The 52326-nt window shown below is 67.8% G+C and carries 41 protein-coding genes; 21 read left to right on the top strand and 20 right to left on the bottom strand.

The window, feature by feature from the left end; all coding sequences use genetic code 11:
• The 5 genes from ACGLHR_RS27545 to ACGLHR_RS27525 form a co-directional block, all read left to right on the top strand.
• Positions 1-1159: hypothetical protein (locus ACGLHR_RS27545; RefSeq protein WP_400097414.1), on the top strand; the 1159-nt coding region annotated here is incomplete at its 5' end.
• Positions 1160-1161: 2 nt separating this feature from the next.
• Entirely contained in the window at positions 1162-3147 is a 1986-nt protein-coding gene (locus ACGLHR_RS27540; protein WP_400097413.1) for a glycosyltransferase, read from the top strand.
• 5 nt (positions 3148-3152) lie between these two features.
• A complete protein-coding gene (locus ACGLHR_RS27535) occupies positions 3153-4754 on the top strand; it encodes an efflux transporter outer membrane subunit (protein WP_400097411.1) in 1602 nt (533 codons plus the stop codon).
• 467 nt (positions 4755-5221) lie between these two features.
• Positions 5222-5986, top strand: a complete 765-nt coding sequence (locus ACGLHR_RS27530) for a flagellar brake protein (RefSeq protein ID WP_400097409.1) — start codon at positions 5222-5224, stop codon at positions 5984-5986.
• Positions 5987-6240: 254 nt separating this feature from the next.
• Positions 6241-6858 carry a hemolysin III family protein gene (locus ACGLHR_RS27525; RefSeq protein ID WP_400097407.1) on the top strand — a complete coding sequence of 206 codons (618 nt, stop codon included), beginning with the start codon at positions 6241-6243 and terminating at the stop codon, positions 6856-6858.
• Here ACGLHR_RS27525 and ACGLHR_RS27520 read toward each other — a convergent pair.
• The 7 genes from ACGLHR_RS27520 to ACGLHR_RS27490 form a co-directional block, all read right to left on the bottom strand.
• The gene (locus ACGLHR_RS27520; RefSeq protein ID WP_318237329.1) at positions 6855-7334 is read right to left on the bottom strand and encodes a GNAT family N-acetyltransferase; all 480 of its coding nucleotides are present in this window, start codon (positions 7332-7334) and stop codon (positions 6855-6857) included. The genes ACGLHR_RS27525 and ACGLHR_RS27520 overlap by 4 nt on opposite strands.
• A gap of 61 nt (positions 7335-7395) precedes the next feature.
• Positions 7396-8622, bottom strand: a complete 1227-nt coding sequence (locus ACGLHR_RS27515; protein ID WP_400097405.1) for a CaiB/BaiF CoA transferase family protein — start codon at positions 8620-8622, stop codon at positions 7396-7398.
• 35 nt (positions 8623-8657) lie between these two features.
• Positions 8658-9473: an enoyl-CoA hydratase/isomerase family protein gene (locus ACGLHR_RS27510; RefSeq protein WP_400097403.1), complete on the bottom strand. Its 816-nt coding sequence runs from the start codon at positions 9471-9473 to the stop codon at positions 8658-8660.
• 58 nt (positions 9474-9531) lie between these two features.
• Positions 9532-11028, bottom strand: coding sequence for a tripartite tricarboxylate transporter permease (locus tag ACGLHR_RS27505; RefSeq protein ID WP_400097401.1), 1497 nt, complete (start codon positions 11026-11028; stop codon positions 9532-9534).
• A 10-nt stretch (positions 11029-11038) separates the two neighbouring features.
• Positions 11039-11545, bottom strand: coding sequence for a tripartite tricarboxylate transporter TctB family protein (locus tag ACGLHR_RS27500; RefSeq protein WP_400097399.1), 507 nt, complete (start codon positions 11543-11545; stop codon positions 11039-11041).
• A gap of 35 nt (positions 11546-11580) precedes the next feature.
• Positions 11581-12585, bottom strand: coding sequence for a Bug family tripartite tricarboxylate transporter substrate binding protein (locus ACGLHR_RS27495; protein WP_400097397.1), 1005 nt, complete (start codon positions 12583-12585; stop codon positions 11581-11583).
• Between the two features lie 127 nt (positions 12586-12712).
• On the bottom strand, positions 12713-13918 hold the full coding sequence (locus ACGLHR_RS27490; protein WP_400097395.1) for a pyridoxal-phosphate-dependent aminotransferase family protein: 1206 nt from the start codon (positions 13916-13918) through the stop codon (positions 12713-12715).
• 81 nt (positions 13919-13999) lie between these two features.
• Between ACGLHR_RS27490 and ACGLHR_RS27485 the strand changes: the two genes are divergently transcribed.
• The 3 genes from ACGLHR_RS27485 (at position 14000) to ACGLHR_RS27475 (ending at position 17974) form a co-directional block, all read left to right on the top strand.
• On the top strand, positions 14000-14170 hold the full coding sequence (locus ACGLHR_RS27485) for a hypothetical protein (protein WP_400097393.1): 171 nt from the start codon (positions 14000-14002) through the stop codon (positions 14168-14170).
• A gap of 2 nt (positions 14171-14172) precedes the next feature.
• The gene (locus tag ACGLHR_RS27480; RefSeq protein ID WP_318237321.1) at positions 14173-14856 is read left to right on the top strand and encodes a GntR family transcriptional regulator; all 684 of its coding nucleotides are present in this window, start codon (positions 14173-14175) and stop codon (positions 14854-14856) included.
• A gap of 73 nt (positions 14857-14929) precedes the next feature.
• Positions 14930-17974: an FAD-binding and (Fe-S)-binding domain-containing protein gene (locus tag ACGLHR_RS27475; RefSeq protein WP_400097391.1), complete on the top strand. Its 3045-nt coding sequence runs from the start codon at positions 14930-14932 to the stop codon at positions 17972-17974.
• A 462-nt stretch (positions 17975-18436) separates the two neighbouring features.
• Here the strand turns inward: ACGLHR_RS27475 and ACGLHR_RS27470 are convergent, their stop codons facing one another.
• The gene (locus ACGLHR_RS27470; RefSeq protein WP_400097389.1) at positions 18437-20884 is read right to left on the bottom strand and encodes a penicillin acylase family protein; all 2448 of its coding nucleotides are present in this window, start codon (positions 20882-20884) and stop codon (positions 18437-18439) included.
• Positions 20885-21192: 308 nt separating this feature from the next.
• On the opposite strand from ACGLHR_RS27470, the gene ACGLHR_RS27465 reads away from it, so the two are divergent.
• From ACGLHR_RS27465 to ACGLHR_RS27435, 7 genes are all read left to right on the top strand, one after another.
• A complete protein-coding gene (locus tag ACGLHR_RS27465; RefSeq protein ID WP_400097387.1) occupies positions 21193-22056 on the top strand; it encodes an IclR family transcriptional regulator in 864 nt (287 codons plus the stop codon).
• Between the two features lie 15 nt (positions 22057-22071).
• Positions 22072-23127, top strand: coding sequence for a cyclase family protein (locus ACGLHR_RS27460; RefSeq protein ID WP_400097385.1), 1056 nt, complete (start codon positions 22072-22074; stop codon positions 23125-23127).
• A 49-nt stretch (positions 23128-23176) separates the two neighbouring features.
• Positions 23177-24427, top strand: a complete 1251-nt coding sequence (locus tag ACGLHR_RS27455) for an ABC transporter substrate-binding protein (protein ID WP_400097383.1) — start codon at positions 23177-23179, stop codon at positions 24425-24427.
• A gap of 26 nt (positions 24428-24453) precedes the next feature.
• Positions 24454-25596, top strand: coding sequence for a thiolase family protein (locus tag ACGLHR_RS27450; protein WP_400097381.1), 1143 nt, complete (start codon positions 24454-24456; stop codon positions 25594-25596).
• A gap of 208 nt (positions 25597-25804) precedes the next feature.
• Positions 25805-26164: a Zn-ribbon domain-containing OB-fold protein gene (locus tag ACGLHR_RS27445; protein WP_400097379.1), complete on the top strand. Its 360-nt coding sequence runs from the start codon at positions 25805-25807 to the stop codon at positions 26162-26164.
• A gap of 57 nt (positions 26165-26221) precedes the next feature.
• The gene (locus ACGLHR_RS27440) at positions 26222-27220 is read left to right on the top strand and encodes a tripartite tricarboxylate transporter substrate binding protein (RefSeq protein ID WP_400097377.1); all 999 of its coding nucleotides are present in this window, start codon (positions 26222-26224) and stop codon (positions 27218-27220) included.
• 61 nt (positions 27221-27281) lie between these two features.
• Positions 27282-29402, top strand: a complete 2121-nt coding sequence (locus ACGLHR_RS27435; RefSeq protein ID WP_400097375.1) for an acetate--CoA ligase family protein — start codon at positions 27282-27284, stop codon at positions 29400-29402.
• Positions 29403-29411: 9 nt separating this feature from the next.
• Here the strand turns inward: ACGLHR_RS27435 and ACGLHR_RS27430 are convergent, their stop codons facing one another.
• The 5 genes from ACGLHR_RS27430 to ACGLHR_RS27410 all read right to left on the bottom strand — a co-directional run bounded on the left by ACGLHR_RS27430 (position 29412) and on the right by ACGLHR_RS27410 (position 34358).
• Complete coding sequence (locus tag ACGLHR_RS27430) at positions 29412-30995, bottom strand: sulfite reductase subunit alpha (RefSeq protein ID WP_400097418.1); 1584 nt, start codon at positions 30993-30995, stop codon at positions 29412-29414.
• Between the two features lie 110 nt (positions 30996-31105).
• Positions 31106-32113, bottom strand: coding sequence for an FAD:protein FMN transferase (locus tag ACGLHR_RS27425; RefSeq protein WP_400097373.1), 1008 nt, complete (start codon positions 32111-32113; stop codon positions 31106-31108).
• A 116-nt stretch (positions 32114-32229) separates the two neighbouring features.
• Positions 32230-33054, bottom strand: coding sequence for a DUF4198 domain-containing protein (locus tag ACGLHR_RS27420; protein ID WP_400097416.1), 825 nt, complete (start codon positions 33052-33054; stop codon positions 32230-32232).
• Positions 33055-33154: 100 nt separating this feature from the next.
• Positions 33155-33679 carry a DUF2271 domain-containing protein gene (locus ACGLHR_RS27415; protein ID WP_400097371.1) on the bottom strand — a complete coding sequence of 175 codons (525 nt, stop codon included), beginning with the start codon at positions 33677-33679 and terminating at the stop codon, positions 33155-33157.
• 43 nt (positions 33680-33722) lie between these two features.
• Positions 33723-34358 (bottom strand): PepSY-associated TM helix domain-containing protein, encoded by a 636-nt coding sequence (locus ACGLHR_RS27410; protein WP_400097369.1) that lies wholly within the window; start codon positions 34356-34358, stop codon positions 33723-33725.
• A 416-nt stretch (positions 34359-34774) separates the two neighbouring features.
• Here ACGLHR_RS27410 and ACGLHR_RS27405 point away from each other — a divergent pair, with 416 nt between their 5' ends.
• From ACGLHR_RS27405 to ACGLHR_RS27390, 4 genes are all read left to right on the top strand, one after another.
• Entirely contained in the window at positions 34775-36331 is a 1557-nt protein-coding gene (locus ACGLHR_RS27405) for a methyl-accepting chemotaxis protein (RefSeq protein ID WP_400097367.1), read from the top strand.
• Between the two features lie 645 nt (positions 36332-36976).
• Positions 36977-37423 carry a ferric iron uptake transcriptional regulator gene (gene fur, locus ACGLHR_RS27400; RefSeq protein ID WP_400097366.1) on the top strand — a complete coding sequence of 149 codons (447 nt, stop codon included), beginning with the start codon at positions 36977-36979 and terminating at the stop codon, positions 37421-37423.
• A 91-nt stretch (positions 37424-37514) separates the two neighbouring features.
• Entirely contained in the window at positions 37515-37793 is a 279-nt protein-coding gene (locus tag ACGLHR_RS27395) for a hypothetical protein (protein WP_400097365.1), read from the top strand.
• A 526-nt stretch (positions 37794-38319) separates the two neighbouring features.
• Positions 38320-39117 carry a MipA/OmpV family protein gene (locus ACGLHR_RS27390; protein WP_400097364.1) on the top strand — a complete coding sequence of 266 codons (798 nt, stop codon included), beginning with the start codon at positions 38320-38322 and terminating at the stop codon, positions 39115-39117.
• Positions 39118-39152: 35 nt separating this feature from the next.
• Here the strand turns inward: ACGLHR_RS27390 and ACGLHR_RS27385 are convergent, their stop codons facing one another.
• Positions 39153-40079: a DMT family transporter gene (locus tag ACGLHR_RS27385; RefSeq protein WP_318236192.1), complete on the bottom strand. Its 927-nt coding sequence runs from the start codon at positions 40077-40079 to the stop codon at positions 39153-39155.
• Positions 40080-40430: 351 nt separating this feature from the next.
• Here ACGLHR_RS27385 and ACGLHR_RS27380 point away from each other — a divergent pair, with 351 nt between their 5' ends.
• Positions 40431-40748 (top strand): PadR family transcriptional regulator, encoded by a 318-nt coding sequence (locus ACGLHR_RS27380; RefSeq protein WP_400097363.1) that lies wholly within the window; start codon positions 40431-40433, stop codon positions 40746-40748.
• A gap of 291 nt (positions 40749-41039) precedes the next feature.
• Here ACGLHR_RS27380 and ACGLHR_RS27375 read toward each other — a convergent pair whose 3' ends face one another.
• From ACGLHR_RS27375 to ACGLHR_RS27360, 4 genes are all read right to left on the bottom strand, one after another.
• Positions 41040-42059: a putative 2-aminoethylphosphonate ABC transporter substrate-binding protein gene (locus tag ACGLHR_RS27375; RefSeq protein ID WP_400097362.1), complete on the bottom strand. Its 1020-nt coding sequence runs from the start codon at positions 42057-42059 to the stop codon at positions 41040-41042.
• 81 nt (positions 42060-42140) lie between these two features.
• Positions 42141-43886, bottom strand: coding sequence for a putative 2-aminoethylphosphonate ABC transporter permease subunit (locus ACGLHR_RS27370; protein WP_400097360.1), 1746 nt, complete (start codon positions 43884-43886; stop codon positions 42141-42143).
• Positions 43883-44983: a putative 2-aminoethylphosphonate ABC transporter ATP-binding protein gene (locus tag ACGLHR_RS27365; RefSeq protein WP_400097358.1), complete on the bottom strand. Its 1101-nt coding sequence runs from the start codon at positions 44981-44983 to the stop codon at positions 43883-43885. Before ACGLHR_RS27365 ends, ACGLHR_RS27370 begins: the two co-directional genes overlap by 4 nt.
• 115 nt (positions 44984-45098) lie before the next feature.
• Entirely contained in the window at positions 45099-48326 is a 3228-nt protein-coding gene (locus ACGLHR_RS27360) for an EAL domain-containing protein (RefSeq protein ID WP_400097356.1), read from the bottom strand.
• Between the two features lie 287 nt (positions 48327-48613).
• Here ACGLHR_RS27360 and ACGLHR_RS27355 point away from each other — a divergent pair, with 287 nt between their 5' ends.
• Positions 48614-50566, top strand: a complete 1953-nt coding sequence (locus ACGLHR_RS27355; protein ID WP_400097353.1) for a diguanylate cyclase domain-containing protein — start codon at positions 48614-48616, stop codon at positions 50564-50566.
• 10 nt (positions 50567-50576) lie between these two features.
• Here ACGLHR_RS27355 and ACGLHR_RS27350 read toward each other — a convergent pair whose 3' ends face one another.
• Together ACGLHR_RS27350 and ACGLHR_RS27345 are read right to left on the bottom strand one after the other, a co-directional pair.
• A complete protein-coding gene (locus ACGLHR_RS27350) occupies positions 50577-50909 on the bottom strand; it encodes a hypothetical protein (protein WP_318236199.1) in 333 nt (110 codons plus the stop codon).
• Positions 50910-50975: 66 nt separating this feature from the next.
• Positions 50976-52326: cellulose synthase subunit BcsC-related outer membrane protein (locus ACGLHR_RS27345; RefSeq protein ID WP_400097351.1), on the bottom strand; the 1351-nt coding region annotated here is incomplete at its 5' end.

Genomic DNA, 52326 nt, shown 5'->3' with positions numbered 1-52326 from the left:
GCCGGGCAAGGGCCCGGCGCTGCTCGGCAGCTACGAACCGGCGCCTGGGCAAGGCCCGCTCGCGCCCGCCCTGCAGCAGGCGGCATTCGTCTACGACAACGCGCTCGCCGGCGTGGCGCTGGTGGCCTGCCACCGCGTCGGCGATGCGCGCCGCATTGCCGATGCCATGGTGGCGGCCAGCGCGCGCGACCGTCACTACCACGATGGCCGCCTGCGTAATGCCTATCGCGCCGGCGCGTTGCCGGCTGGCCCCGCGCCCTTGCCCGGCTGGTGGGACACGCCGAGCCAGCGCTGGTTCGAGGACGCCTACCAGGCCGGCACCGCCACCGGCAATGTGGCATGGGCCGCGCTGATGCTGCTGGCCGTCTACGACGCCACCCACGAACGCCGCTATCTCGACAGCGCCGGCGCGCTGATGGGCTGGGTCGACGCCACCCTGTTCGATGCCGGCGCCCCGGGCGGCTTTATCGGCGGCTACTTCGGCGAGGAGCCCAGCCCGGTGCGCCAGACCTGGAAGTCCACCGAGCACAACGTGGATGCCTATGCCGCGTTCAGCTGGCTGGCGCGGCGCAGCGACGATCCGCGCTGGCCGGCGGCGGCGCGGCGCGCGCGCGGCTTCGTCGAGGCGATGTGGCAGCCGCGCGAAGGCCGCTTTGTCATCGGCACGCGCGACGATGGCCGCTCCCTCAACAGCGGCCCGTCGGCGCTCGACGCGGTGCTGTGGCCGCTGATCGCCATCCCGGAGCCGCCCGCGGACTGGCGCAGGGGCCTGGACTGGACCCGCGAGCGCCATGGCGTCAAGGGCGGCTACGGCTTCAATGGCAACCCCGACGGCGTCTGGACGGAGGGCACCGGCCAGGCCGCGCTGGTGCTGCGCGCCAGCAACCGCGCGCAGGACACCGCCGCGCTGTGGCCGCTGCTGCTATCGCAGCGCGCGCCTTCCGGCCTGCTCTACGCCACGCCGGAGCAACGCATCCGCACCGGCCTCTCGATCGGGCCGACATCCACCACGGAGGATTTCTACTACTACCACCTGCCGCACCTCGGCGCGACCGCATGGGCCGTGCTCGCGGCGGCAGGCTGGAACCCGTTCCGTCCATCCGGATGCCTGCAGGCCACTTGCGGCAGCGCCGATCCTGCCTCCCCGCGCCAGGAGTAACCATGTTCGAATTCTTCCTCGATGGCAGGACACTGCTCGGCATCAACGCCGCCACCCTGCTGCTGGCTTGGCTTTGCATGCGAGGGGACCGCGCCAGCGCCTCGGACCGCAGTGTGTTCGGCGCCATCACCGCGACGCTGCTGCTGGTCTACATCGCCTGGCGCTGGACCCAGACGCTGCCCGATTGGCACATGACCTTCCCGAGCCTGTGGGCGCACGTCTTCTTCGGGTTCGAATTGATGACGATCAGCTACACGCTGATCTCCATCGTCACGCTGACCCGCGGCAGCAACCATACGCCGGCGGCGGACGCGGGCGAGGCCGCGCTGCGGCGCAGCCGCTCGGTGCCGCGGGTGGATATTTTCATTGCCACCTACAACGAAGGGCTGGAGATACTGGAGAAGACCATCGTTGCCGCGCTGGCGATCGACTATCCGGATTTTCGCGTGTGGGTGCTCGACGACACCCGCCGCGACTGGCTGAAAGCGTTCTGTGCGCAGGTTGGCGCCAGCTATGTCACGCGCCCCGACAACACGCACGCCAAGGCCGGCAACCTCAACAACGGGCTGCGCCATAGCGCGCGCGCGGAGCATGGCGGCGGCGCGCCCTACATCATGGTGCTCGACGCCGACTTCGCCCCTAACAAGAACATCCTGCTGCGCACCATCGGACTGTTCGGCGACCCCAAGGTAGGCGTGGTGCAAACGCCGCAGTTCTACTACAACGCGGACCCGATCCAGTACAACCTGCGCTCGACCGAATGCTGGGTCGACGAGCAGCGCGCCTTCTTCGATGTGATGCAGCCCGCCAAGGATGCCTGGGGCACCGCCTTTTGCATCGGTACCTCCTTCGTGGTCCGGCGCGACCTGCTGGGGCTGATCGGCGGCTTTCCCACCGGCACGGTCACCGAGGATATCCACCTGACCTACCGCCTGATGCCGCACGGCTACATCACGCGCTGGCTCAACGAACGCCTGAGCGTGGGCTTGTCCGCCGAAGGCCTGCCCGAATACATCAGCCAGCGCAGCCGGTGGGGCCTGGGCACGATCCAGGTCGCGCTCACGGCCGACGGGCCGCTGCGCGGGCGCGGCTACACGCTGGGGCAACGCCTGCATTACGTGCATGGCCTGCTGCACTGGCTGAGCCGGCCTTTCACCCTGATGCTGCTCGCCGGGCCTTTGCTGTACTGGTACTTCGATGTGCCGACCCTGTATGGCGAGCCGATGCAGTTCCTTGCCTACGGCGTGCCCGCGCTGCTGCTCTACTGGGCCTACAGCATCTGGGTAACGGGCTCGCGCGCGCTGCCCATCTTTACCGAGGTCACGCAGATCGTCGCCTCGCTGGCGGTCACGGCGACTTTGATCAGCGCATTCTTCAAACCGTTCGGGCGTCCTTTCAAGGTCACCAACAAGGGGCTGGACCGCAGCAAGCTTGTGATTCATGGCAAGTTCGCCGCGCTGTATGGCTGCCTGATCGTGCTTTCCGGCATGGGCCTGGCGCGCGCGGTGGCCGCCGATGCAGCCGCGTCGGGACTCGTCTTCAACGTCGCCTGGACCGCCGTGTCGATGGTGCTCTACCTGACTTCGCTGCTGGTCTGCGTGGAACTGCCACGGCCCCGCAAGGAGGAACGCTTTCCCCATCACGAGCGGGCGCTGCTGCGCATCAACGGCAAGGTGGCCTGCGCCGGGCACGAATACACCGCCACCACCGTGAACCTGTCCTGCAATGGCGTCGCCATTACCAGCGCGATGGCGCCGGCGATACCTGTCGGTGCCGAGGGCGCGGTCTGGATGGAGGCGACAGGGTGGGTGCCCTGCCGGATCGCGCGCCGGCAAGGCAAGCTGCTCGGGCTCGCCCTGCATCTGGATATGGCCACGCGCCATCGCCTGATCCGCCTGCTCTTCAGCGAGCCCGGTCACAACATCGCCCACCGGGGCAATCCCCGGCTGGCCATCTCGCGGCTTATGTGGCGCGCCTTTTCCGGTTGAATCCCATGCACAAGACCCCCAGCCCGACCCTGCGCGCCCTCTGCGCCGCCCTGCCGCTAGCCCTCGCCGCCTGCACCCTGGAGCCCACTTACCAGCGTCCCGCGCAGCCGGTGCCGCAGGCATGGCCCACCGGCCCCGCCTACGCGCCCGGCACGCCGGCGGCGGCCAATGCGAACACCGCCGCCGCCGACCTCGGCTGGCAGGATTTCTTCGCCGATGCGCGCCTGCGGCGCCTGATCGAGCTGGCGCTGGCCAACAACCGCGATCTGCGCGTTGCCACGCTCGCCATCGAACAGGCGCGTGCCCAGTACCGCATCCAGCGTGCCGCGCAGTTCCCCGCGATCGACGCCAGCGCGGGCTTGGTCAGCCAGCGCGTGCCCAGCGACCTGCGCGCACCTGGACAGTCGTCCGTCATCAACCAGTACAGCGCGGGCGTCGGCTTCAACGCGTTCGAGCTGGATTTCTTCGGGCGCGTACGCAGCCTCAAGCACGAGGCGCTGGAGCAGTACCTCGCCACCGAGGAAGCGCGCCGCAGCGCCCACATCAGCCTGGTTGCCGAAGTCGCCAGCGCTTACCTGACCTGGCGCGCCGACCAGGCACTGCTGCAAATATCCGAAGACACGCTGAAGAGCCAGCAGGCCGCCGCGGAAATGGTAGGGCGCGGCAAACGCGCGGGCGCCATGGCGCAGCTCGACCTGCACCGCGCCGATACCCAGGTGCAAACCGCACGCGTGGGCGTGGAGCAATTCACGCGGCAGGTGGCGCAGGATGAGAACGCCCTCGGCCTGCTGATTGGCGGCCCACTGCCACAAGACCTGCCGCCGGGCGAGCCGTTCGAATCGCCCGGCCTGGTCGCCGAGCTGCCAGCCGGCCTGCCGTCGGCATTGCTGCAGCAAAGACCGGACATCATGGCAGCCGAACACCGCCTGAAAGCGGCCAACGCCGATATCGGCGCGGCGCGGGCGGCCTTCTTCCCGACCATTTCGCTGACCGCCGCGGTCGGCACCGCCAGTACCAACCTGTCTGGCCTGTTCGCGGCAGGCATGGGCGCGTGGACTTTCGCGCCGCAGATCACCATGCCGATCTTCAATGCCGGCAGCAACCAGGCCCGGCTTGACGCCTCCAAGGTGCAGAAGGACATCAATATCGCCGCTTATGAAAAGACGATACAGACCGCCTTTCGCGAAGTGGCCGATGGCCTGGCCGCGCGGGGTACCTACGATCGCCAGGCGGCGGCGCAGGAGACCCTGGTCAAGGAAGTGGGCGAAACCCAGCGGCTGTCGGAGATGCGCTTCAAGAACGGCGTGGATGATTATTTCTCGGTCTTCGATGCCCAGCGCCAGCTTTACACCGCGCAGCAGACCCTGGCCACCATCCGGCTGGCCCGCCTGACCAGCCGTGTCGCGCTGTACAAGGCGCTCGGTGGAGGGTGGTCGGAGCGCACGGTTGCGCGTGGCAATGCGCCGGCAGCCACGGCTACGTCCTCATCTACGTCCCCGGGTACGCCGTCCTCCAGCGCCCCGGCTATTGCAAGCGCGCCAGCCACTTCGTCGGCAGCATCGCCGCCCGCGGTGGCGCAGGGTGCCGCCGTCTTGCCGACGCGCTGAAGCCGTACAAGGATGACGGCTACCCGCCGCCCGTTTGTCTCCTTGCCCACGAACATGATGCGCACCGGAGCGCTCATGTAGGCGTCCGACACCTTGATCAGACATGGCGCCGAGAGATTCTCAGCTCGGCTGCCTGCGCCTGGATGGCGAGGCCGGCGACCACATGGCTAGAGTGTGCGATGACGAAACGCTCAGCGGGCGCTTTGCCGCCGTACGCGTGCGCCACGCCGGCGGCAATAGCGGCAAGGCACGCCTGCGCCCCGAGCAGTGGCTGCTCGTCGTGTGGCCCACACCTTACTTGCTTGCCCCTTCCAACTCAGGGGCTGAAGTCTTGCTGCTTTCTGCCGTTATCTGTCGTGTCGCGGCGATGCACCCAAAGGTCTTTGTTGGGGCTGCCCGCACACCCAAACCGCCGCTAGAATCGAAAAGCAGCCCTCGTCGATTCCCTTTTCTATTGAAGGATTTTCGTGAGCCTCAACAATTCCAATGCCAAGCATCAACCCAATAGCACGCAAGCGCCAAGCATTGGCCCATTGGATGACTGCCAACGGTTGACCCTTCCCATACAAATCAGTGCGGTGCTGCTCGATCTCGCTTGGTTGAAGTGCGTTGTTCGACTAGGTGCGCGCGACGGCTACAAGATTGCCACCACATTGCTGAAGGTTGACCCCGTAGCCTGTACGCTCATCTTCGACGGATGCCGCACGGATGCCGAGCGGCATCTGGTGCTGACATCGGACGAGATTGCCGTCTCCGCTGTGCTGCGCGATGTCAGGATTGAATTCATCATCGGCAGACCATACCTGATCAAGTATCAGGGCGGCCCGGCCTGCGCCGCAACCTTCCCATCTGAGCTCTACCATTTCGAGCGCCGCCGCCAGCCTCGTGCACGACCGCAGGCCGCTTTGGGCGAACGCTGGGAGCTACACACACCCGACCACCAACTTCTGCAGCTGGATATCGCCGACATCTCGCTGTCCGGTGTGGGCCTTCGCTCCAAGGATGCGCTTACCGACCGGTTTCCGGCGGGAACGATCTTGCAGAAGTGCAGGCTTGACTTTCGCAGCCAGGGCGAACTGGAGTTCGACCTCCAGGTGGTCGGGCACGGTCTAGCCTGGGAAGGCCAGAGTACCATGCATCACATCGGCTGCACCTTTGTCGCTCTCGCCCCCGGTCAGCGGACCTTCCTCCAGCGGCTGGTCTACCGCATCGAACTGGCGGGCCGCGAATGAGCACGATGGGCGCCAAGGCTGCAGAGGGCCGTAGTACGCCGTCACCAGCAACAAGTCGGTTTCGCCGATAGGCCCCCGCCAGCAGCCCCAACGGCGGGCCCGCAAGGGCCACCCCCACGGGATGCGAATGGGACCGTGGCTACCCCGCCCCCATTTCCATGCAAAAATACCCCCCATAACGCACCGCAACATACCAAATAAAGCCCCCTGCAAACCATCGCCCACCCAGCGACCACAACAGGAGAACGAACGACATGTACCGCGGAGAACGTTTCAACGGCTACAGCCACCTGGCCGGCGCCATTCTCGCCGCCGCCGGCACAGCAGTGCTGGTCACCACCTCGGCCCTCTACCACGACGCCTGGAAGGTAGTCAGCTCCGTGGTCTATGGCACCACGCTGGTGTTTCTCTACACCATCTCCACGCTCTATCACAGCCTGCGCGGCCGCCCGAAGGACATCCTGCGGCGGCTCGACTACTGCGCCATCTACCTGCTGATCGCCGGCAGCTATACGCCCTTCGCGCTGGTGACGCTGCGCGGGCCGTGGGGCTGGACGCTGTTCGGGGTGAACTGGGGACTGGCGGCGATCGGCATCGCGCAGGAGTTCCTGATAGGCCACCGCACACGCGTGCTCTCGCTGCTGATCTATGTGCTGATGGGCTGGCTGGTCCTGTTTGCCTTCGGCCCGCTGGTGGCGGCGCTGCCGGCTGCCGGCCTGTACTGGCTGGTGGCGGGCGGCGCGCTCTACACGGCAGGCATCGGGTTCTTCCTGTTCGACGAGCGCGTGCGGCACTTCCACGGCATCTGGCACCTGTTCGTGCTGGCCGGCAGTGCCTGCCAGTTCGTCAGCATTCTCTGGTACGTGGGCTAGCCCCTGGCGTCCTCAAGTGCCAGGCGCATCGGAACATAGGCGATGCCTTTTGTCTCTGCGCGGGGCCCGACGGACCGGAAGCCGAAGCGCTCGTACACAACGGTTGCGAACGGGCTCGAATTCACGGTGAATTCACGCACCTCGCCGGTGGCGGTCGCGGCCTGGCTGGCGGCTTGCCACAGGGATCCGGCAACGCCGGTCCGATGCATCTGTGGCGCGACGAACAGGTGAAAGAGATGGCTGGCGTCTCGCAGCGCAAGGATGCCGGCCAGTTGCTCGCCACGGTAGGCAACCAGATAGTGGAAGCGCGGGCTGGCGACATATCCGGCTATCGCTTCCGGCGAGAGGCTGGCGAGAAAGCCTTCCGCGCCGGCCCCGGATGGCTCGATCGTGAAGTAGTGCGCGACGCTCATGGCAAGCGCGCTGATGGCGGCAGCGTCTTCGGTGCCGGCTCGGCGAATGACCAACGTTTCCATGGTGGATCGGGCTGATGATAGCCGGCCAGTTTGTCATAGCGCGGGCCAGCGCGCCACATCCTCATTGCACCGCGGCAGTCTCCCGCACGGCTCCCGCCGCCAGCATCGCTTCGATCTCCTCATCGCCATAGCCATACTCGGCCAGCAACGCGCGCGTATGCTCGCCCAGCCTGGGTGCCGGCCGCAGGTACCGCGCCGGCGTCTCGGACAGCTGCACGGGCAGGCCGAGCGTCTTGATCGGGCCGGCCTGCGCGTGGTCCTGCTCCACCACCATGCCGCGCGCCAGCGTTTGCGGATGGCTGAGCGCCTCTCCGATGGAATGCACCGGCCCCACCGGCACGCCGGCCCGGTCGAACTCGGCGAGCCAGTGCGCCGATGGCTGCGTGCTGAGGATCTCTCCAATGGCCGGCAGCAGGCTGTCGCGATGGCGCATGCGATCCGCGTTCAGGCGGTAGCGCGGATCGTCCAGCCACTCGGGCTTGCCCAGCACCTGCGCGATGCGCTCCCAGTTCTTCTCGTTGGCGCCGCCGATGATGATGTGGCCGTCCTGCGTGGGAAAGGCCTGGTAGGGCGTGGCCAGGACATGCGCGGAGCCGCTCGGCCCCGGCGACTCGCCGGTGGCGAAGTGGATGGCGGCATGCCAGTAGAGCTGCTGCAGCCCGGCCTCGATCAGCGAGGTCTCGACCACCTGGCCGCGCCCGGTCTTCTGCTTGTGCTGGTAGGCCGCGAGGATGCCGAACGCGGCCAGGATGCCGGCGTTGATGTCGGCAATCGAATTGCCGGTGCGCAGCGGCGGCCCCCCTTGCTCGCCGGTGATGCTCATCAGGCCGCTGAAACCCTGCGCGATCAGGTCGAAGCCGCCTTTGTCGGCGGCCGGGCCGGTGCGGCCGTAGCCGGAGATGGCGCAGTAGATCAGGCCGGGGTTGTGCTGCGAGAGCGTGTCGTAGCCAAGCCCGAGTTTTTCCAGCGTGCCCTTGCGGAAGTTCTCGATCACCACGTCGGCGTCTTTCACCATGCGCAGGAATACCGCGCGCCCCTCCGGCGTCTTGAGGTCCAGCGCGATGGCACGCTTGTTGCGATTGAGCATCAGGAAGGGCGCCGACACGCCGTTGATCTGCGGCTCGCGATAGCCGCGCGCATCGTCGCCGCCATCCGTCTTCTCGATCTTGATCACCTCGGCGCCAAGGTCGGCCAGCATCATGCCGCAGGTGGGGCCGGCCATGATCTGCGCGAGCTCCAGCACGCGCATGCCGGCCAGCGCGCCGGGCGCCGGGGTTGTGTCTTGCATAGCTTGTTGACTCCGGAAGAATGCGGCAAGCCGCTTCAGCGGCCGCTAAAGCGCGGCGTTTCCTTGGCCAGGAATGACCGGAACCCCTGGCGGAAGTCCTCGGTATCGAAGCAGTCGAAGGCTTCGTCGAGCTCGCCGGCCGACAGCGTCTTGCCGGCTGCGAGCTGGCGCGCGAACTTCTTGTGCCACCTCGCCACCAGCGGCGCGCCGCTGGCGATGCGCTGCGCCGTGGCGCGCGCCTCGGCTGCCACCTGCGCATCCGGCACCACGCGCGAGACCAGGCCCATGCCATGCGCCTCGGCCGCCCCGATGATGCGGCCCTCGAACAGCAGCTCCAGCGTGCGGGCCTCGCCCACCAGCCGGATCAGCGGCGCCATCTCGGCGTGCGCCATCACCAGCCCGAGGTTTTTTATCGGTGCGCCAAAGCGGCTGCTCTCGCCGCATATGCGGATATCCGCCATGGCCGCGACCTCCAGCCCGCCGCCCACGCAGATGCCATGGATCTGCGCCACCACGGGATGCGGGCAGTCGAGGATGGCTTGCGCGGTGCCGTGCATCACGCGGCCGTAGACGATGGCCTGTTGCTTGTTGGCGCGCGCGGTGGCGAATTCGGAAATATCGTTGCCGGGCGAGAAGGCGCGTTCGCCCGCGCCGCGCACGATCACGCAGCGCACGGAGGCATCGCCGGACAGCGTGCGGAAGGTGTCGCCAAGCTGTTGCCACATGGACACTGTGAAGGCGTTGAGCTTGGCAGGGCGGTTGAGCACCACGGTGGCGATGGCGCCATCGCGCTCGAGCAGCAGCGGCGCGCTGTCGCTGGCGCCATCCGGCGGAGCCGGGCTTGCGGTCATGATCGGTTCTCCTGTCCCATGTCCCATGTCTCTTGGAAATGCCCCCGGTACTCGTCCATCACGCCATGGCGCGGCGCCGCTCACGCAGCCCGCCGATCAGCGGCCACACGAGGCTGGTCACCGCCAGCGCCATGATGGTGCCCACCAGGCCGTTGGACCAGAACACGTCCATGCTGCCCGAGGAGATCAGCATGGTCTGGCGGAACGCATCCTCGGCGCGGTCGCCCAGCACCAGGGCGAGCACCAGCGGCGCCAGCGGGTACTCCAGCTTCTTGAGCACATAGCCGACCACGCCAAAGATCAGCATCAGCCAGACATCGAACAGCGCGTTGTGCACGGTGAACGCGCCGATCGCGCACACCACCAGGATCAGCGGCGCGATGATGGCGAAGGGAATCCGCAGGATGGCGGCGAACAGCGGCACCGTGGACAGCACCACCAGCAGGCCGGCGATATTGCCGAGGTACATGCTGGCGATCAGGCCCCAGACAAAGGTCTTCTGCTCGGTGAACAGCAGCGGCCCCGGCTGCAGCCCCCAGATCATCAGGCCGCCCAGCAGCACCGCCGCCGTGGCCGAGCCGGGGATGCCCAGCGCCAGCATTGGCAGCAGCGCGCTGGTGCCCGCCGCGTGCGCCGCCGCTTCCGGCGCGATCACGCCTTCGATATTGCCTTTGCCGAAGCTGGACGGATCTCGCGCGAAACGCTTGGCCAGGCCGTAGCCCATGAAGGAGGCGGCGGTGGCACCGCCGGGTGTGACGCCCAGCCAGCACCCGATGATCGACGAGCGCACCAGCGTGAGCCAATAACGCGGCAGGCTGGCCCAGGTCTTGAGCACTACCTTGAGATCGATGTTGGCACGCTTGCCCCGAAAGGCGATGCCCTCTTCCATCGTCATCAGGATCTCGCTGATGCCGAACAGGCCGATCACCACCACCAGGAAGTCAAAGCCGCGCAGCAGTTCGGTGGAGCCGAAGGTCATGCGCAGGGTGCCGGACACCGTGTCCATGCCCACTGCCGCCAGCGCAAAGCCCACGCACATCGCGATCAGGATCTTGGGCTTGCTCTCCTTGCCCATGCCGATAAAGCTGCAGAAGGTAAGGAAGTACACCGCGAAGAATTCCGGCGGCCCGAAGCGCAGCGCGAACCTGGCCACCAGCGGCGCGAGGAAGGTGATGAGCAGCACGCCGGCCAGCGCGCCGACGAAGGAGCCGGTGAAGGCGGAGGTCAGCGCCCGTCCGGCCTCGCCGTTCTGCGCCATCGGATAGCCATCGAAGGTGGTGGCCACCGACCACGCCTCGCCCGGGATGTTGAACAGGATGGAGGTGATGGCGCCGCCGAACAGTGCGCCCCAGTAGATGCACGACAGCATGATGATGGCTGATGTGGGCTCCATGGTGAAGGTCAGCGGCAGCAGGATGGCCACGCCGTTGGGGCCACCCAGGCCGGGCAGCACGCCCACCACGATGCCCAGCAAGATGCCGATCAGCATCAGCCCCACGTTATGCCATGACATGGCGACGGCGAAGCCGCCCATCAGTGAATTGAGTTCTTCCATGGCCCGCCCCTCAGAAACCGAAAGCCGCTTCGAGCGGGCCCTTGGGCAGCGGCACGCGGAACTGCAGCTCGAACACCCAGAACAGCACGAGATTGATCGCCACGCCCATCAGCACGGATTTCCACCAGGCGAACTTGCCGATGGCCACCATGAAGCCGGCGATGAAGATGGTCGATGCCACGTAGATGCCAAGTACGGAAATCAGCCCCACGTAGGCCGTCAGTGGCACCACGATCACGGCCACCTGGCGCAGCTGTGCCCAGGTGACGAAGGTCTGGCTGGCATCGATGCGCCGCGCCTGCCACAGCACGGCCAGGCAGGACACGAAGATGATGGCGCCGATGCGCAGCGGGAAGTAGCCGGCCTCCGGGCCATCCGGCGCCCAGCCGGCGCCGATGCGGTAGTTGCTGACCATCACCACCACCGCGCCTGCGGCAATCAGCAGCGCGACCGCGATCTCGGCGGTGCGCACCGATATCGCGGCCGCGCCGGCATGGCCTTGCGGGTTGTCGTTCATGCGGGTGTCTCCTGTGCGGGGGTTGCCAGGCGCGCTTAGCGTGCCGCCACGAAGCCCGCTTCCTTGATGATGTCCTTATGCCGGTTCTCGTCCGCGCCCAGGAAATCGACCAGCTTCTGCCCCGACAAAAACTCGTTCTTCAGCGCGTTCTTCTCCAGGTACTCCTTCCACTCCGGCGTGGCCACCACCTTTTGCATCAGCTCCACGTAGTACTTCTGCTGGTCAGGCGTGACGCCGCCGGGCAGCATGAAGACGCGCAGCATCTGGTACTGCACGTCGAGCCCCTGCTCCTTGCAGGTAGGAATATCGCCCCAGCTCTGCGTGGCGGTGATCTTGCCCGAGTAGTCCATGCGCGCCGGCGCGAACACGCACAGCGCACGGTGCTCGCCGGCGCGCCACTGGCCGATGGACTCCGACGGGTTGTTGACGTTGGCGTCGATGTGCTTGCCGGAGAGCTGCGTGGCGGCCTCGCCGCCGCCCTTGTAGGGGATGTAGATGAACTTGGCCCCGGCCTTGCGTTCCACCTGCGCGGTGATGATCTGGTCCTCGCGCTTGGAGCTGGTGCCGCCCATCTTCATCTTGCCGGGGTTCTTTTTGGCCTCGGCCAGGAAGTCAGCGGGCGTCTTGTAGGGCGACTCGGCATTGGTCCAAAGCACGAACTCATCGAGGGCGACCATGGCCACCGGCGTGAGGTCGCGCCAGTTGAACGGCAGCTGGCTGATCATCGGCACCGTGTACAACGCGGATGAAGTCACCAGCAGCTTGTGCGCGTCGCCGCGCGACGCCTTGGTGTCCATCAGGCCTTCGGCGCCGCTGGCGCCCGCCTTGTTGAGAACGATGATCGGCTGGGCCATGAGCTTGTGCTTGGCGATGATGCCCTGGATCGAGCGCGCCATCTGGTCGGACGCGCCGCCCGCGCTGAACGGCACCACGATCTCCACCGGCTTGGTCGGCTCCCACGCGAGCGCGGGGGCGCTCATCACAGCCGTGCCAAGCAGCGAGGCGCACGCGAGCGCACGCAAGGTCAAACGCAAAGTCATGACTTGTCTCCTTTGGTTGGAATGCCGTGCGTTCTGTGTGGTCTGCCGACGCATCGGCGCATGCCGGACGGGCGCGGTGGCACCGCGCCCGTGCTTGCTTCTTGCCGCTACACGTATCGTGGCGCGCTCATGCTGCGTTCAGGCCATGCGGCACGGCGGTGGCGCGCAGGCTGTCCAGCGCGGCCTGCACGCCGCCGGGCCGGTACGGGATGCCGGCCAGCGCCAGCCCCATCTCCACCCCGGCGAGCGTGCCCATCAAGGTGAGATCGTTGAAATCGCCGAGATGCCCGATGCGAAACACCTTGCCTGACAGCTTCGACAGCCCCTGCCCCAGCGACATATTGAAATGCTGCAGCACGACCTTGCGCAAGGCATCGGCGTTGTGGCCTTCCGGCAGCAGCACCGCGGTCAGCGCCGGGCTGTACTCCGCGGGGTTCTGGCACAGGATCTCCAGGCCCCACGCGCGCACCGCGCTGCGCGCGGCTTCGGCGTGGCGCTGGTGGCGCGCGAACACATTGGCAAGGCCCTCCTCGAGAAGCATGTCGCAGGCTTCGGACAGGCCATAGAGTAGGTTGGTGGCGGGCGTGTAGGACCAGTAGCCGTTCTTGTTTGCCTCGATGATTTCATCCCAGACCCAGAACGCGCGCGGCAGCCGGGCCGAGGACATAGCTGCGATCGCCTTCGGGCTGACTGCGTTGAACGACAGGCCGGGCGGGAGCATCAGGCCCTTCTGCGAGCCGGACACGGTCACGTCCACGCCCCATTCGTCATGGCGGTAGTCGATGGAGCCGAGCGAGGAAATCGTATCCACCAGCAGCAACGCCGGGTGCCCTGCCGCGTCGATGGCGCGGCGCACGGCGGCGATGTCCGAGGTCACGCCGGTGGAGGTCTCGTTGTGCACCACGCACACCGCCTTGATGGCATGCGCGCTGTCGGCGACCAGGTGCGCGCCGATGGCGGCGGCGTCCACGCCGTGGCGCCAGTCGCCGACCAGGAACTCGGGTTGCAGGCCGAGCTTCTCGGCCATCTTCTTCCACAGTGAAGCGAAATGCCCAGTCTCGAACATCAGCACGCGGTCGCCGGGCGAGAGCGTGTTGACCAGCGCGGCCTCCCATGCGCCGGTGCCGGACGCGGGGTAGATCACCACCGGCTGCACGGTCTGGAAGATCTTGCGCACATCGGCCAGTACCTTCTTGCCGAGTTGCTGGAACTCCGGGCCGCGGTGATCGATGGTGGGATGGTCGATGGCCCGCAGCACGCGGTCGGGCACGTTGGTGGGTCCGGGAATCTGCAGGAAATGGCGCCCGCTGGGGTGTGAATTCAAACGAACCATGTCACCTCTCAGTCTTTATTTGAATTTTGTATCCAAAAAACAATAACGCACTGCGGCTTCGTGATACGGGATAATGTGGGTATGGCGCTGCACCTGCAATCCAGTAAAAACCCCAATCAAATCAATACATACAATGCATTGTCCGGGGCTTTCAGGGAAGCGGCGGTGGTGCCGCGATGCTGTCGGGCGGGCTTGGTTTTAGTTCTTGCTTGCCCCAATGTAGATTTTGAATACAATATTGTCAAGCCATGAACATGATCTCGCCTCCCGAAGCCCTCGCCGTCGACCGCCAGATATTGCATGTGGCGGTGGCCCAGCGTTTGCGGACGATGATTGTCGAGGGCGACCTCGCCCCGGGCACCCGGCTCAACGAGCGCGTGCTGTGTGACCAGCTCCAGGTCTCGCGCACGCCACTGCGCGAGGCCTTCAAGGTGCTGGCCGGCGACGGCCTGATTACGCTGCTGCCCAACCGCGGCGCCGAGGTGGTGCTGCTCTCGCGCGAGACCATCGACTACCTGTTCGAGATGATGGGCGGGCTGGAGGCGATGTCCGGCGAGCTGGCGTGCGAGCGCATCAGCGAGCCGGAACTCAACGAGATCCGCGCGCTGCATTTCGAGATGCTGGCCTGCCACGCGCGGCGCGACCTGCCGAACTACTACAGCCTGAACCGCCGCATCCACGACGCGATCAACGCGGCGGCGCGTAACCCGATCCTGGAGGAGACCTATCGCCGCATCAACCTGCGTATCCAGGCGCTGCGGTTTCGCTCGAACTTCGACCAGGACAAGTGGGACATGGCCGTGCGCGAGCACGGCGCCATGCTCGACGCGCTGGCCGCGCGCGATGGCGCGGCGCTGCGTGAGATCCTGCGCAAGCACCTCAAGAACAAACGCGACGCCTTGATCGCGGAACTGGACCGACAGCAGGACGTTGCCTGACGCGTGATGCGCCGGCGCCAGCGCCGGCACGGCAGCGCCATGGCCACGGCCCCCCAAAAGGAGGAGACAGCCCATGGCATTGCCCACCCGTAGCGCCAGCGTTCAGCCCCTGCAGTTTGTGCCGAGGCGCCCGTGCGCAGCGAGCCCCGGCTCCACGCTATACCAGCGCCTAGCCGCCGAGCTGCGCGGCGACGTGCTGTTCGACACCGCCAGCCGCGGCCGCTACGCCACCGATGCCTCCATCTACCAGGTCATGCCGCTGGGCGTGGTGGTGCCACGCGACGAGGCCGACGCGCGCCTGGCGCTGGACATTGCCCGCGACCTGAAGGCTGCGCTGCTGCCGCGCGGTGCCGGCACCAGCCAGTGCGGGCAGACAGTCGGCGAGGCGCTGGTGATCGACAACAGCAAGTGGCTCAACCAGATCATCGAGTTCGATGCGGCAGCGCGCACGGTCACCGTCCAGCCGGGCATCGTGCTCGATCATCTCAATGCCTGGCTCAAGCCGCACGGGCTGTGGTTTCCCGTGGATGTGTCCACCGCCGCGCAATGCACGATCGGCGGCATGGCGGGCAACAACTCCTGCGGCTCGCGCTCGATCCAGTACGGCAATATGGTGCACAACGTGCTGGGCATCGACGCCATCCTCGCCAGCGGTGAGGAGGTGCGCTTCGACGCGGCCTGGCCGCAGGAAGGCGCCGCGCACCGCCACATTGCCGATGGCGTAAAGCGCATCGCCGAGCGCGAGCGCGAAGCCATCGCGCAGATGTACCCCAAGGTACTGCGCCGCGTGGGTGGCTATAACCTGGACCTGTTCCATCCCCAAAGCGAGCGGCCCTACACGCTGGATGGCAGCGTCAACCTGGCGCACCTGCTGGTGGGCTCCGAAGGCACGCTCGCCTACTTCAAGCGCATCACCCTGCAGCTTGCGCCGCTGCCGGTGCACAAGACGCTGGGCGTGGTGAACTTCCCCACCTTCTTCCAGGCAATGGACCTGACGCGCCATATCGTCAAGCTGCGCCCGTGCGCGGTGGAGCTGGTCGACCGCACCATGATCGACCTCTCGCGGCGCAACCCGGCGTTCCGCCCGGTGATCGATCGCGCGCTGGTGGGCGAGCCCGAAGCCATCCTGCTGGTGGAGTTTGCTGGAGAGGATCGCGACGATTGCCTGCGCGGCCTCGCGCAGCTCGTGGAGCTGATGGCGGACCTGGGCCTGCCCGGCTCGGTGGTGGAGATGGCGCAGGCCGAACCGCAGAAGGCGCTGTGGGAAGTGCGCAAGGCCGGCCTGAACATCATGATGAGCATGAAGGGCGACGGCAAGCCGGTCTCCTTCATCGAAGATTGCGCGGTGCCGCTGGAGCACCTGGCCGAGTACACCAGCCGGCTGACCGAGGTCTTCCACAAGCACGGCACGCGCGGCACCTGGTATGCACACGCCAGCGTGGGCACGCTGCATGTGCGGCCCATCCTGGACATGCGCCGCGACGGCGCCGCCAAGATGCGCGCGATTGCCGAAGAGGCCGCCGCCTTGGTGCGCGAGTACAAGGGCGCATACTCGGGCGAGCACGGCGATGGCCTGTGCCGCGGCGAATGGGTGGCCTGGCAGTTCGGCCCGGCGCTGAACCATGCGTTCGAGGAAGTGAAGGCGCTGTTCGATCCGCAGCACCGCTGCAATCCCGGCAAGATCGTGCGCACGCCGCGCATGGACCAGGCGGCGCTGTTCCGCTTTGCGCCGGGCTACACGGTGGCGCCGTTTCGCGGCGCGCTCGACTGGTCGGCCTGGAACGTCACGCGCGATCCGGTCACCGAAGTAGAGAGCGCGCCGGGCACCGGACTGGACCCGGCGAACGGCTTCGCTGCCGCCGTGGAGATGTGCAACAACAACGGCCACTGCCGCAAGTTCGATGCCGGCACCATGTGCCCGAGCTACCGCATCACGCGCGACGAACAGCACCTGACGCGCGGCCGCGCCAATACGCTGCGCCTCGCGCTCTCCGGGCAGCTCGGCCCGCAAGGGCTGCTCGAGCCCGCGGTCAAGGAAGCACTGGACCTGTGCGTCTCGTGCAAGGGCTGCAAACGCGACTGCCCCACCGGCGTCGACATGGCCAAGATGAAGATCGAGGTGCGCGCCGCCCACGCCAGCGCCGGGCGGCTTTCCCCGCGCGACCGGCTGGTGGCATGGATGCCGCGCTACGCCGGCCTGGCCAGCCGCCTGCCATGGCTCTTCAACCTGCGCGATCGCGTGCCGCTGCTGGCGCGGCTGAGCGAGAGCCTGCTCGGGCTATCGGCGCGGCGCTCGCTGCCGCAATGGCAACCGGCGTTCCTTGGCAGCGCGCGCGCAAGCCAGCCTGCCCAACCAGCGGTGGAGCCCGGCGGCAAGGAGGTACTGCTCTTCGTCGACACCTTCAACAACCACATGGAACCGGCCAATGCACGTGCCGCGCAACGCGTGCTGGAAGCTGCCGGCTACACCGTGCACCTGGGCGCGGTGCCGGGACAGCGGGCGCTGTGCTGCGGCCGCACGTTCCTCGCGGCCGGGATGGTGGACCAGGCCAAGGCGGAGGCGCGCCGCACGCTCGATGCGCTGCTGCCCTTCGTCACGCGCGGCGTGGCCGTGGTGGGACTGGAGCCGTCCTGCCTGCTGACCATGCGCGATGAGTTCCTGCAGTACGGCTACGACGACGCCGCCCGGCAACTGGCGGACCATGCTTTCCTGTTCGAGGAGTTCCTGGTACGCGAGCACGCGGCCGGGCGTTTCGCACCGGCCTTTGCCGCGCTCGGGGCGAACCATGCGCTGTTGCACGGGCACTGCCACCAGAAGGCCTTCGACGCGGTGCGCCCGGTGCAGCAGGTGCTATCGTGGATTCCCGGCTTGAAGACGCAACTGATCGAGTCGTCGTGCTGCGGCATGGCGGGCAGCTTCGGCTACGAGGCCGAGCATCATGCGGCCTCCATGGCGATGGCCGAGCAAGCGCTGCTGCCGGCGATCCGCGAGGCGGATGCGCAGACCTTGCTGGTGGCGGACGGCACCAGTTGCCGCCATCAGATCCACGACGGCGCGCAACGCGAGGCACTGCATGTGGCGCGCTTGCTGGAGATGGCGCTGCAGCCGGGTGCCTGAGTAAAATCCCACGCAGCCGTAACACCCCTCTCCCGCTTGTGGGAGAGGGGAGCAAACCAGCGGTAGAGTCAAAGCATCACTCGGTGTAGCCGTGATTTCCGCCACCAGGCGGAAATCACCCAAGCGCGATGCGAAGCGAGCCGTCAAGGTTTGAATCTCCCGTTATGCGGCGAGGAGTCTTTCGCCGCATCCGGGTCGCCTTCTTTGCCTACTTTCTTGGCGAGACAAGAAAGTAGGTCGCCTCCCCGCAGGGGAGGTGAAACTGCCTTTGACTTTAAGCTTTTGACGTTAAGCAGTTGAATTTGCAGTGAAGCAGCACGGATGGTGAACAAGTAGGCATCCGAGAGCCAACGCCACATCCAACACCCGCCCTCTCCCCCGCCCCCACTCGACACGGTTGCTCTCCCATTTCATGGGAGAGGGGCGCAGACCAGCGGTACGCCCATGCACCTGCGCAGGTTTTTACTGCGGCACCAGCTCCACCCGCTCCCGCGTCTCCTTCTCCACCGCCTTGCGCGTGTAGAGCAGCGGGAAGTAATCGCCTCTCGCCCACATCTGCGCCAGGTCGCGATAGTGCGGGCTGGTGGGATTGCCGGATTGCCCGGGCGCATTGACCACGCGCGATGCGTCCCAATTGCCCACGTCCAGCACCATGCGGAACGATGCGCCCGCGGTGAGCTGGTAGTCGCTGTTGCGGTAGCTGGTGTTCATCGGCGTGAAGGAGGATCCGCCGATCGGCCCGGCGTTGACGTCGTAGCGCTGGCGCGCCGCGTTGTCCAGCAGCGGGTCCAGCGGATGGCTGAACACCGCAGTGTGCAGCTTGCCCCATTGCCAGGCCTTGGGGTCGGGGCCGAGCTTGCGCTCGACCTCCGCCATGGCGCTCTTGAGCGAGGCCACGATGACTTCGTTGCGGCGCTCCACCGGCATCCACGGCTCGGGCTTTTCCAGCACGGCCAGCACGCGGCTGGCGTCGCCGTAGCCCGCAAGCCTGGCGCCTTCCGGCGACAGCGCCGCGCGCACCACGGCCGGGCGCAGGTACTTGCTGAACCAGACTTCGAACAGCGCCGCCGGCGCGCTGTCGGCGCGCTCGTTGCCGTCCCAGCCGCGCAGCAGATCCAGTCCTCGCCGCGCCTGGGCGTCGTCGGTGCGCACATTGGCAAGCAGCGCCACCGCGCGCAGCGCCGGCAGCGAGGTGGTGTCGTTCTGCCAGGCCATGCTGTCGGCCACCGACGAATGCGGGTTCGCGGCCACCAGGCTCTTGAGCCGGCGCGCGCGCGCCGTATCGCTCCATTCGTAGCCCACCCCCATCTTGGCCGCTGGGTGGCTGGGCGGGATGTTGTTTTCGTTGGCGGTCACCACATAGCCGGCGGCAGGGTTGTAGGCCCACGGCAGCTCGTCCATGTTGCGGTAGCCCGCCCACTCGTAGCGGCCGTCGCCCGGCACCGGCGTCAGGCCGTCCCAGTTGGGGCGGATGACGGTCAGGCCGCCGGGAATCCAGCCAATGTTGCCTTCGCGGTCGGCGTAGACCTGGTTCTCGCCGGGCGCGCCCCAGCGGTTCATGGCGGCGCGGAACTGGTCCCAGTTCTGGGCGCGCATGTAGTCCATGGAGCCGAAGTACGGCGCCATGCCAAGGTCCAGCCAGGCCGCGCGCAGCGCGTAGGCGCGATTGCTCTTTGCATCCGTCACCAGCACCGGCCCGTGGCGGGTAAATTCCAGGTTGATCTTGCGCGGCGTGGCCTCGCCCTTGACGGCAATCTCCTCGGTCACGGTTTCCATGGGCTCCCAGCGGCCGCGGTACTTGTACTCGTGCGGCTGCGTGACGTTGGTCTCGTAGACGTAGAGATCCTCCTGATCCATAAAGAAGCGGGTCATGCCGAAACCGATGTTGTCGTTGTGCCCTATCGAGATCCCCGGCAGGAAGGGCTCGCCGGCACCGATCGCCGACATCCCCGGCGCATTCAGGTGGCTGATATAGCGCAGGCTGGGCGCGCCGTGCGCGCGGTGCGGGTCGTTGGCCAGGATGGGGCGGCCAGTGCTGGTGCGCGAGCCCGAGATGACCCAGTTATTGGAGCCGAGGCTGCGCGCGGTGTCGCTGTTGGTGTCGAGCACGGCATACAGCGCTTCGTGCGGGATGCCCTCCGCCTTGGCCGAGGCCCACCATTCCTTGGGAAAGCGCGGCGCGGCGGTGGCGAGCTCATAGGCACGGCGCAGCTCGACGGTGGGCAGCGCGCAGGGATCGAGGCCGTCCGGCAGCTTGGGCTGGATCGGCGGATCCAGCTCGCGCTGCACCCAGTCGGTGCGCGCGGCATCGGGCTTGACCTGGCAGTAGACCTGCGCGCGGTTGACCTCGCCCATGGCATTGAGCGTGAGCCCGTGATGGCGGATGCGCACGATGTCTTCCGCACGCCAGCGCGCGGGCTTGTAGTTCAGCGTGCGAAACTCCGGCGGCAGCAAGTCCGGCTTGCTCTCCGTCTGCGCCACGTAGGCGTTCACGCCCGCCACGAAGGCCTCGGCCACGCGCTTGGCATCCGAGCCGTAGGCCAGCCACTCGCGGTACATGTCGCCGCGGAACAGCACGGCGCGCGCCATGCGGTCCCCTTCCACATAGGCCGGCCCGAAGTCCTTGGCCATCTCGCCCAGGCCACGCTTGCGCCACAGGTCGATCTGCCACAAGCGGTCGCGCGCGGCCATGAAGCCTTGTACATAGAAGGCGTCGTACAGCGTATTGGCATAGATATGCGGCACGCCCCAGCGGTCGATCAGGATGCTGGCGGGCTTTTCCAGGCCCGCCACCTGGAAACGTTCGTTGCTGGGGGCCGGCGCGGAGCCGGCCGGAGGCACGGCCTGGGCGGCGGTTGCCGCGGTGCTCAGGATGAGCAGCGCGGCAAGGCGGCGGGCTCGGCAAACCATGGTGTCTCCTTGGGGACGTGGGGTCGCATTGGACAAAATTGGGCGCCGCAAGCCCTGCTGGCGCGGCAAATCGCCGCCAAGGATAGCGGAAGACGCGCAGGCGAGCCTAATCGGGCACGTCACTTTTGCAGGATTGCCGCCCGGAACTGATACTGGCAACAGGCGCCAACGCCCGGCTGGCGCGGCACTCCGACAATTTCATCAGGCAAAACTTTGATGCAGTGCAGAATGACTGGCCACGCGTAGACGCCTATAACCCCATAACCGGTTTCACTCTTCGAAACCGGCCGACTCCGGAGTGCGCACGCGTGACGGTACCGACTACCTCCCTCCAGAAGGCCTGCAGGCTGCTGCGCGTGCTGTCGGACGCGCGCAATACGCGCCTGACCGACCTGGCCGTGGCGGCCGGCGTCGACAAGGCGTCGGCGTTGCGCCTGCTGGACACGCTGGCTGCCGAAGGCTTCATCGAGCGCGACCCCGACACCAAGGCCTTCACGCTGGGCCCCGAATGGCTGGTGCTGCGCGCGGCCAGCGTGCGCCGCATCGACCCGCGCGCCAGCGTGCGCCCCGCGCTGATCCGGCTTGCCCAGGCCTTCGAGGACACCACCATCCTGTCGGTGCCAAGCGGCTGGGAATCCGTCTGCCTGGAACTGCGCCCCGGCACCTTCCCGATCCGCGCCAACTATCTCGATGTGGGCAGCCGGCGCCCGCTTGGCGTGGGCGCGGGCAGCCTGGCGCTGCTGGCAGCACTGCCGGACGCCGAGGTGGAAGCCACCTTGCACGCCATCGCGCCCGCGCTCAAGCGCTATCCGCGCATCAGCGCGGCGATGCTGCTGCGCGAGGTGGAGGCCACCCGCGCGCGCGGCTATGCGGTGTTGCTGGATGTGGTGGTGGAACGCATGGGCGGCATCGCCATCGCGCTGCCGGACCCGGATGGCTACCCGCTTGGCGCCATCAGCATCGCCGCGCTCAATGAGCGCATCACAGAACGCGAGCCGGCGCTCGCACGCGCGCTGCGGCGCGAGGCCGAGACTGTCTGCGCGGCCTGGACACCGCCGGCGCCCAACTCGGCGGCGGCACGCCGGCGCAACGCCACCATGGCCAGCGCCACGCCAAGGACCAAGGCCCCGACTGCGCGCAAGACGCAGCAAACCACCACTACCGACCTGTAACCGGAGACATAGAGCATGCGCTGGAAGCAACGACCGCAGGGTTCCAACTGGGGCGATTTCGGCCCCGACGACCAGCTTGGCCGCGTCAACCTGATCGGCCCCGAGCAGGTGCGCAAGGGCGCGCGCGAGATACAGGCCGGGCTGTCGTTCTGCCTGTCGCTGCCGCTGGACTATCCCGGCGGCAACAAGCTCAACCCGCGCCGCCACCCGCCGGTGCTGCGCCCCACCTTCCGCGACGACATCCCGTATGTGAACTTCCCGCTGGCCAAGGTGGACCCGACCGCCACCGATGTGATCAGCGACGACCAGGTGCTGCTGTCGCTGCAGTACTCCACGCAATGGGATTCGCTGGCCCACGTGGGCGCGCTGTTCGATGCCGATGGCGATGGCCGCCCGGAGCGCGTCTACTACAACGGCTATCGCGCCAACGAGCATATCGTGGGGCCGGTGGACTACGCGGAGGACGATCACTTCGCCGCGCACGCCTGCGGCCACGACCACAGCGAGGCACGCGCGCTCGGCATCGAGAACTTCGCCGTCAAGGGCATGCAGGGGCGCGGCGTGCTGGTGGACCTGGCCAACGCCTTCGGCCAGGATTTCCGCAATGTGGGCTACGACGACCTGATGCACGTGCTGGAAGCCGACCGGGTGGAGGTGGAGCCCGGCGACATGTTGTTGCTGCGCACGGGCTTTGCCGAGGTGGTGCTGTCGATGCAGCGCGAGCCGGACGAAGCCGTGCTGCATCACAGCTGCTGTGCGCTCGACGGCCGCGACGACCGCCTGCTTAACTGGATCACCGATGCCGGCATCGCCGCGCTGATCGCCGACAACTACGCGGTGGAGCGCTACCCCGCGCGGCCCGCGCCGGCCAACCAGCCGAATCATCCGCTGCTGCCGCTGCACCATCACTGCCTGTTCAAGCTCGGCCTGCCGCTGGGCGAGCTGTGGTACCTGAAGGAGCTGGCGCAGTGGCTGCGTGCCAACCAGCGCACGCGCTTCATGCTGACCGCGCCACCGCTGCGGCTGCCGGGCGCGGTGGGCTCGCCTACCACGCCGATCGCCACCGTGTAGGCACCATCAGGAAAGCAAGTCCATAAGACCAAAGCTGGAGGAGACCACCATGAACCGAAACCACGCGCTGCTGCGCCGCCCGCTGGGCGCGCTCGCCATCGCCGCCGCGCTGCTGTGCGGCGCCGGCCACGCTAACGCACAGCCCGCCAAGGCTGGCATTTCCGATGACGAGGTCAAGATCGGCCTGATCCTCGACATGAGCGGCCTGTACGCCGACGTGACCGGACGCGGGAGCGCCACCGCCGCGCAAATGGCCATCGACGATTTCGGTGGCAAGGTGCTGGGCAAGAAGATCGAACTGGTGGTGGCCGACCACCAGAACAAGGCCGACATCGCGGCCAGCAAGGCGCGCGAGTGGTTCGATACGGGCCACGTCGATGCCATCCTGGACGTGGCCGCCTCGGCGCCCGCGCTGGCGGTGCTGGAAGTCGCCAAGCAGAAGAACAAGATCGTGGTGTTCTCCGGCCCCGGCACCGAGCGCATCACCAACGACCTGTGCACGCCGGTCTCGGTGCATTACGCCTATGACACCTACGCACTTGCCAATTCCACCGCGCGCGCGGTGGTGCAGCGCGGCGGCAAGACGTGGTTCTTCCTGACCGCCGACTACGCCTTCGGCCATACGCTGCAGGAGTCCGCCACCACCGTGATCAACGAGACCGGCGGCAAGGTGCTCGGCGCGGCGCGCCATCCCATCGGCGCCAGCGATTTCGCCTCCTACCTGCTGCAGGCCCAGGCCAGCAAGGCGCAGGTGGTGGGCCTGGCCAACGCCGGCGGCGATGCCGTCAACGCCATCAAGGCGGCCAGCGAATTCGGCCTGACCAAGGGCGGCGCCCAGCGCATGGCGGGTTTGCTGCTGTACATCAACGACATCCACGCCATCGGCCTGAAGACGGCGTCCGGGCTGCTGCTGACCGAAGGCTTCTACTGGGACATGAACGAGGCCACGCGCGTGTGGTCGCGCCGGTATTTCGAGAAGCTCAAGAAGATGCCGAACATGAGCCAGGCCGGCACCTATTCGTCAGTGATGCACTACCTCAAGGCGATCCAGGCCGCGGGCACCGACGAAACCGCTGCCGTCATGAAGCAGATGAAGGCGATGCCGATCAACGACTTCTTCGCCAGGAACGGCCGCATCCGCGAAGACGGCCGCATGATCCACGACATGTACCTGTTCGAGGTCAAGACCCCGGCGGAATCGAAGTATCCGTGGGACTACTACAAGCTGCTGGCAACCGTGCCGGGCGACCAGGCCTTCATGCCGGTAGCCAAGTCGCAGTGCCCGCTGCTCAAGCGTTGATCACCGCAAGCCCTGAACGAGGCAACATGCAACACGCAGCTTACCTGCGCGGCGCGGGCAATACGCGCTTTGGCCGCGTCGAGGGCAGCACGCCGCTGACGCTGATGGCGCAGGCCACCGACGCCGCGCTGGCCGACGCGGGCCTGGCCCGCGCCGACATCGACGGCGTGCTGTGCGGCTACGCCACTACCCTGCCGCACCTGATGCTGGCCACGCGCTTTTGCGAGTACGCCTCGCTCGATCCCGCCTACGCACACGGCGTGGCCTCTGGCGGCGCCACCGGCGGCGTCATGGCCATGCTGGCGCGCGAGCTGGTGGGTGCCGGCCGTTGCCGCAACGTGCTGGTGGTGGCCGGCGAGAACCGGCTCTCCGGCCAGAGCCGCGACCAGTCCATCCAGACGCTGGCCCAGGTCGGCGAGCCCGACATGGAGGTACCCAACGGCGCCTCGGTGCCCGCTTACTACGCGCTGCTGGCTTCACGCTACCTGGCCGAGACCGGCATGCACGCCGATGCGCTCAGCGGCTTCGCGGTGCTGATGCGCGAGCATGCGGCGGGACATCCCGAGGCGCACCTGCGCGAGGCGCTGACGCTGGACGCGGCGCGCGCCGCCAAGCCCATCGCCACGCCGCTGCGGCTATCGGACTGCTGTCCGATCTCCGATGGCGCGGTGGCACTGGTGGTGTCCGCCGAACCCGGCAGCGGCACGCCGGTGCGCATCACAGGCGCGGGCCAGGCGCATCGCCACCAGCACCTGTGCGCGCTCGACAGCGTGCTGGCCACCGGGGCGGCCGTTGCCGCGCGGCGTGCGCTGGGGGAGGCGGGCAATACGGTCGATCAGATCGACTACCTGGCGATCTACGACTCCTTCACCATCACGTTGGCGATGCTGCTGGAGGAGCTTGGCGTGGCAGCGCGCGGCGCTTCGCCGGAGCGGCTGGCGGCGGGCGACTTCGGGCGCGATGGCGCGCTGCCGCTCAACACGCACGGCGGCCTGCTCGCCTTCGGGCACTCGGGCGTGGCCGGCGGGCTGATGCATCTGGCGGAAGCCACGCGGCAGCTTGCCGGCAAGGCTGGCGCGCGCCAGTTGCCGCCGCGCAAGCGCGCGCTGTTTCATGCGGATGGCGGCGTGTTGTCTTCGCACGTGAGCCTGGTACTGGAGGCAGCATGAGAGCGCTTGCGATGCCCGCCATTTCGCTCCCCTCACCCATGCAATGGGCGAGGAGTTGGGGGAGAGGGCGGGCACTGGCTCGCAGTGAGTGCCTTCGCGCCTGCGTGCGCCCGCCCTCTCCGCCGGCCCCTCTCCCGCAGGCGGGAGAGGGGAGCACAACAGCGGTACAGTTCGCGCCTTCGAGAAGGACATCGCCAAGGACATCGCCATGAGCACGGACCATCCCTATCAGGCAGGCCTGGACGCCGGCGTCGTGCGCTACCAGGCGTGCGAGGACTGCGGCGCGTGGCAACCGCTGCAGCGCCATGCATGCCGCGCCTGCGGCGGCACGCGGCTGGCATGGCGCGACGCCGCTGGCAGTGCCACCGTGCACGCCGTCACCGAAGTCTCGCGCGCCCCTACCGAGGATTTCCGCGCGCTGGTGCCTTACACGCTGGTGCTGGCCACGCTGGACGAAGGGCCGCGCGTAATGGCGCATGCCGAGCCGGGCGTGACCATCGGCGAGCGCGTGCGCGCGGGCTTCATGCGCCACGGCGAGCGCATGCTGCTGCGTTTCCAGCGCGAGTAGAGCCATCGCTCGGCACACCACGGCGTAGCGACGCACATCGATATCCAGGAGACTGACATGAACCGAACCTTGCCGCTTCGGCGGCCCGCTCACGCCCTGCTGATGGGCGCGATGGCGATAGCCGCCGTGCTGCTGGCCTCGCCCGGCGCACGCGCGCAGGACTGGCCAACGCGCCCGGTGCGGCTCGTTGTGCCTTACCCGCCCGGCGGCCCAACCGACATCGTGGCGCGCGTGGTCGGGCAGAAGTTGTCGGAGCAGCTGAAGCAGCCCGTGGTCATCGAGAACCGGCCTGGGGCGGGCGGCAATATCGGTGCCGAGGCTACCGCCAAGGCGGCGCCGGATGGCTACACGCTGCTGGTGGCCACCACCGCGCACGCCATCAACATGACGCTGTTCAGCAAACCCGGTTACAGCACGCAGAAAGACTTCGCCCCGGTGTCGCTGCTTACGCGCGGCCCGCTGGTGCTGGTCACGGCGCCCGCCACGCCCGCTGCCAACGTTGCCGAGCTCATTGCGCTGGCCAAGGCCAAGCCGGGGCAGGTCAGCTTTGCCAGCTCGGGCAACGGCCAGTCCACGCACCTCGCGGCGGAACTGTTCAACAGCATGGCGGGCATCCATATGACCCACGTGCCGTACAAGGGCAGCGCGCCCGCGCTCTCCGACGTGATGGGCGGCCAGGCCACGGTGATGTTCGACACCATGCTGTCCGCCATGCCCTTCGTGCGCGAGGGCCGGCTGCGCGCGCTGGCGATCACCGGCGCGACCCGCTCGCCCGCCGCGCCCGATGTGCCCACCATGGCGCAGGCTGGCCTGCCCGGCTACGAAGCCACCGCGTGGAATGCCCTGCTCGCGCCGGCGGCAACGCCACCGGCCGTGATCGCCACCTTGAGCAGCGCGCTGAAGACCGTGCTGGAACAGGAAGACGTGCGCGCCAAGTTCGCCACGCAGGGCTTCGCCGCGCAATGGACCGCGCCTGCCGCAACGGCGCAGTTCCTGGCGCGGGAGATCGACAAATGGGGCAAGGTGGTCAAGGCCTCCGGCGCCACCATCGATTGAGCCATTCACGCTTGTCCCTGAAGCCGGACATGCCGGCCTTTGATTTCGGATCGCATTCATCATGAACCAGACCTTGCAAGCCTTGCTGGCGCCGCGCTCGATCGCGGTGATCGGCGCCTCCGACCATATCCACAAGATCGGCGGGCGGCCCATCTACTACATGCGCGAGCACGGCTACGCCGGCAAGCTCTTCCCGGTGAACCCGCAGCGCGCCACCATCCAGGGCCTGCCCGCTTTTGCCTCGCTCGATGCGCTGCCCGAGGTGCCGGAGCTGGCCATCATCGTGGTGGCTGGCGACGCTGCCGTCTCGGCCGTGCGCGATTGCGCGCGGCTTGGCGTGGCGGCCGCCATCGTGATCGCCTCGGGTTTCGGCGAAGCCGGCGAGGAAGGCCGCCGCCAGCAGGATGAGATGGTGCGGGTGGCGGCCGGCGCGGGGCTGCGCCTGGTCGGCCCGAACAGCCAGGGCCTGGCCAACTTCGGCACCGGCACCATTGCCAGCTTCTCCACCATGTTCATCGAAGTGCCGCCACAGGATGGCCCGGTGGCGGTGGTGAGCCAGAGCGGCGGCGTCAGCGCCATGGTCTACGGCCTGCTGCGCGGCCAAGGCATCGGCGTGCGCCATATGCACGCCACCGGCAACGAGGCCGACATCACGGTGAGCGAGCTGGCGCTGGCCGTGGCGCATGATCCCGATGTGCGGCTGGTCCTGCTGTACCTGGAAAGCCTGACCGATCCGGCCGTGCTGGCGCAAGCCGCCGCGGTGGCGCGCCGCCGCGGCGTGCCCATGGTTGCCGTCAAGGCGGGCCGCTCCAGCGCGGGCCAGCGCGCGGCGGCGTCGCACACCGGCGCCATCGCCAATGAAGACCGCGCGGTGGGCGCCTTCCTGGCGCGGCACGGCATCTGCCGCGTGGACGACGCGCACGCGCTGGCGCGTTGCGCGCCGCTTTACCTGCGCGGCTGGCAGGCAAGCGGGCGGCAGTTGGTGGTGGTGAGCAATTCCGGCGCGAGCTGCGTGATGGCGGCCGACGCGGCGGAGCCGCTCGGGCTTTCGCTGGCGCCGTTGTCGCAGGCCACGCAAGCGGCGCTGGCGGAGCGCCTGCCGGGATTCGCATCCACGGCAAACCCGGTTGATGTCACCGCCGCGCTGCTGACCAACAGCGGGCTGTTTGGCGACGTGCTGCCGGTGGTGGCCGCCGATCCCGCCGCGGACCTGCTGCTGCTCGATATCCCGGTGGCGGGCATGGGCTACGACCTGCCGCGCTTTGCGCGCGATGCCGCCAGCTTTGCCGACAGCGCCGGCAAACCGATTGCCGTGGCGGCCTGGCAGGCGCCGGTGGCCGCTGCGTTCCGCGCGGCCAACGTGCCCACCTATGCCAGCGGAGGCGAAGCGCTTGCCGCCTTCGCCCAGCTGGCCACGCACCAGCAGCAGTTGCGCGATGTAGCCGAGGAAGACACGGCCGTCGCCGCGCATCGGCCTGCGGCACAAGATGCAGCGGGAGCCGCGTCGCACGTTGCCGGCCACACGCTGAGCGAGGCGACAAGCCTCGCGCGCCTGGCGTCGGCCGGCATCCCGGTGGTGGCGCACAGGCTGTGCCACAGCGTGGATGAAGCGGTCGCGGCATGGCGCGAGTTGAAAGGGCCCGTCGCAGTAAAGGCCAGCTCGGCGCAAGTGCCGCACAAGAGCGAGCACGGCCTGGTGGCGCTGAACTGCAACGACGAGCACGCGGTGGCGCAGGCCTTCGTCACGCAGACCGACGTCCTGGAAAAACTCGGCGCTGTCTGCGAAGGCGTGGTCGTGGCGCGCATGGAACGTGGCCAGCGAGAATGCATGGTGGGCGCGCACTGGGACCCGGTGTTCGGGCCGGTGGTGCTGGTGGGAGACGGCGGCAAGTATGTGGAGGTGCTGCGCGACACGGCCGTGCTGCTGGCGCCGTGCAGCGAGGCCGCGGTGGCGCGCGCCGTTGCCGGCCTGCGCATTGCGCCGCTGCTGGCGGGCGTGCGCGGCGAGCCGGCTGTCGATGTGGCAGCGCTGTGCCGGATCGCCGTGCGCGTGGGCAACCTGATGTCCGAGGCCAACGGCGCGATCCGCTCGATCGATCTCAACCCGGTGATGGTGAGCGCGGGCGGCGCGATGGTGGTGGATGCGCTGATGGAAGTGGCAGCGCGTGCAACGCCGGCCTGACGGGCAGGCTCAGTAGACGTCGCGCCGATACCGGCCCTGCTCGCCCAGGCGCAGCAGGGCCGCTTCACCCAGCACGTCTGACAGCGCCTCGTTGACGCCACTGGCCATGCCCTTGAGGCTGCCGCATACGTAGATGGCCGCGCCGGCTTCGATCCATTCGCGCAATGCGTCGGCCGATGCGCGCACGGCGTCCTGCACGTAATGCAGCGCGCCGCCATCGCGCGAGTAGACCAGGTCCAGCCGCTGCAGCACACCATCGGCCTGCCATGCGGCGAGCTCAAAGTGATGGAATGCGTCGTGCTCCGCGGTGCGCTCGCCGAACAACAGCCAGTTGCGATGGTGCCCGGCCGCGGCGCGCGCCTTCAGATGCGCGCGCAAGCCGGCCAGGCCGGTGCCATTGCCGATCAGGATCAGCGGGCGATCGTCGGTGGGCGGATGAAAGCCACGGTTGGTGCGGATGCGCAGGGCGATGCCCGCGCCCGGCTCCGCGTGCGCGGTGAGCCAGCCGGATGCGAGGCCGAGCCGGCCATCGTCATGGCGCGTTTGCCGCACCAGCAAATCCAGTTGCCCGTCGCCCGGCAGCGAGGCGATCGAATACTCGCGGTGCGGCAGCAGCGGCAGCGTATCCACCAGCCGCTGCGGCGTGACGCCGGCCAGCGCGGCCAGATGCGGATCGGGCAGGACGATGCGCGTGGCAAGCGCTTGCGCCAGCGTGGTGGATGCGCCGTCGCAACGCACTGCGGTGTCGCCATCCAGCGAGAGTTTCGCCAGCACGCGCGCGACTTCGGAGGGCGCGAGACGCGGACCGATTTCGGCGATGTCGCCGGCCTGCCACGACAGCGCGCCTTCGGCGACTGAGGCAGGCACCAGCGCAAGGTGAAAGGCCGGCGAGCCCGGGCTGCCGGGGTTGAGCAGCCGGCGCTCGTGCAGGCGCCAGTCGGCGTAGCGCGGCTTTTCCCAGTCGGCGATTTCCGCACCGCCGCTGAGCGCGCTGAGATGGTTCTGCCAGTGGCGCAGTGCGCCGGCGTCGCCGTTGTCCACATCCACCATGTCGAAGAGCGCCTGCGCATGCTGGCGCTGCATCCATGCCGACAGCGTGTGGCCGAAGGCGCAGTAGTTGGCGTAGCTTCGATCGCCAAGCGCGAGGATGCCATAGCGCAGTTCGCGCAGGCCACCCGCGCCGGCGGCGGCCGTCAGCCTGCGCGTAAAGCCCGAGGCGCTGTCGGGGGCATCGCCCTCGCCCGTGGTGCTGACCACGAACAGCGCCTGGCGGCAATTGGCGAGCCGGCCGGCATCCAGCTCGCCGAACGAGAGCAGCTGCGTGGGCACGCCGGCATCCTGCAGCGCCTGCGCGGTCTGCAGCGCAAGCTGCTCGGCAAACCCGCTCTGGCTGGCGTAGGCCACGACCGTGGCGCCTTCCTTGGCCTCGGCCAGCTGGCCGGCGCGCGCATGCCGCTGGCGATGGCGGCCGATCACGGCGGCACAGAAGCCGGCATAGGCCATCACCACGCCGGCGGCCATGCCGGGGCGGCTCGGCGCGAGAAAGCCGAGGGCGATGCCAGCCAGGCCGGCAAGCGCGCCAAGCGGGATCATGGCATTGAGGACCCGGATGCGCTTGCCGGCGTGGCCTTCAAGGCTCTGCCGGCGCGGGCTGCCGGCGGCCGGCGTTTCCATCGGCAGGGAGGAAGCGGTATCAGGCGTGGTCATGACAACATGGCCTCGAAGGCCGGCGACAAACGTTCGTCGAAGCCGCCGCTGTGGCGGATCAAGAAGCGCGCGGCCAGCGCATGGCGACAGGCGAACACCATGCCGGCCTCCGGGCCCAGCACGGTCAGCGCGGTGGACAGCGCATCGGCCATCATGCATTGCGGGTGCAGCACGGTGACGCAGGCCAGCGCATGGCTGGCCGGATAGCCCGTACGCGGGTCCAGCGTATGGGCATAGCGGTGGCCGCCGCTCTCGAAGTAACGCCGGTAGTCGCCCGAGGTGGCAACAGACAAGCCATGCAGCGCGACCAGCGTCTCGTGCCCCGCGCCGCCGCCGCCCGGCGGGGTTTCCAGCGCTACCCACCACGGCATGCCATCGGGCTTGACGCCATGGCCGCGCAGCTCGCCGCCGATCTCCACCAGATGGCTGTCGATGCCTTGCGCGCTCAGGTAACGCGACACCGCATCCACGCCAAAGCCCTTGGCGATGGCGCAGAAATCCAGCCGGATGCCGCCGGGCTGCAGCACCCGGCTGCCGGCCTCGTCGATCACGATGCGCTGCCATCCGCATTGCGCGCGCGCCTGCTCCAGCGCCGCCATTGCGGGCGCTTCGGCACGCCGTGGCGCCGGGCCGAAGCCCCACAGGTCGACCAGCGGCCCTGCGCTGGGGTCAAAGGCGCCGCCGCTGTCGCGCGCTACTTGCAGCGCGGCCTTCAGCACGCTGAAGCAGTCGGCCGGCAGCGCCAGCCAGTTGCCGGGCGCGGCGCGGTTGAAGCGGCTCACGTCCGAGGCGTGGTCCCAGTTGCTCATCTGCGCGATGACCTCGGCCAGCACGGCGCGGATGCCGGCGCCGAGCGTGTCTTCGTCGACTGTCATGGGCGATGCGGCCCACGCCACCGACCATGTGGCGCCCATGGTCTCGCCATGCAGGCGGCACAGGCGTGCCGCTGCGGCAGGCACGGGCGGCGCGGCGCCGAGCGAGAGGGGAACGAGGACACGCTGCATGCGGGCGAACCTGAAAGACGACCTGAAGGGACGAAGAGAAGGGAACTGCGGAAACTACGGAAACACAAAAAGCCCGCTGGGGGCTCTGGGCTTGTGCAGGCGGCGTTGCATTGCGCTTACTGCGGCAGCACTTCCACCGTGGCCGCATAGCTGGCGCGGCGCGTCTTGGCTTCCTTGATGGCAACCTTGTCATCTCGCACCTCGGCTTCCATCCAGTACATGCCCGGGGCCGGCCACTTGACGCTGAACTTGCCGTCGGCGTCGGTGGTGAACGCCATCTCCTGCAACTGGTCGCGATAGCGGATGCCGCCCGGCACCACGGCGACCTTGACGTTGGCGGCAGGCTTGCCGTCGAGCAGCAGGCGGAAGCTGGCGGCGTCGCCGGCGACCAGGTCGTTCGGGTGCGTGACGGGCGCCAGCTCCAGGCCGCGGCCGGTGGTCTGCAGCACCTTGGCGGTGGGCTTGCCGGCCGTCACGAAGGCTTCCAGCCGGCTATCGGCCTGCGTCACCTGCAGGTCCTGCGCGCCGGCCGGCACCTCCTTGGCGATGGCTTCGGGCGAACCGCGCCAGCGCTTGGCCTGGCCGTCCACCTTGTAGCTGGCGAACAGGCCGTGGTTGACCATGGCGACCTTGTAGGTGCCGGGCTGGGTCAGGTGCACGTCGAAGGTGCTGCGATAGCGGCCGGTGCTCGCGTTCTCGACCTTGGCCGCGGCGCCGTCCGGTGCTGTCACGGCGAGGTTGTCGAGGCGCAGCGGCACGTGCTCGAAGTAGAACAGGTCGTTCGACACGGCGGCGTCGACGGTCACCCACGGGTCGCTGCCCGACAGCACGGTAGCCGACGGCAGCAGCCACTGGCGGTGTGCGTGGGCGGCCAGGGGCATCAGCGCGGCCAGGGCCAGCGCGGCGGCCTGGACGGACAGTTTGGTGGCGAAGGTCTTCATCGTCATGTTCCTATTCCTCTTGCTATTGAATGCAGGGCTGGTTCAGCGGTTCGGGCCACTGGCGCTCGGGGCTCGGGGCTCGGGGCTCGAGGCTCAGGGCTCAGGGCTTCAGGTCGACCGAGACGCCGCCAAGCTCATGCTCGCCCTTGGCCTTGGCCGAGGCGGCTGCCTTGGGCGGCCAGGCAAAGGGCATGCGCAGCAGTTCGCGGCCACCGACCTCGCGGGCGGCTTCCACCACGAGCTGGTACTCGCCGGCGGGCAGCTTGCCCAGCGGCGCCTTGGCATCCGTAAAAGTGAGCGTGTGCTCTCCGGCCGCGCGCGTGGCGCCGGAGATGCCATCGGCGGGCATCTGCATGTCGCGCCCGGCCTTGCGCCACCACTGGCGCATGTCCTTGAGCCACTTGGTGCCTTCGCCGTCCTTGTGCTTGACGTCATACCAGACGGCCAGCGTGGCGGCCGGGCTCTGGTCGGCGCGCTCGATCCACATCGAGACATAGGGCCGGTGATACTCCGCCACGTTCAGGCGGGGGATCTCAACCTTGACGTTCATTTCGGCCGCCACGACCGGGCTGGCGAACGGCACCGCGGCCATGCCGGTAAGGGTGACGGTAAGCAATCGACGCATAACGGGACCTCGTCTGAGAACGGTAAACAGGATCAAGCGATCGTTAGTGGATGAACAGCAGCGCCAGCAACAGCGGCACCACCAGGCCCAGCCCGACCAGCGGCCAGGTCGCCATGCGGCCGCCGGCGTGCAGCTTGAGCAGGAACAGCCCGGTCACGCTGAAGATCAGGCAGGCCGCGGCGAACACATCCAGGAACAGGCTCCAGGCGCGGCCGGTGTTGCGGCCCTTGTGCAGGTCGTTCAGGTAGGAGATCCAGCCACGCGTGGTCTTCTCGTACTGCACCTCGCCGCTGTCCAGCGCCAGGCTGACCCAGGCGTCGCCACCCGGGCGCGGCAATGCGACATAGACCTCATCGGCCTGCCACTCGGCCTCGCGGCCACTGGCGTTGATATCGAGTTCCTGCGACAGCCAGTCGCCCAGCGCCGCCGGCACCGGGCCCTTGTCGCCGTGCGTGGCCTTGCGCAGGGCTGCCGTGAGGCTGGCCGGCGCCGTCGCCGTGCGCTTGACCACTTGCGGGCGCGCCTCGATCTGGCCGGCGTGGTTGAGCGTGAAGCCGGTCACGGCAAACAGCAGCATGCCGATCAGGCACATTGCCGAACTGATCCAGTGCCACTGATGCAGGTGTTTGAGCCAGAAGGCCCGGCGCTGCTGGCCGGCCCCTAGCGATGTTTCAGTCATGTTGATTTTCCGGCACCCGGCAACCTGCTTCTCCGGTGCCTCGCTGGTCAGCTTGCCGCGTCCGCGCGAACGTGCCGCGCCCTATGCCAGGTGACGGTTCAGGCAAATAAGGCGAAAGGATAATGGTTCTCATTTGAAACTGCAATGGCAAGGCAGGCCGTTGCCCGTTACGTTGCATTACAGCGGCACAAAGCAAAGCATCGAGATCCGGGCCGCCTGCTGCTGTCGAAGTGCCCGGTGATCCACAAGGCCCAAAGCATTGTGCGGCTATGCGCACGCGCCGCGCCGAATGCCCTGCAATCCCTTGCCGGCCCTGAGGAAACCCCCTAGTCCCGCTGCGTCAAGTTTGCCTCCCCGCGCGCCGTTATCGCGTCAGCAGTGCCGTGAATCCATACCTAGAAAACGGGGGAGAGAGAATGCTGGACCGCCTGAGCCTGAGGAAGAAGTTGCTGTTGCCATTGCTGTTGAGCTGGGTCTGCCTGCTCGGGCTGACGCTATGGGACGCCTGGCAGATGCGCGAGTTGCGCCTGGCCGAGAAAAAGCTCGACCTGGCGCACGTCACCGAGACCGCGCTGTCCGTGGTGCAGTCGTACGAGGCGCTGGGGCGCAGTGGCAAGATGCCGATGGAAGAAGCCAGGCAGCAGGCCCTGGAGCGCGTGCGTGCCATGCGCTTTGGCGAGGACGGCTACTTCACCCTGATGCACTCCAATGCGGTAGTGGTGATGCACCCGTTCAAGCCGGAGATGAACGGCAAGAACATGGAAGACACCAAGGACCCGAAGGGCACCTACCTGTTCCGCGATATCGCCGCGATCGGCAAGGGCGCGGGACAAGGCTACGTGCAGTACCTGTGGGCCAAGCCTGGCGCGGAAGCGCCGCAGCCCAAGATGAGCTACGTGGCGAACTTCAAGCCGTGGGACTGGAATTTCATCGCCGGGGTCTACCTGGACGACATCGACGCGGCATTCCGCCAGGCGCTGCTCAAGTCGCTGGCCTTGCTGCTGGGCATCGGCACGGTGATGACCGTGGTGGTGCTGCGCATCGCCAACGGCCTGCATAAACAGCTGGGCGGAGAGCCGGCGCTGACTTCGCGCATTGCCGCGCGTATCGCCGAAGGCGACCTGGCCAGCGAAGTGCACACCGCTCCCGGCGACAACCACAGTGTGCTGTTCGCCATGCAGCAGATGCAAACCCGCCTGACCGGCGCCATCGGCAGCATCCGCGGCTCGGCCGATTCGATCGCCGGAGCAGCCCGGGAGATCGCCACCGGCAACGCCGACCTGTCGCGCCGCAGCGAGGAGCAAGCGGCATCGCTGGAACAAACCGCGGCCAGCATGGAACAGCTCACCGGCACCGTGCGCCAGAGCGCCGACAACGCACGCCAGGCCAGCCGCCTGGCCGAGGGCGCATCGGAGATCGCGGTGCGCGGCGGTGTCATCGTGGGCAAAGTGGTCAACACCATGGGCGAGATCAAGGCCGCCTCCGGCAAGGTGGTCGACATCATCGGCGTGATCGAAGGCATCGCCTTCCAGACCAATATCCTCGCGCTCAACGCCGCGGTGGAAGCCGCCCGAGCGGGCGACCAGGGCCGCGGCTTCGCGGTGGTGGCCGGCGAGGTACGCAGCCTGGCGCAGCGCAGCGCCACCGCCGCCAAGGAGATCAAGGCCTTGATCGGCAACTCCGCGCAACGCGTGGACGACGGCTCAGCGCTGGTGGAGACCGCGGGCCAGGCCATGGATGAGATCGTGGAAGCCGTCAAGCGCGTGACCGACCTGATGGGCGAGATGCGCGCCGCCACCGAAGAGCAGACCGGCGGCATCGAGCAGGTCAACCAGGCCGTGACACAGATGGACCAGATGGCGCAGCAGAACGCCGCGCTGGTGGAGCAGGCAGCCGCCGCGGCCGCCTCGCTCGAAGACCAGGCGGATGCGCTGCACCGGGCCGTCGGCACGTTCCGGCTGGCGGGCGCCTGAAATCCGCACAGGGCAGTAACCAGCGGCGCCCAGGGCTCGGCATGCCGGGCGCCGTTCTTCGCGCGCTTCACTGCGCGCTTCTCGTGCGCCGGGGACTTTCCCGCTGCCCGGCGCACGGTTTTCTTCCCCAGCGGTTCTACCTCGGCCGCGCCACCTGCAAAGCCCTCCCGAAATAAGTTGAAAATTTCTCTTGTAATGAGATTAATTCCCATTTACTATGGCTTCACTGACTGACGCGGGCAAGCAAGACAAGCCCCGGCGCCAGGCACCAGAACACAGCTAGGCCAGCGGCAAGTCCGCGGCAACCAGAATTTTGCGGTGTCGCAACGCGGCATCCATCACCGTCTTTTGTGGGGACCGCTCCGTACCGCGGAGCGTTTGGCAGTAGCCAGTCACCGGAGGATCGGGAAAGCAACCAGACCCCGCTTTCCCGATCGGCTCTTCGGCCGACAAGCCAAGCCATTTTTTTATTCCGCGAGCCGTGCACCACGGCTTGCCGCAGCGGGCGGCCTTCCTTCCAGGAAGCCGCCCGCTGCACTCCTACGGTTGGCAATGCGAACATCCGCCCAATGCGCGTGACGGCGCAGCCGGCCCGAGCACCTTCATTTCCGATTGATGCGCCCCGTGCGGGCGCGAAGCCGCAGCATGCTGATGCCTCTCGACAGTACCGAACCCATTGATCTCAAGCGCGCCGGACTCAAGGCAACGTCACCGCGCGTTCGCGTGCTGGAAGTCTTCCGTGCCAGCCCGCGGCGCCACCTTAGCGCCGAAGACGTCTACCGCATCCTGCTGGCGCAGGAAGTCGACGCCGGCTTGTCGACGATCTACCGCGTGCTCAACCAGCTGGTGCAGGCCAACATCCTGCTGCGCCACAGCTTCGAAGCCGATCACGCGGTGTTCGAGCTCAACGAAGGCGGCCACCACGACCACCTGATCTGCGTCGCCTGCGGCCGCGTGGAAGAGTTTCGCGACGAAGCCATCGAAATCCGCCAGCGCGCAGTGGCCACCGCCAATGCCTTCGTGCTGCGCGAGCACATGCTGGTGCTATACGGCCTTTGCCCTGAATGCCGGGCCGACAAATCCATCAACTGATACGGCCCTAGTTCCACCGCCTCCCGATGTCGGAACCACGGCCTCGCCCGTCCCGTCCAACGCGGGCGCCGGCGCGCACCCGGAGTCCATCGTGGATCGCCAGACCAAACCCCTGACCGAACTCAAGCGCCTGCTCAACGATTGCCTGAGCGAGCAGCCCGGATGCCACGGCTGCCAGTTGCACGCGGTATGCGTGCATCGGCCGGATCACACCGGCTGCAACTGGAGCGCGGAAGTGGATTTCCCTGGCCGGAGCGACGAAGAAGCGATCAGGAGCCTGGCACTGGTACGCAGGGTGGTGGTTATGGTCAGGGAGCGCTTCAATGTCGAGCGAATGAACATGAGCGAACCCGGCTTAAGCCTGGCTTGAGCCACCGGCACAGTTCACTCACATAGGTAACACTCGAGTTCAAGCACATAGGTGAGAGTGCCCCCCCACGACTCGCGATATCCCCAAATCAACGGGCCGGTGTAGCCGTGATTACCGCCCCCAGGCGGAAATCACCCGCCCGTGATGCGCAGCGAGCCGTCAAGGTTTTCATCTCCCGTTATGGGGCGCCTCGTCGTCGGGCGAAAAGAGCGGAAAAGAGGGGGCCATGTCTGAGCATCGCCTTAAGGCGATGTGAGTTTGGCCCCCGGCCGCTCTTTTTGCCTGACGACGAGGAGTCTTTCGCCCCATCCGGGTCGCCTTCTTTGCCTACTTTCTTGGCGAGACAAGAAAGTAGGTCGCCTCCCCGCAGGGGAGGTGAAACTGCAGTTGCAGTTGCAGTTGCAGTTGTCCTTGACGTTAAGCTGCAGTCGCCCACCCATCCCCCCACCAAATCCCCCCTCCAGTTAAAATCCCCCGCTAGCCCCCGCGCGCAGCGCGGCCCCACCCCAACCCGCCCCGCGTCCAAATGCCCATCCACTTCGCGCCCCGCCCCGCATTCCTGGCTCTAGCCCTCGCCCTGGGTACCACAGCCACCTGGGCAGCGCCTGACGTCCCGGCCACCAGCGCCCCCGCCAGTAACTGGAAGATCTCCGCCGGCCCGGGCATTTACGTTGCGCCGGATTTCCCCGGCTCCCGCAAGTCGCTCGTCTATCCGATCATCTACCAGGACATCGACTACGGCGGCCGCTTCTTCTCGCGCGGCTTCGACCTGCTCGGGGTCTATGCGGTCAACAACGATATCTGGCAGATTGGCGCAGACTTCCAGTTCGACCCGACCTGGCGCAAGAGCAAGGATGACAGCCGGCTGAAGGGCCTGGGCGATGTCAACATGACCATGCGGGCGCGCGCGTTCGCACAGGCACAGGTATCGTTCGTGACGTTCTCGGCGGATGTGGCGCAGGATATCGCGGGCCAGGGCCAGGGCCTGATTGCCAATGGGGATGTGCTGTTCAGCCTGCCAGCGGGTAAGTGGCTATTCACTTTGGGGCCAGGGCTGACCTGGACCAACGGCAAGTACATGCAGACGTTTTTCGGCGTCACGGCGGAGCAGAGCGCGCGTTCCGGCCTGCAAACGCATGCCGTGGGGGCTGGCCTGCGCGAGTGGCATGCGAATGGCATCGTCAGCTACGAGATCTCGCGCAACTGGTCCGCGCTGGCCTCAGTGACCTTTGCCCGGCTGCAGGGCGATGCGGCCAGCAGCCCGATCACCGAGCGGCGCCAGCAGTGGACTACCATGGGCGCGGTGACCTACCGCTTCCGCTAAGCACGGGAAGCGCGGCAAGCTAGAGCCTTCCGCCTTCAGGGCCGGCCCGGCCCCGGCACCGCCGCATTCCCGCTCGCAGCCGGGGCGGCGGGGCGCAGCACCAGCCAGACCGCCATCCCGATCAGGGCCCCGCCGCCGGCGTGTGCCCACGACAATTGCTCGCCAAGGAAAATGGCGCCCCAGACGATGCCAAACGGCGGGATCAGGAAAGTCACGGTCAGCGAGCGGACCGGGCCCAGGTCGGCGATCAGGCGGTAGTACAGGATGTACGCAATGGCCGTGCAGACCATCCCCACCCCCAGCATCGCCATCCACACGCCCGGCCCTGCGGCCGGCAGCGTGTTCTCGCGCAGCAGCGCTACCGCGCTGAACGGCAACAGGAACAGGGTGGCGCCAAACATGCTGCCCGTTGCCACCAGCCGGCTGTCCAGGCCGCCCTGCGCAGTGATCCACCGCCGCGCCAGGAAGCCCGCCAAGCCATAGCAGGCAGTCGCCACCAGGCAGGCGGCGGCGCCGAGCAGCACCTGGGGCGAGAACGCTACCGGGCCGGTGCGGGTCAGCACCGCCACGCCGGCAACGCCGAGCACAACCCCGCCGGCCTTGGCCAGCGTCAGGCGCTCGCTAAAGCACAGCGCGCCAATCAGCACGCCCATCAGCGGCGTCATGGCATTGAACACCGCGGAGTATCCGGCCGGCAGCCACAGCGCCGCGAACGAGTACATGGCAAACGGGATACCGGAGTTGATCACGCCCAGCGCCATGACCTGGCGCCACTTTCCGCGCATGTCCAAGCGCATGCGCATCATCATCAGGCAGGCCGCCAGCGTGAGCGCGCCGATCAACACACGAAGGAAGGCGGCGGTCAGGGGGCCCAGCACGGGTGCGCCGATCCGCAGGAACAGGAAACTGGCGCCCCAGATGGCGGCAAGGCTGAGCAGGCGAATCAGGTCGGCGGGTTTCATGGCGGGGAGGGAAGACGAGGATGGGGTGCCCGGATTAAACCCCGACGGCATTGGGGCCGCTAGCTGGTTTCGGACATCTCCCTGTCTGAAACAGCCGCAAACGAGCGGATCATTATCCACTTTAAGCAGAATCACCACGCAGGCACCCTACCAAAGAGGGGACAGCTACACTAGTTGCGTGACAAGTCGTGTTTAGTTATTTTAAAATCTGATCTGCGCCAGAGTTAATTGACCCCTCCGACGCATTCCCGACAAGCCGCCACTCACGTGGCGGCTTCTTTTTTTGCGGCGCAGAGTTCACAACTATAAAACAACGTCAACCACAATGCGAGATGCCGCGTTTGCACCGTCATGAAACGACAGTTCCTTGGCTTGCTAGCCCGCATTTACGTCCTCCAATTCGCCGTCGAGGTGCCGGCCACCGTGGCCATGCTCGCCGAGATGCTGATGGAGTACGGCTTCCAGGTGGACATTGGCACCGTCCGTCCCTTGCTGCGCGCCTTGCAGATGGAAGGCTACATGGAAAGCGTCCTGCGTGACGGCATCGGGCGCGTCTACCTGATCACGGAACGTGGGCGGGAAGAGTTGCGCAGCAGCCGCAGCCATGTGGACGACCTGTATCGCCGCCTGCACTCGCGCAACGATCCCTCGGAAGCTTCCCACAACTGATTGCCAGCACGGCGGCCAGGCTCGGCCGCCTATGCGCAGCGCCTGGCGCTCGCATCGGGGCGGTTTGCGTCCGCATTCACGCCCTCGTCTCCCCTCACATTTCCCCCGCACAATGCCTGCCAAAAACGCCCAAACGGGGTCGTTTTGCCGCAACTCCTCATGCGACGAATAACGTACCCGTTTCTGCGTGGACCACCATGCTTTGCGTCAATGAAAGCGCCCGGACAAGCAGCACGCGCTTGATTGCGCACCGCTTTCCCGGGCTTGCCGGCTGACGCTGATCGCCGGGTTTTACTTCTTCTCGGCCTTGCCTTCGTAGCGCTTGCTCCACTCGGCGAGGATGCGGTCGCGGTTGGCGCTGGCCCACGTGAAGTCGTTCTTGATCAGGCGCTTCTCGTAGTCGGCCGGCAGCAGCGGGTCCGGCTTGGCGATGCCCGGGATGGCCAGCACCGCGAAATTCTTTTCGTACAGCGCCATGGCGTCGGACGATGCGGAGAAGTCGGCCAGCTTGCGCGCCGCATCCAGGTTCTTGGTGCCCTTGATGATCGCGGTAGCCTCGATGTCCCAGCCCAGCCCTTCGGACGGCAGCACGATGTCGATCGGCGCGCCTTCCTTCTTGGACTTCATGGCGCGGTACTCGAACGCAATGCCGATCGGGAACTCACCCTGTGCCGCCATCTTGCAAGGCTTGGAGCCAGAGTGCGTATACAGGCCGATGTTCTTGTGCAGGGCGTCCATGTAGGACCAGCCCTTTTGCTCGCCCATCATCTGCAGCCAGGCGCTGACGTCCAGGTAACCGGTGCCCGACGACGCCGGATGCGGCATGACGATCTTGCCGGCGTATACCGGCTTGGTCAGGTCGGCCCACGACGTGGGCTTGGGCAGGCCCTGCTTTTGCGCCTCGATGGTGTTGAAGCAGATTGCCGCGCCCCATACGTCCATGCCGACCCATGCCGGCGGGTTGGCGGCGCCGCGGTATTGCGCGTCCACCGCCGCCAGGTTCTTCGGCGCGTACGGCTGCAGCATGCCTTCCTTGTCGAGGATGGCGAGGCTGGAACCGGCCAGGCCCCACACTACGTCGGCGCGCGGCGCGGCCTTCTCGGCCAGCAGCTTGGCGGTCACGATGCCGGTAGAGTCGCGCACCCACTTGATCTCGATGTCCGGGTTGGCCTTCTCGAACGCGGCCTTGTAGGCGGCGATCTGGTCGGCCTCCAGCGCGGTGTAAACCGTCAGCACAGTATTGGCATGGGCGGCGCCTGCAAGCAGCGCGAAGGCGGCCACGGCGGTGGCGGTGCGGAACAGGTGAGTCATGGTTTCTCCTTGGAAGGCGTGTCGTGAAATTCGGGTCGTGAAATGCGTGTCGTGGCGCCGGGGCTTGTGAGCGATGGCAAATCAAGGCGCCGGCGCGCGCCAGGCTTGCGTGCGGCGCAGCCAGCCGCGCGCGGCGCCCATCAGCAGCAGGCAGGCCAGTGCCGAGGTCAGCAGGATCAGGGTGGACATGGCCGCGGCGGGCGCGGTGTCGCCGGCGTCGTCCATGTTCAGCACCGAGATCGCGGCCAGCACGGTATCGGGGCTGTAGAGGAAGATCACCGCGGATACCGTGGTCATTGCCGAGACGAACAGGTAGCGGAAGATATCGATCAGCGCGGGCAGGCAGATCGGCACCGTCACCCGCCAGCAGGTGACCAGCGGCGCCACGCCGAGCGACAGCGCGGCGGCCTCGAACTCGGCATCGAGCTGGCGCAGCGCGGCGGCGGCGGTGAGATGGCCAGTGGTGTAGAAGTGGGCCACGTTGCAGATCACCAGCAGCGTCATGGTGCCGTAGAGCGCGTGCAGCGGATTGATTGGCGCGTTGAAGAAGAACACATAGCCCAGCCCGAGCACCAGGCCGGGCACCGCCATCGGCAACACAAAGCCGGCGCGCAGCACGCCGTGCAGCCAGGCCGGCCCGCGCGTGCGCTCGGTCAGCCAGGCGCCGAAGAAGATCGCCAGCGTGCCGGCCAGCGCGGTCAGCGCGGCCAGGCGCAGGCTGTTGCGGTAGGCCAGCCAGCCGCCGCCATCCATATTGTCGAAGTCATAATGCGCCAGCGTGAGCTGCAGGTTGTACGGCCACAGCTTGACCAGCGAAGCGCCCACCGCCGCCGCCAGCATGGTCAGCAAGGCGGCGCCGATCACCATCACCACCAGCGTGCAGCAAGCGTCGCGCAGCACGTCGCGGCCCGGCACATAGACCTGGGCGCGGCTCGACATCTGCGCGCGCTGCCGGCGCTGCATGGCGATATCCACGCCGAAGGTCAGTAGCGCCGGCAACAGCAGCAGCATGCCGATCAGCGCGCCGCGCGCGAACTGCTGTTGCCCCACCACGGCCTTGTAGGCTTCCAGCGCTAGCACCGGATAGCCGCCGCCCACCACCTTGGGCACGCCGAAATCCGTCACCACCAGTGTGAACACCAGGCAGGCCGCGCCAAACAGGCCATGCCGCGCGCCCGGCAGCGTCACCGTGAGGAAGGTGCGCCAGGCGGAAGCGCCCATGGCGCGCGCGGCCTCGTACAGGCGCGCGTCGGCCAGCGAGAGCGCGGCCATCAGCACCATCAGCGCATGGGGAAACGTATAGAAGGCCTCGCCCAGCACGATGCCCCAGAAGCCATAGATGCCGCCGGCGCCAAATGCGCCCTTGAAGACGCCCTGGTTGCCGAACAGGTAGACCAGCGCGATGCCCGGCAGCAGCGAGGGGGCAAACAGCGGCAGCAACGCAATGCCCCGCCAGAGCGGCTTGAACGCGATGCGGGAGCGTTGCAACGCGTAGGCAAACCCGAAGGCCAGCGGCACCACCAGCGCGGCCACGGTCAGCGAGACGGCCAGGCTGCGTCCCAGCAGCGGCAGGAAATTCCGATTGGCGACAAGCTCGGCTGCGCGCGCGGGCAAGGCCCAACGCCCGGCTTCGTCGAACCAAGCCTGGCCAAACAGCCCCAGCAGCGGCAGCACCAGCGCCACGGCCAGCCCGGCAAGCCAGAGCCACTTCATCGCGGCGGGTGCGGCATGCGCGATGCGGTCCGCCGCGCTGACGGCGGCACGCCCGCGACTGACGGTGGCATCGCTATCGGCCTTCGCTGCGGCCGCGGGCAATGCGCGCGTCATGCGAACACCTGCAGCGCCTGGCTGGGCAGCGACACCCAGAACTTGTGGCTGCCCGGCGCCGGCAGCAGGTGGCGCTCCTCGCGCAGCACATCGGCAAACAGCGTCTGGCCCGGCAGGCGGTCGGCCTCCAGCATCAGGCGGTAACGGCTGCCCAGATAGGTCTGGTCGACAATGCGCGCCAGCAGGCGGTTGGGCTCGCCTTCCAAGGGGTGTAGGCGAATGGCTTCCGGGCGGCAGCACAGCCGGGCTGCGCCATCGGCTACCTCGCCGGCACGGGCCGGGGATACGGCCAGGTCGAGCTCGCCCACGCTGAAGGTATCGCGCCCGCTGAGGCGGCCATCCAGCCAGTTGGCCTGGCCGATAAACTCGGCCACGAAGGCCGAGGCCGGGCGCTCGTAAATCTCGCCGGGCGTGCCGACCTGGGCGATGCGCCCGCCCTCCATCACGGCGATGCGGTCCGCCATCGCCATGGCTTCATCCTGGTCATGCGTGACCATGACGGTGGTGACGTTCAGGCGCCGCTGCAACTGACGCAACTCCAGCCGCAGATGCTCGCGCACCCGCGCGTCGAGTGCCGACATCGGCTCGTCGAGCAGCAGCAGCGATGGGGCCGGCGCCAGCGCGCGCGCCAGTGCTACGCGCTGCTGCTGGCCGCCCGAGAGCTGCCCGGGGAACTTGCGCTCGCTGCCTGCCAGGCCTACCAGCGACAGCATTTCCTCGACGCGGGCCTCGCGATGCGCGCGTCCCATGCCTCGGCCCTGCAGCCCGTAGGCCACATTCTGGGCCACCGACAAATTGGGAAACAGCGCATAGGACTGGAACAGGATGCCGTAGTCGCGCGCCTGCGGCGCCAAGCCGGTCAGCTCGCGCCCGCCGGCGTGGATACGGCCTGTGTCCTCGCGCTCCAGCCCCGCGATGATGCGCAGCAAAGTGGTTTTGCCGCAACCCGAAGGACCCAGCAGGCACAGCAGTTCCCCCTGCGCCACCGACAGCGAAACGCCGTCCAGCGCCTGGAACCCTCCCGCCCCCGCGAAACGCTTGCCTACCTGCTCGACCGCCAGGAACGCGCGGCCCGGCGCGGACTCACCTGCTTGCATGGACAACCCTCTGCGCTTTGATAACAGCGGGCAGCATAGGAGCGGCGCATGCCAGCCGTGTGGCAGTTGGGCAAAGAATCCCGATGCAGGTATTGGCGGATTTTGGGGGTGCGCCTCAGGGCGCTGCCGGCACCCGTTGCGCGTAGGCCTGCATGGCCGCTTCCCCGCCTGCCGCGCAGATCTCCATCAGGCCGGCAAGCGGCACCGCCTGGCAGAACAGGTAGCCCTGCACGGCATCGCAGCCGTGCTCGCGCAGGAACGCAAACTGCGCGGGCGACTCCACGCCTTCGGCCACCACCTGCAAGTGCAGCTGGTGGCCAAGGGTGATGATGGCGGCCGCCACGGCCTGGTGATGTTGTTCGTGCGCCACGTCGTCGACGAAGGATTTGTCGATTTTCAGCTTGTCGATCGGCAGCCGCGTCAGGTAGCCCAGGCCCGAATAACCCGTGCCGAAATCGTCGATCGACAATCCCACGCCGAGCGCGCGCACGCGCTCGAAGGTGTCGATGGTCTTGCTGCCGCCCTCGATCAGGATGCCCTCCGTCACCTCGATGGTGAGGCTCGAAGCCGGCAGGCCTGCGGCCGCCAGGCACTGCGTGACCATGGCGGGAAACCCTTCCTGGCGCAGTTGCAGCGGCGAGATGTTCACCGCCACATCCAGCTCCACGCCAAGCTCGCTGCGCAACTGCTGGATCTCGCGGCAGGCCGTGGCCAGAATCCACTCGCCCAGCGGCATGATCAGGCCGCTCTGCTCGGCAATCGGGATGAACTCTGCCGGCGGGATCACGCCGCGCTCGGGGGTTTCCCATTGAATGAGCGCTTCCACGCCGGTAATGCGCAACGTGGCCGCATCGACGATGGGCTGGTAGCGCAGCTTGAACGCTTGCGTGGCCAGCGCGCGCCGCAGCAGCCCCTCGATGGTGAACCGTGCCATCGACGCCTCGGCCATCTCGCTGGAAAAGCGGCTGAGCTGCGCGCCGCCGCGGCGCTTGGCCGCGTACATGGCAGCATCGGCATTCTTGAGCAGGTCGGCAAGGTTATCGCCGTCGTCGGGGCACAGCACCATGCCGATCGAGGGCGTCACGCGCAGGCGCTGGTTGCCCAGCTGCAGGTCTTCCGACAAGCGAGCCAGGATCTTGGCGGCGACCAGTTCGGCCTCGCTGTCCTGGCTCAAGGGGTCGAGCACCACCACGAACTCGTCGCCGCCCATGCGGGCGACCAGGTCGGCGTGGCGCACCGCGGCCTTGAGACGATCGGCCACGATGCGCAGGACCTCATCGCCGATGTGGTGGCCCAGCGATTCGTTGATGCGCTTGAACTGATCGAGATCGAGCAATAGCAGCGCAATGCGCTCGCCCTTGCGCAGCGCGCGCTGCAGCACCAGTTCCGTGCGTGCATGAAGCTCGGCGCGGTTGGGCAGGCCTGTGAGGGCGTCGTGATGCGCAAGGTGCCGGATGTATTCGTCGGCCCGCTTGCGCTCCGTCAGGTCGTGCGCGATGGCGAGATAGCCGCCGGCATCCAGGCCCCCGATGGCGGCCTCGCCAGCGAGGGCCGGCTCGGGCGCGTCCCCCGTGCCGCCGGACACGCGCGCCTCGGGCAGCGCGGTCAGCGTCAGTTGCACCGGCAGGCGCGAGCCGCCCTTGCGCACATAGGTCCACTCCTGTTCGTCGGCCAGCCCGAGCCGGGCCTTGCCGACCACGGCGGCCAAGCCGGGGGCCACCGGCTCGCCCAGCTCGTTGGTGAGCACGGCAGCGCGTGCCACGACCTCCTTGGGATCGAGGAAATCCAGATAGCGCATGCGACCGGCCACCTCGCTGGCCTGGTACCACAGCATGCGCTGGCCGGCGCGGTTGATGCCGGTCACCGTGCCGTTGCGGTCAAAGGTGATGACGCACAGCGCGGTGTGATCGAGCACGCGCGCGCTGCGCTCGGCCGTCTGGGCGGCGGCAAGCTCGGCACGGCGGATGGCGCTCAGGTCGGTCACCACCCACAGCACCCGGCCGGGCCCGGCGGCGGGCACCGGCGCCACGGCCACGCGCACGGGAATGGTCGTGCCGTCGGACCTGCGGGCGTGGCTCTCCAGCCGCCCCTCCAGCGCCGTCGCGGCCAGCGTGGCGGCATCGGGCAGCAAGGTGGCGATGGCGGTGCCGGCGAACTGGTCCGGCGCCTTGCCGAACAGCGCAGTGGCCGCCGCGCTGGCGATCTGGACACGGCCACCGGCATCGCACACCAGGAAGGCATCGCTGGCGCTGGCCAGGCCCGCGCGCTGCAAGGCGCCATCCGCCTGCCGGCCCTGGCGCGCCCGCGCCGCGAGTTGCCACGCCCTACGCCGCTGGCGCGCCAGCCCAAACACAATCCAGGCTAGCAACAGCGTGCCCACCGTGCCGCCCGCCAGAGTCAGCATGGAGCGCCGCGGGCGATGCGCCGAATCGAACGCCGGCGTGGTGGCGCCACGCAAGGTCCAGATCCGGCCGCCAAAGTTCAGCTCGCGTTCGGCCTGCAGCAGCGGCGCCGGGGCTGGCGCGCCAGCCGGCACGGGCTCGGCGTCACCGGCCAGGAGCGCGCTGGGCCTGGTGTCGCGGCCTTCATAGAGCAGCAGCGACAAGGTGCCAGCCGCTGGCAGGCTGACCCCGCGCAGCAGGTCTCCCAGGCGCAGGGACGTGTAGACATAGCCGGTCACGGCCTGCTGCCGCTGGGTGGGGGTGTTCAGGGGCAGGCCGCTGCCGTACACCGGCAGGTACAGCACCGCGCCACGCTGCGGCGCCTGCGTCTCGTTCTCGCGCGTGAGTTCCACGCCGCCGCTCAGGCGCGCCTCGCCGCTATCGCGTGCAGCCTCGGCGGCAGCACGGCGCACGGGATCGGACATGATGTCAAAGCCAAGCGCCCGCGTGATGCGCCCGGCAAAGGGCTCGACATATACCACGGGCGCATACACGTCACGCGGGCCCAGCGGGTACACCTCGAAGCCGGGCTGGCCCTGGCGGCGTATCGTCTCGACCAGCCAGTCGAGCTCCCTTGGCGGGGTCAGGCGCGCATAGCCGATCGAATGGGTGCCGGGCGGCAGGTCATCCAGCTGGGTGGTGTACAGGTAGTTGCGCCACTGCTCGCGGGTGAGGGCGGGATCGGCGGCGAACAGCCCGGTGGTGCCGCGCAGCAGTTGCTCGTTGTCCTGCAGGCGCCGTTGCAAGCCGGAGAAGACCGGCGAGAACACCGCCTCGAAATCGTCGCGCGCCACCTCGCGCTCGAGTGCATGCATGCTACGCCAGGCGCCGCCAGTCGCCAGAGCGCCGGCCGCGGCGACCAGCAGGGACAGCAGGACTGGCGAAATTGAGGGCAGTTTCATGAATTGGGGGTGCGGATGGGAGCCCTCGGTGGCCTCGCCCTGCCGCCGCCGGGCGACGGCCCACTATACCGTGGCGGCAAAGGCTCGCCCACCCCCGGCGTGCCGCCGTAACGTGCGGCGCCACACGCTGGCGGGCGCGGCGCGCGCGCGCCCCTGCCGGACTCGCGCGGGGCTAGCGCTTGTGGTAGGGTTGGCGGGCCCGCAAGCCTGCCGAAGCCCGACTCCCGGCAACCATGCGGGCCGGCCGTCCAGAAGGCGCGCGCCGTCCCACGACACCGCCGGCTCGCATGCCCCAAGTTTCGCTTTCCCTGAAGGCGCGTCTCGCGCTGATTACCACGGCGCTTGCCGCCGTGCTTGGTACCGGCATCGTGCTGGCATCGCTCTATTACGCACACGACGACCTGCGCGCCGCGCTGCAAGACCAGCAGGATTCCATCGTCAAGCTCGCCGCGGACCAGCTCGACACCGCCATGGAGGACCGCATCACCCTGCTGTCCCACGTGGCGCCGCAACTGGCCGGCGAGCTCTCCCGCCCCGGCGCCGAGCTGCACCGCCTGCTGGAGCGGCGGATTCCCGTGCCCGGCACCTTCAATGCGTTCATGGTGGCCGATGCCCAGGGCCGCGTCCTGGCACAGGATGGCGTGCCGATAAACATCGCTGACCGTGACTACTTCCGCGAAGCCGCGCGTACCCTTGAGCCCGTGATCACCCCGCCTATCCGCGCTCGCTTCAATGGCGCGACCGGCGTGCTGATGGCGGTGCCCATCGTCTCGCAGCAAGGCGAATTCCTCGGCCTGCTGGGCGGCTGGCTCGACCTGTCGAGCGCCAACTTCCTGGTGGAGATCACCCACAACCGGCTCGGCACCACCGGCTTCTATTGCCTGGTATCGGGAGGGCGGAAGCCGGTCTATGTGCGCCACCCCGATCCGGCCAAGGCCACGCAACCGGCCCGCGCGCTGGGAGACGCCTGCGGCGTCGACGAGCGCAGCGGCCGTATCGAATTTCTCTCGCCCGCCAGGCCGCTGATCTCGCGCTACCTGATGGAGAGCACTGGCTGGGAGCTGGTAGCGGTGCTGCCCGCGCAGGAAGCCTTTGCGCCGCTGCACGCCATGCAAAGGCGCTTCCTCACGCTGGCGCTGTTGTCGCTGGCGGTGGTGGCCCTGCTGATCTGGCTGACGCTGCGCTACCTGCTGGCGCCACTCACGCGCCTGCACCAGGTGGTAAGCGACAGCGCGCACGACCTCTCTGCCTACGAAAAACTGCCGGCACAGCAGCATGACGAGATCGGCGACCTGGCCCGTGCCTTCGTGCAGTTGATGCATGACGTGCGCGAGCGGCGCGAGCAGCTTGACCTGAGCGAGCGCCAGCTGCGCGCAGTCACCGATACACTGCCCGCGCTGCTGGCCTTTGTTGGCCCCGACGAGCGCTATGTCTTCAACAACCTCGCCTACGAGCGGACCTATGGCATCCCCGTGAAGGCGCTGCGCGGCATGACCGTGCGCGAGGTGATTGGCGAGATCCGCTACGCGCGCGCCCGGCCATTCCTGATAAAGGCGCTGGCAGGCACCGCGGCGACGTTCGAGATCGAGGAGACCGAACCCGAGTACCACTGCCTGGAAATCAATCTGCGCCCCGAGTGGAGCGCGGACGGCAGCCACGTGGTGGGCGTGCATGTACATGTGCAGGACGTGACCCAGCGCAAGCTGGAGACCCTGCGGCTATCGCGCATCTCCCGGCTCGACCACCTGACCCAGCTGCTCAACCGCAGCGCGTTCGAGGCGCTGCTGCAGGCCGCCATGGGGCGCAGCCGCGAAGAAGGCCGGCTCATGGCGCTGCTCTACCTGGACATGGATCGCTTCAAGGCGGTCAACGACTTCCACGGCCACATCACCGGCGACCTGCTGCTCCAAGCCTTCGGGCGACGCCTGCAGCGCTGCGTGCGCGAGCGCGACACGGTGGCGCGCCTGGGCGGCGACGAGTTCGCGGTGGTGCTGGAGGATATCGGCGGCGCGGCCAATGCGCAGCGCATTGCGCAGGCCATCATGCATTCGGTGAGCCGGCGCTTTTTCATCGACGGCGTGTTTGCCGATGTGGATGTGAGCATTGGCGTGGCGCTCTACAAGGGCGCGCCCATGCCGGACCAGGAACTGATGCGCCAGGCCGATACCCTGCTCTACCGCGCCAAGGCGGCGGGCCGGGGCCGCTTCGAGATGGGGCCGCCGGAACTGCTGGACAGCTGACTTAGCTGGCTTACTTGCCTTCTTCGAACGGCACGTGCTTGCCGTCGCGCGACTGGTAGCCCAGCTTGGTATCCGCGCCCATCATCCGCTCCCATGCCACCATGGCATCCGCCACGGCGTTGGGCTCGCCCTTGAACACCAGCACATCGTTGCCGCAGTTCGGGCACTGCCCGCCAAACACGGCATCGATGCCGCGCAGGTTGGGCGCGTCGATGGCATCGAAGGTACTGAACGCCGTCTTGCATGCGCCGCACACCAGTTGCGCGGGCCGCATGCCTTCGAGCCGCGCGCGGGCCTGGTCGGCACGCTCTGCCTGGCTGCCCCGTTGTTTTGCTTCACCCATGATGGCCTTCCTTTGCGCAGCCGCCTGGCTGCGCTTCACTTGATTGATTCATCCGTTGCGCGCCCCTCAGAACGGCGCCGGGCCTACAGCGGACTGCGGCGCCACCGGCGGGAACGCGATCAGCCCGGTCTGGCGTTGCAACGCATAGCGCACATAGACGCCGGCATACCACTGGCGATAGTCGCGCGCGTTGTCGATGCCGAGCAGGCCACCGACAAACAGCTGCTGGGCTGCCTGGTACTCCACCGAGCCAACCAGATTGTAGGCCAGGCCGGTCTTGGACTGGCCGGGATAGACTGCGGAGGTGGAGTTGGTAAGGCCCTTGCCGTTGGCCGTGGCGACCGTCGCATTGGCGGCGGCCTGGGCCGCCCCATCGGTCGGGAAATAGTCCGATGCATCCTCGCGGAAGGCCTGCATGCCGAGCGCGCCGCGCACATTGTAGGCCAGCCGGCCGCTGCGCCCTGCCAGCGAGAGCGGCACGGTCACGGCGAAATAGGTCTGCGGGCTGAAATAGCCGCCCTGGCCGAAGGTGAAGTAGCGCAGGTTATCCGCGTACCCCATCGAGGTGAAGTTGACGCCGCTCATCAGGCGTTGCTCGGCGTTGTCGATCAGGCGCAGGTAGAAGCCGCCGCCACCTTCCCAGCGGGTGTTGCGCTTCACGTCGTGCCCGGTCAGCAAGCCGTAGCCACCGTAGCCGTAGATGCCGAAGAAGCCATCGTCCCAGCCCAGGTCGGCGCGTGCGCTGGTGTTCATCACGCCACCCCATTGCAGGCCGGTGCGCTCATCCCGCACGCCCGCGTACGACAGCAAGCTATCCGTGACGGGGCGGCGCGATGCGCCGAGCGACAGCGTGGTGCGTTGCGTGAGCGGCAAGTTGAGGCGCGCGCCGGTGTTGACGTCGGCGTAGCGGAAGCCCAGCGGCGTGCTGCCCAGGTCGGCCTTGAAACGGTCCGATTCATAGGCCACGCCAACCGCCACGCCAAAGGCGTTCTGCGGGCCCGCGGAAGTGGATTTCAGTGGCGTGTTGGCCAGGTTGACGGGCGCGCCGCCCACCGGGAAAGCCAGCGGGCCGCCGCCAAAGCGCGAGGCGCTGTTGTAGTCGCTGCCGACCGAGCCGGCGTCGAGCGCGACCGGGGTCACGCGCGCCACCAGCTTGCCGTTGCCGACGGCCATCTTGGCCTCGGCCACCACCTGCATCTCGGTGAGCTGGCTCATGCCGGAGTCGCCATTGCGCCCGCGTAGCACGGGGCCACCGGCGAGCGTGCTGGTGCGCTGGGATTCGATCTCGTTGAGTTCTTGCTGCGCGGTCTTGGGCCCGGTCGGGTTGGCCTGCGAATCGGCTTCGGCCAGCCAGGGCGCGCGCGACTGCGCGCCGATCGGCTCGCGCGCCGGCGTGGCGGGCGCGGCCATGGACACC

This window comes from Cupriavidus sp. CuC1 (assembly GCF_044627735.1).
In the GTDB taxonomy this organism is placed as follows: Bacteria; Pseudomonadota; Gammaproteobacteria; order Burkholderiales; family Burkholderiaceae; genus Cupriavidus; species Cupriavidus ulmosensis.
Note: the sequence above shows the minus strand (reverse complement) of the source record. Positions and strands in the feature narration are given on the sequence as shown.

Excerpts from the sequence above, each read along its gene's own strand:
- ACGLHR_RS27405 (WP_400097367.1), top strand. The coding sequence starts at position 34,775 with ATGCTGGACCGCCTGAGCCTGAGGAAGAAGTTGCTGTTGCCATTGCTG.
- ACGLHR_RS27410 (WP_400097369.1), bottom strand. The coding sequence starts at position 34,358 with ATGACTGAAACATCGCTAGGGGCCGGCCAGCAGCGCCGGGCCTTCTGG.
- ACGLHR_RS27510 (WP_400097403.1), bottom strand. The coding sequence starts at position 9,473 with ATGACCGCAAGCCCGGCTCCGCCGGATGGCGCCAGCGACAGCGCGCCG.
- ACGLHR_RS27370 (WP_400097360.1), bottom strand. The coding sequence starts at position 43,886 with ATGACGCGCGCATTGCCCGCGGCCGCAGCGAAGGCCGATAGCGATGCC.
- ACGLHR_RS27385 (WP_318236192.1), bottom strand. The coding sequence starts at position 40,079 with ATGAAACCCGCCGACCTGATTCGCCTGCTCAGCCTTGCCGCCATCTGG.
- ACGLHR_RS27505 (WP_400097401.1), bottom strand. The coding sequence starts at position 11,028 with ATGGAAGAACTCAATTCACTGATGGGCGGCTTCGCCGTCGCCATGTCA.
- ACGLHR_RS27360 (WP_400097356.1), bottom strand. The coding sequence starts at position 48,326 with ATGAAACTGCCCTCAATTTCGCCAGTCCTGCTGTCCCTGCTGGTCGCC.
- ACGLHR_RS27350 (WP_318236199.1), bottom strand. The coding sequence starts at position 50,909 with ATGGGTGAAGCAAAACAACGGGGCAGCCAGGCAGAGCGTGCCGACCAG.
- ACGLHR_RS27415 (WP_400097371.1), bottom strand. The coding sequence starts at position 33,679 with ATGCGTCGATTGCTTACCGTCACCCTTACCGGCATGGCCGCGGTGCCG.
- ACGLHR_RS27420 (WP_400097416.1), bottom strand. The coding sequence starts at position 33,054 with ATGAAGACCTTCGCCACCAAACTGTCCGTCCAGGCCGCCGCGCTGGCC.
- ACGLHR_RS27480 (WP_318237321.1), top strand. The coding sequence starts at position 14,173 with ATGATCTCGCCTCCCGAAGCCCTCGCCGTCGACCGCCAGATATTGCAT.
- ACGLHR_RS27515 (WP_400097405.1), bottom strand. The coding sequence starts at position 8,622 with ATGCAAGACACAACCCCGGCGCCCGGCGCGCTGGCCGGCATGCGCGTG.
- ACGLHR_RS27525 (WP_400097407.1), top strand. The coding sequence starts at position 6,241 with ATGTACCGCGGAGAACGTTTCAACGGCTACAGCCACCTGGCCGGCGCC.
- ACGLHR_RS27440 (WP_400097377.1), top strand. The coding sequence starts at position 26,222 with ATGAACCGAACCTTGCCGCTTCGGCGGCCCGCTCACGCCCTGCTGATG.
- ACGLHR_RS27520 (WP_318237329.1), bottom strand. The coding sequence starts at position 7,334 with ATGGAAACGTTGGTCATTCGCCGAGCCGGCACCGAAGACGCTGCCGCC.
- ACGLHR_RS27430 (WP_400097418.1), bottom strand. The coding sequence starts at position 30,995 with ATGATCCCGCTTGGCGCGCTTGCCGGCCTGGCTGGCATCGCCCTCGGC.
- ACGLHR_RS27460 (WP_400097385.1), top strand. The coding sequence starts at position 22,072 with ATGCGCTGGAAGCAACGACCGCAGGGTTCCAACTGGGGCGATTTCGGC.
- ACGLHR_RS27365 (WP_400097358.1), bottom strand. The coding sequence starts at position 44,983 with ATGCAAGCAGGTGAGTCCGCGCCGGGCCGCGCGTTCCTGGCGGTCGAG.
- ACGLHR_RS27450 (WP_400097381.1), top strand. The coding sequence starts at position 24,454 with ATGCAACACGCAGCTTACCTGCGCGGCGCGGGCAATACGCGCTTTGGC.
- ACGLHR_RS27425 (WP_400097373.1), bottom strand. The coding sequence starts at position 32,113 with ATGCAGCGTGTCCTCGTTCCCCTCTCGCTCGGCGCCGCGCCGCCCGTG.
- ACGLHR_RS27485 (WP_400097393.1), top strand. The coding sequence starts at position 14,000 with ATGGCGCTGCACCTGCAATCCAGTAAAAACCCCAATCAAATCAATACA.
- fur (WP_400097366.1), top strand. The coding sequence starts at position 36,977 with ATGCTGATGCCTCTCGACAGTACCGAACCCATTGATCTCAAGCGCGCC.
- ACGLHR_RS27540 (WP_400097413.1), top strand. The coding sequence starts at position 1,162 with ATGTTCGAATTCTTCCTCGATGGCAGGACACTGCTCGGCATCAACGCC.
- ACGLHR_RS27490 (WP_400097395.1), bottom strand. The coding sequence starts at position 13,918 with ATGGTTCGTTTGAATTCACACCCCAGCGGGCGCCATTTCCTGCAGATT.
- ACGLHR_RS27500 (WP_400097399.1), bottom strand. The coding sequence starts at position 11,545 with ATGAACGACAACCCGCAAGGCCATGCCGGCGCGGCCGCGATATCGGTG.
- ACGLHR_RS27355 (WP_400097353.1), top strand. The coding sequence starts at position 48,614 with ATGCCCCAAGTTTCGCTTTCCCTGAAGGCGCGTCTCGCGCTGATTACC.
- ACGLHR_RS27435 (WP_400097375.1), top strand. The coding sequence starts at position 27,282 with ATGAACCAGACCTTGCAAGCCTTGCTGGCGCCGCGCTCGATCGCGGTG.
- ACGLHR_RS27475 (WP_400097391.1), top strand. The coding sequence starts at position 14,930 with ATGGCATTGCCCACCCGTAGCGCCAGCGTTCAGCCCCTGCAGTTTGTG.
- ACGLHR_RS27445 (WP_400097379.1), top strand. The coding sequence starts at position 25,805 with ATGAGCACGGACCATCCCTATCAGGCAGGCCTGGACGCCGGCGTCGTG.
- ACGLHR_RS27535 (WP_400097411.1), top strand. The coding sequence starts at position 3,153 with ATGCACAAGACCCCCAGCCCGACCCTGCGCGCCCTCTGCGCCGCCCTG.
- ACGLHR_RS27455 (WP_400097383.1), top strand. The coding sequence starts at position 23,177 with ATGAACCGAAACCACGCGCTGCTGCGCCGCCCGCTGGGCGCGCTCGCC.
- ACGLHR_RS27495 (WP_400097397.1), bottom strand. The coding sequence starts at position 12,585 with ATGACTTTGCGTTTGACCTTGCGTGCGCTCGCGTGCGCCTCGCTGCTT.
- ACGLHR_RS27470 (WP_400097389.1), bottom strand. The coding sequence starts at position 20,884 with ATGGTTTGCCGAGCCCGCCGCCTTGCCGCGCTGCTCATCCTGAGCACC.
- ACGLHR_RS27380 (WP_400097363.1), top strand. The coding sequence starts at position 40,431 with ATGAAACGACAGTTCCTTGGCTTGCTAGCCCGCATTTACGTCCTCCAA.
- ACGLHR_RS27375 (WP_400097362.1), bottom strand. The coding sequence starts at position 42,059 with ATGACTCACCTGTTCCGCACCGCCACCGCCGTGGCCGCCTTCGCGCTG.
- ACGLHR_RS27390 (WP_400097364.1), top strand. The coding sequence starts at position 38,320 with ATGCCCATCCACTTCGCGCCCCGCCCCGCATTCCTGGCTCTAGCCCTC.